The organism is Bradyrhizobium niftali (assembly GCF_004571025.1).
Taxonomy (GTDB): Bacteria; Pseudomonadota; Alphaproteobacteria; order Rhizobiales; family Xanthobacteraceae; genus Bradyrhizobium; species Bradyrhizobium niftali.
This window is the reverse complement of record NZ_SPQT01000005.1, coordinates 1-57,671: the sequence shown is the minus strand read 5'-3', so window position 1 is coordinate 57,671 and position 57,671 is coordinate 1. Positions and strand designations below refer to the sequence as shown.

At 58.7% G+C, this 57,671-nt stretch carries 39 protein-coding genes and 10 pseudogenes (1 of these 49 running past the window's edge); 31 read left to right on the top strand and 18 right to left on the bottom strand.

What is annotated here, in order from left to right:
• The 4 genes from E4K65_RS12580 to E4K65_RS12565 all read left to right on the top strand — a co-directional run.
• Positions 1 to 2,346, top strand: the final stretch of a protein-coding gene (locus tag E4K65_RS12580; RefSeq protein ID WP_135174426.1) for a hypothetical protein. It extends 9,255 nt beyond the left edge of the window; the window shows 2,346 of its 11,601 coding nt (coding positions 9,256-11,601); its start codon lies off the left edge, out of view; the stop codon is at positions 2,344 to 2,346.
• A gap of 2 nt (positions 2,347 to 2,348) precedes the next feature.
• Entirely contained in the window at positions 2,349 to 10,289 is a 7,941-nt protein-coding gene (locus E4K65_RS12575; protein WP_135174425.1) for a hypothetical protein, read from the top strand.
• Between the two features lie 302 nt (positions 10,290 to 10,591).
• Positions 10,592 to 11,602, top strand: coding sequence for a T6SS effector amidase Tae4 family protein (locus tag E4K65_RS12570; RefSeq protein ID WP_135174424.1), 1,011 nt, complete (start codon positions 10,592 to 10,594; stop codon positions 11,600 to 11,602).
• Positions 11,563 to 11,967 carry a hypothetical protein gene (locus tag E4K65_RS12565; RefSeq protein ID WP_135174423.1) on the top strand — a complete coding sequence of 135 codons (405 nt, stop codon included), beginning with the start codon at positions 11,563 to 11,565 and terminating at the stop codon, positions 11,965 to 11,967. The genes E4K65_RS12570 and E4K65_RS12565 overlap by 40 nt, the downstream gene beginning before the upstream one ends.
• A 167-nt stretch (positions 11,968 to 12,134) precedes the next feature.
• On the opposite strand, the gene E4K65_RS12560 is transcribed toward E4K65_RS12565, so the two are convergent.
• A complete protein-coding gene (locus E4K65_RS12560; protein WP_235885598.1) occupies positions 12,135 to 12,311 on the bottom strand; it encodes a DUF2158 domain-containing protein in 177 nt (58 codons plus the stop codon).
• 282 nt (positions 12,312 to 12,593) lie between these two features.
• On the opposite strand from E4K65_RS12560, the gene E4K65_RS12555 reads away from it, so the two are divergent.
• From E4K65_RS12555 to E4K65_RS12545, 3 genes and pseudogenes are all read left to right on the top strand, one after another.
• Positions 12,594 to 13,448, top strand: coding sequence for a type IV toxin-antitoxin system AbiEi family antitoxin domain-containing protein (locus tag E4K65_RS12555; RefSeq protein WP_135174422.1), 855 nt, complete (start codon positions 12,594 to 12,596; stop codon positions 13,446 to 13,448).
• Positions 13,435 to 14,352 (top strand): nucleotidyl transferase AbiEii/AbiGii toxin family protein, encoded by a 918-nt coding sequence (locus E4K65_RS12550; protein WP_135174421.1) that lies wholly within the window; start codon positions 13,435 to 13,437, stop codon positions 14,350 to 14,352. Before E4K65_RS12555 ends, E4K65_RS12550 begins: the two co-directional genes overlap by 14 nt.
• Before the next feature lie 58 nt (positions 14,353 to 14,410).
• Positions 14,411 to 14,759: pseudogene (locus E4K65_RS12545) on the top strand (CopG family transcriptional regulator); the annotation flags it as partial.
• Positions 14,760 to 15,172: 413 nt separating this feature from the next.
• On the opposite strand, the gene E4K65_RS12540 reads toward E4K65_RS12545, so the two are convergent.
• A complete protein-coding gene (locus tag E4K65_RS12540; protein WP_135174420.1) occupies positions 15,173 to 16,039 on the bottom strand; it encodes a protein-L-isoaspartate O-methyltransferase family protein in 867 nt (288 codons plus the stop codon).
• Between the two features lie 696 nt (positions 16,040 to 16,735).
• Between E4K65_RS12540 and E4K65_RS12535 the strand changes: the two genes are divergently transcribed.
• The 4 genes and pseudogenes from E4K65_RS12535 (at position 16,736) to E4K65_RS12520 (ending at position 18,902) form a co-directional block, all read left to right on the top strand.
• Positions 16,736 to 17,002 carry a hypothetical protein gene (locus E4K65_RS12535; protein ID WP_135174419.1) on the top strand — a complete coding sequence of 89 codons (267 nt, stop codon included), beginning with the start codon at positions 16,736 to 16,738 and terminating at the stop codon, positions 17,000 to 17,002.
• Between the two features lie 78 nt (positions 17,003 to 17,080).
• The gene (locus tag E4K65_RS12530; protein WP_167770762.1) at positions 17,081 to 17,788 is read left to right on the top strand and encodes a 2OG-Fe(II) oxygenase; all 708 of its coding nucleotides are present in this window, start codon (positions 17,081 to 17,083) and stop codon (positions 17,786 to 17,788) included.
• Between the two features lie 431 nt (positions 17,789 to 18,219).
• Positions 18,220 to 18,648 (top strand): annotated as a pseudogene (locus tag E4K65_RS12525) (TraB/TrbI/VirB10 family type IV secretion system protein); the annotation flags it as partial.
• Positions 18,645 to 18,902, top strand: coding sequence for a DUF2274 domain-containing protein (locus E4K65_RS12520; protein ID WP_135174417.1), 258 nt, complete (start codon positions 18,645 to 18,647; stop codon positions 18,900 to 18,902). The pseudogene E4K65_RS12525 and the gene E4K65_RS12520, both read left to right, overlap by 4 nt.
• On the opposite strand, the gene E4K65_RS12515 is transcribed toward E4K65_RS12520, so the two are convergent.
• Both E4K65_RS12515 and E4K65_RS48655 read right to left on the bottom strand, forming a co-directional pair.
• Positions 18,866 to 19,501: a LysR family substrate-binding domain-containing protein gene (locus E4K65_RS12515; protein WP_235885597.1), complete on the bottom strand. Its 636-nt coding sequence runs from the start codon at positions 19,499 to 19,501 to the stop codon at positions 18,866 to 18,868. The genes E4K65_RS12520 and E4K65_RS12515 overlap by 37 nt on opposite strands.
• Before the next feature lie 49 nt (positions 19,502 to 19,550).
• Complete coding sequence (locus tag E4K65_RS48655) at positions 19,551 to 19,775, bottom strand: helix-turn-helix domain-containing protein (protein WP_235885629.1); 225 nt, start codon at positions 19,773 to 19,775, stop codon at positions 19,551 to 19,553.
• Between the two features lie 310 nt (positions 19,776 to 20,085).
• Between E4K65_RS48655 and E4K65_RS48650 the strand changes: the two are divergent.
• A pseudogene (locus E4K65_RS48650) lies at positions 20,086 to 20,306 on the top strand (transposase); the annotation flags it as partial.
• Positions 20,307 to 21,153: 847 nt separating this feature from the next.
• On the top strand, positions 21,154 to 22,029 hold the full coding sequence (locus tag E4K65_RS12505) for a TauD/TfdA dioxygenase family protein (RefSeq protein WP_235885596.1): 876 nt from the start codon (positions 21,154 to 21,156) through the stop codon (positions 22,027 to 22,029).
• Positions 22,030 to 22,935: 906 nt separating this feature from the next.
• Here the strand turns inward: E4K65_RS12505 and E4K65_RS12500 are convergent.
• A complete protein-coding gene (locus E4K65_RS12500) occupies positions 22,936 to 23,217 on the bottom strand; it encodes a helix-turn-helix domain-containing protein (RefSeq protein WP_135174415.1) in 282 nt (93 codons plus the stop codon).
• A 623-nt stretch (positions 23,218 to 23,840) separates the two neighbouring features.
• On the opposite strand from E4K65_RS12500, the gene E4K65_RS12495 reads away from it, so the two are divergent.
• The 3 genes from E4K65_RS12495 (at position 23,841) to E4K65_RS12485 (ending at position 25,055) form a co-directional block, all read left to right on the top strand.
• The gene (locus E4K65_RS12495) at positions 23,841 to 24,113 is read left to right on the top strand and encodes a DNA -binding domain-containing protein (protein WP_135174414.1); all 273 of its coding nucleotides are present in this window, start codon (positions 23,841 to 23,843) and stop codon (positions 24,111 to 24,113) included.
• 164 nt (positions 24,114 to 24,277) lie between these two features.
• Positions 24,278 to 24,472, top strand: a complete 195-nt coding sequence (locus tag E4K65_RS48645) for a transcriptional regulator domain-containing protein (protein ID WP_135174413.1) — start codon at positions 24,278 to 24,280, stop codon at positions 24,470 to 24,472.
• Positions 24,390 to 25,055 carry a DUF2285 domain-containing protein gene (locus E4K65_RS12485; RefSeq protein WP_235885595.1) on the top strand — a complete coding sequence of 222 codons (666 nt, stop codon included), beginning with the start codon at positions 24,390 to 24,392 and terminating at the stop codon, positions 25,053 to 25,055. The genes E4K65_RS48645 and E4K65_RS12485 overlap by 83 nt, the downstream gene beginning before the upstream one ends.
• A 345-nt stretch (positions 25,056 to 25,400) precedes the next feature.
• Here E4K65_RS12485 and E4K65_RS12480 read toward each other — a convergent pair whose 3' ends face one another.
• Together E4K65_RS12480 and E4K65_RS12475 are read right to left on the bottom strand one after the other, a co-directional pair.
• Positions 25,401 to 26,309, bottom strand: coding sequence for a LysR family transcriptional regulator (locus tag E4K65_RS12480; protein WP_135174411.1), 909 nt, complete (start codon positions 26,307 to 26,309; stop codon positions 25,401 to 25,403).
• 154 nt (positions 26,310 to 26,463) lie between these two features.
• A complete protein-coding gene (locus tag E4K65_RS12475; RefSeq protein ID WP_035730210.1) occupies positions 26,464 to 26,745 on the bottom strand; it encodes a helix-turn-helix domain-containing protein in 282 nt (93 codons plus the stop codon).
• Between E4K65_RS12475 and E4K65_RS12470 the strand changes: the two genes are divergently transcribed.
• On the top strand, positions 26,744 to 27,037 hold the full coding sequence (locus tag E4K65_RS12470; protein ID WP_135174410.1) for a hypothetical protein: 294 nt from the start codon (positions 26,744 to 26,746) through the stop codon (positions 27,035 to 27,037). The two genes, E4K65_RS12475 and E4K65_RS12470, sit on opposite strands and share 2 nt — an antisense overlap.
• A gap of 2,132 nt (positions 27,038 to 29,169) precedes the next feature.
• Here E4K65_RS12470 and E4K65_RS12465 read toward each other — a convergent pair.
• Positions 29,170 to 30,025, bottom strand: a pseudogene (locus tag E4K65_RS12465) (IS256 family transposase); the annotation flags it as partial.
• Between the two features lie 1,000 nt (positions 30,026 to 31,025).
• Positions 31,026 to 31,460 (bottom strand): annotated as a pseudogene (locus E4K65_RS12455) (IS5 family transposase); the annotation flags it as partial.
• Between the two features lie 41 nt (positions 31,461 to 31,501).
• Between E4K65_RS12455 and E4K65_RS12450 the strand changes: the two are divergent.
• Both E4K65_RS12450 and E4K65_RS12445 read left to right on the top strand, forming a co-directional pair.
• Positions 31,502 to 31,936, top strand: a pseudogene (locus E4K65_RS12450) (ATP-binding protein); the annotation flags it as partial.
• A 600-nt stretch (positions 31,937 to 32,536) separates the two neighbouring features.
• Positions 32,537 to 33,373: a Crp/Fnr family transcriptional regulator gene (locus E4K65_RS12445; RefSeq protein WP_135174408.1), complete on the top strand. Its 837-nt coding sequence runs from the start codon at positions 32,537 to 32,539 to the stop codon at positions 33,371 to 33,373.
• Between the two features lie 152 nt (positions 33,374 to 33,525).
• Here E4K65_RS12445 and E4K65_RS12440 read toward each other — a convergent pair whose 3' ends face one another.
• Positions 33,526 to 33,837 carry a hypothetical protein gene (locus E4K65_RS12440; RefSeq protein WP_135174407.1) on the bottom strand — a complete coding sequence of 104 codons (312 nt, stop codon included), beginning with the start codon at positions 33,835 to 33,837 and terminating at the stop codon, positions 33,526 to 33,528.
• Between the two features lie 375 nt (positions 33,838 to 34,212).
• Here E4K65_RS12440 and E4K65_RS12435 point away from each other — a divergent pair, with 375 nt between their 5' ends.
• Positions 34,213 to 34,794, top strand: a complete 582-nt coding sequence (locus E4K65_RS12435; RefSeq protein WP_135174406.1) for a LabA-like NYN domain-containing protein — start codon at positions 34,213 to 34,215, stop codon at positions 34,792 to 34,794.
• 1,009 nt (positions 34,795 to 35,803) lie between these two features.
• Here E4K65_RS12435 and E4K65_RS12420 read toward each other — a convergent pair.
• On the bottom strand, positions 35,804 to 37,765 hold the full coding sequence (locus tag E4K65_RS12420; protein WP_135174404.1) for a putative bifunctional diguanylate cyclase/phosphodiesterase: 1,962 nt from the start codon (positions 37,763 to 37,765) through the stop codon (positions 35,804 to 35,806).
• Between the two features lie 585 nt (positions 37,766 to 38,350).
• On the opposite strand from E4K65_RS12420, the gene E4K65_RS12415 reads away from it, so the two are divergent.
• Positions 38,351 to 38,656 carry a hypothetical protein gene (locus tag E4K65_RS12415; RefSeq protein WP_167770761.1) on the top strand — a complete coding sequence of 102 codons (306 nt, stop codon included), beginning with the start codon at positions 38,351 to 38,353 and terminating at the stop codon, positions 38,654 to 38,656.
• A gap of 324 nt (positions 38,657 to 38,980) precedes the next feature.
• On the opposite strand, the gene E4K65_RS12405 is transcribed toward E4K65_RS12415, so the two are convergent.
• On the bottom strand, positions 38,981 to 39,265 hold the full coding sequence (locus E4K65_RS12405; protein WP_135174402.1) for a hypothetical protein: 285 nt from the start codon (positions 39,263 to 39,265) through the stop codon (positions 38,981 to 38,983).
• A gap of 1,030 nt (positions 39,266 to 40,295) precedes the next feature.
• Between E4K65_RS12405 and E4K65_RS12400 the strand changes: the two genes are divergently transcribed.
• Entirely contained in the window at positions 40,296 to 40,511 is a 216-nt protein-coding gene (locus E4K65_RS12400; RefSeq protein WP_135174401.1) for a hypothetical protein, read from the top strand.
• Between the two features lie 453 nt (positions 40,512 to 40,964).
• Here E4K65_RS12400 and E4K65_RS47150 read toward each other — a convergent pair whose 3' ends face one another.
• The 3 genes from E4K65_RS47150 to E4K65_RS47145 form a co-directional block, all read right to left on the bottom strand.
• On the bottom strand, positions 40,965 to 41,138 hold the full coding sequence (locus E4K65_RS47150) for a hypothetical protein (protein WP_167770760.1): 174 nt from the start codon (positions 41,136 to 41,138) through the stop codon (positions 40,965 to 40,967).
• A 159-nt stretch (positions 41,139 to 41,297) separates the two neighbouring features.
• The gene (locus E4K65_RS48640; protein WP_235885627.1) at positions 41,298 to 41,426 is read right to left on the bottom strand and encodes a GTP-binding protein; all 129 of its coding nucleotides are present in this window, start codon (positions 41,424 to 41,426) and stop codon (positions 41,298 to 41,300) included.
• 92 nt (positions 41,427 to 41,518) lie between these two features.
• Positions 41,519 to 41,662 (bottom strand): hypothetical protein, encoded by a 144-nt coding sequence (locus E4K65_RS47145; protein WP_167770759.1) that lies wholly within the window; start codon positions 41,660 to 41,662, stop codon positions 41,519 to 41,521.
• 188 nt (positions 41,663 to 41,850) lie between these two features.
• On the opposite strand from E4K65_RS47145, the pseudogene E4K65_RS12390 reads away from it, so the two are divergent.
• The 6 genes and pseudogenes from E4K65_RS12390 to E4K65_RS12360 form a co-directional block, all read left to right on the top strand.
• Positions 41,851 to 42,045: pseudogene (locus E4K65_RS12390) on the top strand (DNA methyltransferase); the annotation flags it as partial.
• Between the two features lie 281 nt (positions 42,046 to 42,326).
• Entirely contained in the window at positions 42,327 to 43,298 is a 972-nt protein-coding gene (locus E4K65_RS12385; RefSeq protein WP_135174398.1) for a MobA/MobL family protein, read from the top strand.
• Positions 43,299 to 43,622: 324 nt separating this feature from the next.
• Positions 43,623 to 45,212 (top strand): esterase/lipase family protein, encoded by a 1,590-nt coding sequence (locus E4K65_RS12380; RefSeq protein WP_135174397.1) that lies wholly within the window; start codon positions 43,623 to 43,625, stop codon positions 45,210 to 45,212.
• 16 nt (positions 45,213 to 45,228) lie between these two features.
• Positions 45,229 to 47,043 (top strand): SUMF1/EgtB/PvdO family nonheme iron enzyme, encoded by a 1,815-nt coding sequence (locus tag E4K65_RS12375; RefSeq protein WP_135174396.1) that lies wholly within the window; start codon positions 45,229 to 45,231, stop codon positions 47,041 to 47,043.
• 155 nt (positions 47,044 to 47,198) lie between these two features.
• Positions 47,199 to 47,708: pseudogene (locus E4K65_RS48635) on the top strand (MobA/MobL family protein).
• An 875-nt stretch (positions 47,709 to 48,583) separates the two neighbouring features.
• A pseudogene (locus E4K65_RS12360) lies at positions 48,584 to 49,794 on the top strand (recombinase family protein).
• Between the two features lie 1,679 nt (positions 49,795 to 51,473).
• On the opposite strand, the gene E4K65_RS50005 reads toward E4K65_RS12360, so the two are convergent.
• From E4K65_RS50005 to E4K65_RS12335, 3 genes are all read right to left on the bottom strand, one after another.
• Positions 51,474 to 51,623: a Myb-like DNA-binding domain-containing protein gene (locus tag E4K65_RS50005; protein ID WP_135174392.1), complete on the bottom strand. Its 150-nt coding sequence runs from the start codon at positions 51,621 to 51,623 to the stop codon at positions 51,474 to 51,476.
• A 391-nt stretch (positions 51,624 to 52,014) separates the two neighbouring features.
• Complete coding sequence (locus tag E4K65_RS12340; protein WP_135174391.1) at positions 52,015 to 52,296, bottom strand: DUF2285 domain-containing protein; 282 nt, start codon at positions 52,294 to 52,296, stop codon at positions 52,015 to 52,017.
• 137 nt (positions 52,297 to 52,433) lie between these two features.
• Positions 52,434 to 52,979, bottom strand: a complete 546-nt coding sequence (locus tag E4K65_RS12335; protein ID WP_135174390.1) for a MarR family winged helix-turn-helix transcriptional regulator — start codon at positions 52,977 to 52,979, stop codon at positions 52,434 to 52,436.
• Positions 52,980 to 53,447: 468 nt separating this feature from the next.
• Here E4K65_RS12335 and E4K65_RS12330 point away from each other — a divergent pair, with 468 nt between their 5' ends.
• The 3 genes and pseudogenes from E4K65_RS12330 to E4K65_RS48625 form a co-directional block, all read left to right on the top strand.
• Positions 53,448 to 55,919 carry a putative bifunctional diguanylate cyclase/phosphodiesterase gene (locus E4K65_RS12330; RefSeq protein ID WP_283813824.1) on the top strand — a complete coding sequence of 824 codons (2,472 nt, stop codon included), beginning with the start codon at positions 53,448 to 53,450 and terminating at the stop codon, positions 55,917 to 55,919.
• A 219-nt stretch (positions 55,920 to 56,138) separates the two neighbouring features.
• Positions 56,139 to 56,435: a hypothetical protein gene (locus E4K65_RS12325; protein WP_135174388.1), complete on the top strand. Its 297-nt coding sequence runs from the start codon at positions 56,139 to 56,141 to the stop codon at positions 56,433 to 56,435.
• Between the two features lie 926 nt (positions 56,436 to 57,361).
• Positions 57,362 to 57,671: pseudogene (locus tag E4K65_RS48625) on the top strand (EAL domain-containing protein); the annotation flags it as partial.

Below are 57,671 nucleotides of genomic sequence, written 5' to 3'. Positions count from 1 at the left end.
TTCGGAGAGATCAAGGCCGACATCTGGTCGGTCATGGCAGTGGCGGAGGCGAGCCGGCCGGACAATATCGAACCGGGGACGCCGAAATCGACGACAGCGAGCATGGCGGCGTTCGCTTCGCTTCGGCGAAATCTGGGGGCGGCGCTCCCCGACTTTGCCTGGCCGGCGAAGAGTTCCGATGGGCGGCTGGTGCAGCCGACCTACGACGACTACCAGCAGGTAATGGGCGCCTATCTAGGTTGGTCGCAGCGCTTCCTCGATCATGGCGCGGTGGCCGTCGAGGCGCCTGAGCTTCCCTATGGGCTCGCTGCGCCAGTCAAGGCGCAGCCGTGGCATCTGGCCGCCGATTCCGACGGCATGCTGACATTGTCGTTCCTCCATGCCGATCGCTGGGCCCATGCGCGCGCTTATGCGGTGCGGCCGACGCCGCGCTATCAGAACCTTGCGCTCGGCGCCGGTTACTATGGCGACGACCAGGAGGACAGCGAGCGGCTGGTGACGCGCGGCCTCCTCGAAGGCAACAAGGACGACGCCAACAGGTTCAAGAAGCCGATCGGTTACGCGGTCGCCGTATCGCCGCGCACCGAGAGGATCGAGCCGCCGGTCATCCTGGGCTCGCGGCTCACGGGAAGGAAGGACGACGGCAGCTCCGGGGAGATCTGGGAGCTGGTTGTCGCCCGCCACGGCGAGGAGGCGCTCGCCTTCTCCAATCGTTCGTTGTTTGCCCGGCTGGGCACCGAAGGAACGGCCTTGACCTTTGCACGCGAATATCGCGACCGGGACTGGCCGGATCGGCTCAGGCAGGCCAGGGCCGACGACACGTGGCCTGAGGACGTCCAACTCTATCCCAAGCGACTGGTCGGTCCTCTGAAGCGGCCGCTGGGCGACAACGACATCGACGGCAAGACGCTTGGCGAAGTCGCGGACCGCTATCCGTCGCTCTGGAAGGGCGCCGACATCTGGCGCATCGATCAATTGCCGCCCCACTATCGGGTCACGGCACTCGCCGTCGCACGCGCCGGCCTCGTCGTCTCCAACGTCGTATCTGCCGTGCAGGATGAGACGCCGCGACAGCAACTCAAGGGCCGTGAGGTCGAGAAGTTGCTTGGTAACCCTGCTATCGAGATTGTGCGCGATGGCCACGGCAAGAAATCCACCATCCAGGTCGAAGGCGTGCGCCTCATTTCGCACGCCGACCTGACGGTGGAGGAAGCGTGGCCATGGATCGCGACCGATCCGGACGACCACATGGCCCGCAGAGATGTCGTGTGGTGGCCGGACCCGAACGTGACTTACGCCTTGCTGCGCCATGGCGAGGGCACGTCGGGTACAGCAACCGAAAAGACTGTTCTCGAAGAAGAAGACGCGGTGGTGCAATTGGTGGCGCGGCCCGATACGCAGGCCGACGATCAGGCGCCGCCAGTTCCGATTGTCGTGCGCTGCCGTGGGCCTCGGTTCGAGCCGCAAGCGGCAGACACAAAACATGCCGCTGGATGGCCCGCGGTCGCGACAAACGAGATCGATAAAGCGTTCGGACCCGGGCCGGCGAAATTCGGCCGGCAATTCCATCTGGCCTTCTCGCTGGTGCCGCGCGCGGACGGTCTGATCCAGGAGCAAACGGCGCGCTACGTACCAAAGGATCCAGACAGTTCGAAACAGGATCCGATTCGCAAGGATTTCAACGACAAGGCGAATGAATTTGCGCTGCTACGCGCCGAGCGACGATTGATTCTTAAACTCGACTTCGAGGGATTGCCCGACATTGCCGCCGTCAAGAAGCGCTTCGCCGATGCCAGTGATGCTCTTGTCGCTGCCGCCGACACCCTTGACGCGTCGGACGATAACGAACGTCTCGCCGAAGCTTTGAAGGACATGGCCGGCAATTTGAAAGCCGAAGCGGACGCGCTCGCCGGCCCTGCGCTGCCCGATCTCGCATTGTTGAGCGGCGAACGCTACCGGGTGCTGGCGTTGCTGACATCCGCGGCTGACGACGCTGTCCTGCCCCCGATCAATACGACGCTGCCGCTGACGCTTGTGATCGAACGCACCGGCGCGGAAATATTGACTGTCTCTGACCTGCCGACACAGACTGAGGCTGATGGGGTGCTGGCGCTCGATCAGCACCCGTTCGGCAAGAAGGGCGGCGTGTTGTGGCGGCTCTGCCGCGAGCGGCTGTTTGGTGCGGCGGAGGAGTTCAAGATCCGCGCCGTAGACCGGCGAAACGCGATCGACATGTCGAAGCAAAAGGCGGGAAGCCAAGGCCCCGCGCACGACTGGAAGGCAATCGGCGAGATCGAGACCGACGTTGCGCCGCCTGAGTGGGCTGCCTTTGCGAGCGAGGCTTAGTCATGGCCGACCTGATCATCGACGGCGATCAGCCGCAGCTCCGCCAGGTTACGTTGGCGGGCAACGCCGGGCGACATTCCGCGCAGACGACCCAACGTGACGCGCGGTTTTTCTGGGTGTTGTCGGCCACTGCACCCTATTTCGGGCGGAAGAATACATTCGACGAGTTCAACAAGCCGAGCGGCGTCAATGCGGATCATGTCTATCCGCTTCGTCTGCTCACCGCCGACCAGCCTCGCCCCGGGGGCGCTGGCGGTCCTCCGTGGCGGCGGCCGCGCCTGATTGACCTCCATCTGCTGGTCGGCGCCACCAACCCCGCTTACGCAGAACGTGCCGGCGATGCCGATCGCCTGATCTTTTCCTTCTCCCAGACCTCGCGCATCGAGGTGCGGGCGCGGAAAGGGGCTGTGCTCCAGACCTTCGCTGAAGCGGACGAGCCATCGACTGGCGTCGATCCGCGCAAGGCGCCGTTCGTACGCACCGTTGTCGAGCCGCTGCCGGTCGACGATCGGCAGTGGCCGCCGCCCAGCGATGATTCCAAGGACATTCCGATGCCGCCGCTGCGGCTCGTGGCCGGGCGTGTCGGCTTGCGCGCAGTCGTAGAGGCTAGTGGCCATCCTACAGACGGACTGGCCTGGCTTACGAAACTCGGCATCGAATCGACGAAGGAAGGCAACGCGGCCTGGGCCCGTATCTGGCTGGTGCCTGACGGCATCGAGTTCGACGCGCGCTTCAACGTTTTTCCCGGTTCGAGCGGGCACGTGTTACGTGGCAGAGTGCTCCTCTCCGCGGACGAAGACGGCAGGTTTTTCCTGAACCTGATCTCGGCCGCCGCTGGAACGGAAAAAGAATGGCGTGACGCTTGGACGAGGATCACGCCGGCCGTTCGCGAAAATCGCGAGGACTATCTGCTGGGACTGAAATTCGCTGCCGCGCACGACGGCAGCATCCCCGGCTTCCGCTGGTCCGTGACGATGCAGAACGGCGTTCCCAGTGCGCTCGGCGCGCTGGAAGTACCCCAACGCGCGCTGCGCGTCGAAATGGTCAGTCCCAGTGAGAATGGCGACATCGACGGCGTCGCGCCGCTCGCGACTGGCTGGGTCGTAGCCACCGAAAGCGCCGGCAAGGTGACATTCAAGTTCGGCCAGCCGGCCACGGCCACGGCGCCGTCTGCCCTGAAGGTCGCCTGCCTGCCGAAGTCAATCGCGGCAACGTTCGGAACGTTGCAACCGCTTGGTATTCATGTTGACCAGCTTGCCACCAATTTGCGCGCTGCTTACGGTCTTGAGCACCCGCCCCCTGTGCCGCCGGTCGAAGCCGGTTCGCCGGCGGGAGCAGCCTTCGCTCGACCGCTGCTTCCTGCGTTCGTGCCGCTGGCTGACGGCTGGCTGCAAATGCCGGTGCCCAATCTCGGCCCGCGCGACACCAACCAGGACCTGAACCTCACGGTGAGCGCGCCGGAGAAGCAGAAGACGTCGATGTTCGGTGACGGCTTCCTCCGCCTAAAGCGCCTCGGCTTACCCCCGAGGGTGCTTTCAACCGGAGGCGAATTCGGTCCCGGGTCTCAAACTCCCTGGGCAGTGACAGTCGCAAAACCCGCCGCCCTTTACGGTATCGTCGAAGTAGAACCGGCCAACGATCCCGATCCGCACCCTGGTGCGCCTGCAGCGGCACTTCTGGCCAAAGCCGACATCTGGATCGACGATTTCAGTCTCTCCGCACGCGGGCTGGTCTGGCTATCGGCGGACCGACCGGACGCGTTCGAGGCGCTGCCGCGGCTTGGCGCAGGACCGGGCTCCTTCATCGACCTCGCGTTCGAGAGCGGCGCCCAGGATCTCCTTCGGGTCAATGTGTCCACGCTCGCGATCACCGCCACGCGGGTTGACGACAAGCCCCAGTCGAACCCGATGGAGGTGGAGCAAGTCGATCTGGCCATCGATTTCAAGGTCAAAGGCAAAGGAAACCGCTGGATCGAAGAGCTGCTCAGGCCGAAGGAGGGGCGGGCCGCCTTGCAGGCGGCTGTCACCGTCGTCGACGGCAAGACGGTAGCGGGCGCCCTGGAGGCTGCCTTCGTCGCCAAAGCGGTGCCGCCTTGGTCTCCGGTTGTCTGGCGACGTCACCACACCATTCCGCTTGCGGCCGCGATGCCGATGACGCGCGCTGCGGCAGGTGGGGTGAGACCGCTCGAGAGTCGCGATCTGATCCCGTTCGCCCTTGAGACCAAGGCCGCGGGAGAGGAATGGCTGAGGCTCGCAACGCTTCGCGTGGTCAAAGACAATCCTTTTGCCGAGCTGGTCGACGCCCCCTTGCGCTACAAGCTCATCAGTTCCTGGCCCACAGATCCCGGCGCTGACGAGACTGGTAGTCCGGATCGAGGCATTGCTTTCGCGGCGCTCGGTCTGCCGGGGGTCGAGCTGCGGCCGCTTCCGGATGCAGGCCTTCACAACCCCGTTCCGTATCACGCCTCGCTCCGCTTCGATCTGCCCGCGCTCGACGAAGCTTTTGCGACTGCGCCGTTGCCTCCGCAACCGGGAGGGCCTGCAAGCAAGGAGGAGCGCGAAACACCGCCGCCGCGGCCGGCAGCCACTGCGCTCGATTGGCCGCTTCTCGCCGAGTTCTGGAGCGACCAGGAGCGCAAGCACCAGAATTCGCGTGTCGCCGACAGCTATATGATGCCGTTCAGGCCGGTCGATGTCGATGCCGACCACGCGAAGGTCGATGTGAAGACGCTTGTCAAAGGTCTGACCTGGGGCGGTGTCCCCATTCAAGTCGGCACCAAGGTCGTTGGCGGCGAGCTGCCCTATGGCAGTCTGTCGATCGACAACGGCGGCGCGTTGTCCGGAAACGACGTGCTCAGAGGATTCGACGGAAAATTCACGCCGAACCTGACGACCCGGATCTTACAGAACAATGGCGGCCCCCTCGAAGTGCTGGGGTTCAGTCCGGCCACTTTCAGAGACCCGGCCGGCGGTGACGACTATTTCGATCTCGACAATCGCCTCACCGGAATCAAGCCTCCCGCGGAGACTCCCGTTGGTCTCCTGTCTCGACCGGTGATGCTGCCGGATAGGAAAGTTCGGCGCCTGGTCTCGCTATTGACGCCCGTGTCGATCGGCTTAACGGCGAACGGCATCGCGCGGAGCTTCCGGTTCTGGTTCAAGGACGTGCTGTTCGAGGACAACAAGGCGTTGCTCGACGCCGGAGGCGAGATCGCCTTCGACATCTGGAATAACGAGCAGAAGCTGGCTGGCGCCGGATTCGAATGGCGGCTGGTGCCCGCCAACCCGCTCGATGCGGAGCTGGCTTTCCGGCTTGGCCGCAGCCAGATTCCGTTTTTTGGCTTCTGGCTGGAGCCGCTCCGGCTCACGGCGCTTTCTCTGAAGAACGACAAAGTTTCCTCGGCTTCGATATCGTGCCGGCTGACCCTTGGCGAACAGGTGGGTCTGCCGAAGACCGGTCTCAACCTGGTGACGCTCAGCCTGACCTTTGACGATCAAGGGCAATGCACTCGCGCGAGCTTCAGCGATCAGCTGCTGCAGTTTTCGTTCAACGTTGCCGACAAGCGGAATCCGCGGCGGCAGGTTGTCGTTAACGCCAAGATCAAGCCGACCGAGAGCTTCGTCTTCGATCTCGCGGTCGCCGGCTTTTCCGTGGACGTTGCGGGCGTCGGCATCACATTCGACTCGGCCTCGGTGGTGTTTGCGGAGGATACCCAGGACGGTCTGTGGGGCGAAACCGTGCGCTTCACTGCAGCCGTGCAGGAGAGCCATCCGGCGCCGGGACAAGGGCGGCTGCGGGTGACCAAGGCGTTGCTCGAGGCGGGCTTGCGGCTTCGGCCAACCGCTCCGCCCCGCCTGATCCAGAGGCCGGCGTCGCTCGCACTGACCTACCAGATCGAGATCGTGCCGCGCGGCGAGGAGCCAACATCTCCGACGGGCTCATTCGGCATTGAGCTGGACAACGAGGGCGCCGGCCAAGTCTCTTTCTTCGGACAGAGCGTTACGCTTGCGGCGGGATCCATCATCGAGGGTGACGGCGCTCTGGTGATGGCGATACCCGAGACCCGGATTGCCACGTCATGGAAAGCATCGCTCGGCCTCGTTGCGCGGTTGCGCAAGGGCGCGACGTCAGGCACGGGCGATCTCGTATTTGGATATTGCGAAGGCGAAGGCGTCGCGCAGGAGCCGTCCGTCACGCTGGGCAAGGCGATCGATGCCAAGGGTGCCAGGCTGCAATTCAGCCTCTCGAGTGCGGGCTCCGGAGCGGACTGGAAGGGCACGGCAGCGGTGACAGGCAAGGTCACCGCAAAGAATGCCGTCAACTGGCCGTCGATCGGCTGGGGATCGACGCCGCCGACCATTCCGCTGCCGGGCGATCCAAAGCAGAACAACGGGCGGATCACCGTCAGGCCGGGAGCGGCGGTCGACGCATCACACGTCGTCACCTGGACATTCCTGGATCATCGGCTCGACCTCGCTCTGGCGGCCGCGATTGCCGAGAAATCCCCCACCGCCTGCTGGACCACGTTGGTCACCGCGCGCCACGAGCTCAGTCGCGGCGGCAAGACATTGAGTTGGACCGGGGCCGAGACCATAGCGATCGGGTATCCGAAAGCGATGATTCCGGCGGCCCCGGCGAATGACGGTGACTTTGCCAAGGACTCCACGACATTCGCCGCGCGCTACCGGGGCAAGATCGTGAAGAGCGAGTATGTCCTTCCCGACAGGGAGCCCGGCATGCACAGGCCAGGCCTCGGCGCGGTCGCCACCGTGCTGCAGGGCACGCTCGGTGCGGCCTTTCGCAAAGCATTCTGGAAGGAGCCTGCCGAGGGCTTGATGGTGTTGGGTGGTTTCCTCGGCGCGCTTCGGTTGGGCGCCGCGGACTCGACCCCGCTGCTGCGTCTGCCGGTACTGGCGGGCCTGGATGCCGGCAAGATCAAGCAGATCGTGCCCGGCCTGGGTCTCGAATTGTCCTGGACCGACGGCCCGGCCACGCGGCTGCTGGCACTGACCAGGCCGGGGGCGCCGTCGCCCGCCGATGCCTCGCTCGACGCCTTGCGCGCCGCAGCACTGGCGGGATCTTTGCCGTTGCCGCCGTCGAGCGATGGCAGCCGCTTGGACGATCCCACCGGCGCGGTGCTGGTCGAGCAGAGCTACGTCAACGCCGATCTCACCAGCGCGGCGGATCTTGCGACCACGCCATTCTTCCTCGCTTCCGCGATCACGGTGGAGCGCATCTTCAGGTTGGCAGACGCATCGCTGCCGGCCCAGGTCGGAGCGCTGTCCCTCGTCGCCGGCGCCTCGATCTTGCGCAAAGGCAAAGGGAAATCGTCACTGTCGGTGGCAACGGCCATGGTGCTGCGCGACACGGACCTGCCGGCATCGCCGAAAAAACTTTCGCCGCGTTTCGCGCTGGTAGGAGAGAATTTGACGGTTGCCGACTGGACGGGGCCATTGTCAGGAAAGAGCGATACCAGCCCGATTCCCGTGTTGAATGGACTCGCGGTTGCGCGCGATAGTATTCCGCGGGTCGCATTCGTCGCCGCTCCGGCTTCCGGCGCAGCCGTCGTGACAACCTATGCGCCGCATGCATTTCCGCCGGCGATCGTCGATGTGCCGCCAATCCCGGCAAGCTCGATCGCGTCCTTTGCTGATCACGGCCGTGGCGCGGTTGCGGTCCCCGGCATGACCGAGCCGCTCCGCTGGCTGGCTCCGCCGACCGAAGGAGCGGGCACGCCGATTCGCGACTACGAAAAGGATCAGCATGGAGACAAGGGTTCGGGCCTGGCGGGCCTGACCCGGCGCGTCCGTCTTCCTGCTCATACCGGCGCGAAGATCGGCCTCGCGGCGACGGAGACCGAGACATCAACAGAGACCGAGCGCGATTTCGTCTGGCTTTCGCAGACGCAGGTGCCGCTCTATCTGCAGCTCCAGACGAAAGGTCTCAGGGGGCCGCCGATCGGATGGTTGACGCCGGCGGCGCCGCTGGTACGGCTGCCGGTCATCGGCGACGTGCTCCAAGCGATCCGCGCCAGCAACGGCAACGACGATGCCGTGCCCGCGGGCCGCAGCCGCGAGGTTCAGCCATTTCTTCCGCAGGAGCTGAGTGCGGCGTCCGTCGGCGAGCGCGCCGGAATCATGACCGTACGGCGCGCGCGCCTGCTCAGCGGCCTTGGCACGATCGCCATGTTCGATCCCATGTATGCGCGGTTTGGCCGGCCGGCGCAGGGCGGCTCCTCCTTCGTGCGCCAGCTCAGGACGCCGCGGCCGGCGCGCCTGCCGGCCAATACCGGCAGCGCGCTGAAGGATCGGCGGATCGAGTCATCGCCGGTCGATCCCACGACTCCGTTTACGGCGGTGATCGGCTCGGCCGACATTGTCGAGGGTGTCAGTGTCGGGTCGAAGAAGAAGTACGGAGCCTGGTCGATCAGCATCGTTGCCGCGCCCGAATGGAAGAGCACCACCTCCGATCTGTGGGACGGCACCATCAGGCTGGTGTGCCGGTTGATTGTCGTCTCGGAAGAAACGCCTGTGGCGCCGCCTCGCGAGTTGCTCGGGCAGGTCTTGATCAAGGGCGTGGCCGGTAAGCTCGAGACGCGCGGCATGTTAAGGCTTGGAAAAGCGATCATTCCGTTCGCGCAGGCAAGTTTCACGACGACGAAGGACTGGACGCCGCATGCTACGGTGCCAATGAAGACCTTCCGCGCCGAGATCGCCGTCACCCTCATTCCAAGAGGCGCGACACGGCAGGTTGCGAATCCGGACATCGCGGCGGCTTTTTCCGTTCCTGGGCCACTGCCAGCCGCGGAAATTCAGTGGACCGTTCATCCCTCGTCGGCCCGCGACACCAGCGTGGTCACGCAGGATGGCGCATTGCCACTCACGGTCGCCGATCCAGCTCAGCCGGAACTTGCGCAGGGCTCCGACCGCGCGCCCATCACGCTACGCATGTCGCTGTATCCAGTCACCGCGATCCGCGGCGCCCTGCCGCTCACACCCGCAACCTTGCTGTTTGCCGACCCTGCCTATGATCGCGATCTCGCGAGCCCGCCGTCCGCCGACGGCAGGAGGCTTGAACTCACCGATGCCGCCAGGCAGCTCTTGCCTAGCGGCCGCGGCGATCTCAAGCTCGTCCTGACGGCGGATCGCGGCCAGCTCAACCGTCGCGGCACCGTGACCTTCATGCTCGACGCTCGCTTCGAGCGGCCAATGGACGATATCGCGCAGGCTGTTGCCGAAGCGAACGGAGTGGCTTCGGGGGGCGATCTCATGAAGGTGCAGCCAAACGAGGCCGCTGCCTCGATGCGGCTCGAGCTGCAGCCAAAGGGCGAACCGTCACGCCCGTTGCGCTTCGCCAAGGACCAGGTCGAGATCAAGCTCGGCAACGTCTACGAACTACCGCTTGCCGCCGTCACGGAAACTGATGGCACGCCCGCCCGGTTGTCGGCCGGGGACATTTTGGTGATGGAGACGGCTCTGAACGGTGTTGCCACCGCCTTGCTTTGGAACTCGGTCAGCGCAAGTGCAACGGCTCCAGTCGACCTGCTGCCCAAGCCACCGGCGACTCCCACTGCGCCGAGGGAGATCCCCTCGTGCAGCCTTCGCTTCGTGCTGACCGACGATCCCGTGATCGAGCCGCCACCGGCTCTCTATGCGGCGCTTCTGCGCACCGGAGAAGGAGGCGCTTCGCGCTTGTCGGTGCCGCTGCATGCCCAGTCGCCGCTACCGTGGAGGGTTGACCTTGTGGACCCGGCGCGGGACTTTCGGCAGGGCATGATGCGCCGCCACGCCGCCTTCGTCTGGACCCTGGTAAGGCCGAGCGCCGATTTCAAAAGAAATTGCATCTTCGTGATCAAGGCTGATCGCAACGGACAGACTTATCTGCCGGAAAGCGAAAGCGAATTCCTGAAACCTGAAGAAGATAAATCTCTAGCGCCGAGCTGATCGAGGTGCCTGATAGTTCCCTTGTGAACGATGGAGGTCTCGTGACCTTCTGCTGGAGTTCAGGTTCAAGAATTGTTCGTGCGACCAGGAATTTGGAAGTGCATGACCGGGCCTCGCAACGATCGTCGTCGCCGGTGCGGAATATTGGCGATAGATTGCCTATACGGCGGGCCCGCGTGGCCGCGGCTGGGTCGTCGTGATCGGTGATCCAGTCCTCGTCCGGTCAATCCGCCGGTGAAGAAGATTCGCTACAATCAGAATGTGTTCACTTACAGCGTGAATGAGCAAGGGGAGATCGAGAAATGGTCAAAATCGTCGTGGCGGCCTCCGGCGACGCGGTTTCCGTCGGAACCGAGCTTGATCGACGCGCCAGCATTGCCGGTCGGATCGTCGCGGAGCATGGATGCGACCTGCTGACCGGCGGTGGGGGCGGCGCGATGGAGATTGTCGCAAAATCGTTCTGCGGGACGCCGCTCCGGGTCGGACGCTCGATCGGAATCATTCCGGGAAGCGCGCAAGGCTTTGCAGGAGCAAAACTCGGAAACGTGTCGCCATACGCGCTCACTCCGAAATCCGGCTATCCGAACCGGTGGATCGAGCTCCCAATCTTCACGCATCTTCCCGGCACGGCGCCAAAGAGTGCCGATTCGCGCAACATCATGAACATGGCCTCGGCCGATGTGGTCATCGTTCTGAAGGGCGGTGAAGGTACCCAGGCCGAGCTCGAAATTGCTTTGGGTCTCGGAAAGCGGGTGATCGCCTTTGTCGCTCCCGAGGAGCGTATCGGAAATTATCAGGCGGGCTCGCTTCCGAAGGACGTGATCGTGGTACCCGATGAGCTCTCGTTGCAGGACGCCCTGCGCGACATGCTCTCGCCGTTTGCTCAGGCGAGGCCTGCATTTTCGGCCATCCGGGGCGTCTACAAGACGGATCCGACACAGATTCATAACTGTACCATGCACTTTCCCAACACCTGTGCGATTCGCATGAGTGAGGCTCTGGACAAGACGGTCACTGGAATCAAGGAGAAATTTGCCAACAGCGGAGTCAACCTTTGCCCCCACAATTTCGTCCGTGGCGCCGGCGATCTGGCTGGCATTCTGCGCAAGGCGGAGGTGTTCGGTGTTCACGACATTGGGGTGAGTGCGCCGGGCACCGCCCCCGCGAGCGTTCAGGGAAAGAAGGGGCTGGTTGCCTACCTGAACATTCCTGATTTCCCGGGGCAGGGCCATATTGACCTGTGGGACGGCAGCAATCCCGTCGGAGCCGACTATTGGAACGCCGATCCCATCTGGTTCTGGAAATTGCCGTAGCGTCTTATGACCTATTGATCGGCTCGACCTGGCGACGGGCTCAGACACCTCTCGCGCTTGTTCCCAAGCTGCATACGAGGGCAGGAAACGTCCAACAAAACGTCCAACATTTCGTTCAACACGTTCCGAGAATGCCCGACTTTCTCACCCGCCGTCATGGCGCCTGGCAGTTCGTTCGTCGCGTATCGGTTGAGTTCGCGAAGCTCGATCGTCGCCGTGTCATCAAGCATTCAACGCGCATCAAGATCGCCGATGATCGCGCGGGGCGGCGGGCCGTGCGAGTCGCGCAGCAGCTCAACGAGCAGCTTGAAATCTTCTGGAAGGGACTCGCGAAGGGGCATCGGACAGAGCAGCTCCACAATTGAGTCGGCGCGACAGCGCACGCGCTCGCTGGGGTTCACCTCGGAGAGTGTCCGAGAATAGCGCTTCCAACGCCATCGCGTCGCGTCGGGCGCAGGTGAGTTCATCTATGTCTTGGGAGGCGTAACGGTCGATGCCGATGAAGAGACCGCGAAACGCCATGATGCACCCTTTAGGACCTGACGATCCCGACCGAGAATGCCGTGTTCGGCTTCTCGGCCTTCTCAAGCACGACATGGGAGAAGCTCTTTTGCTGAGCGATCTGCTTGTTCCCAACCTTCTCGAACCAGACGCACCAAACCGCCGCTTCTCTGGAGCATTGCCGTGATGCCCACTTTTCGACCGTCATCACGGGCCCCCTGATTTCACTCGAACCAGGTCGCCCGGTTTGAATTCACTGCCTTCCATCTTCATCTCTTTCGAGTTGCATTGAGCTGCCGGGTCTTGGCATTTTTAACATCAATTTGTTCTTTATTTGTTCCTCTCGCAACTGGTCCTGAATCGTCGTCCACAGGATGCGTCTTTGTAGAAAGGATTGGTTTGGATAGGCTCATAAAAATCAATTAATGGTTGATTAACGGAGACAATTTCAAACTAACCCAAGGTTTGAAAATATGCTAATATATCAATCATGGATAGACAAAAAGGCCAACTCCTAAACCAGCTCGACAAGCTCCTGCCTGAGGGGCTTGTCGTGGATTCCGCCTGGCTCAAGCGGCACGGCTACTCCACCCAGCTCCAACATCTGTATGTGACGCGTGGCTGGCTCGAACAGCCAACCCGCGGGGTTTTCCGGCGACCGCGCTACGAATTGAGCTGGCAGCAGGTCGTCATATCCCTGCAGGGCATCCTAAACTATTCACCGCTCGTCGTGGGCGGGCGAACGGCGCTCGAACTACAAGGATACGCTCACTACCTGCCGCAAGCGACGACTCGCGTTCACCTCTACGGCCCCAAGTCTCCGCCATCCTGGGTGAACAAGCTGCCGCTGTCCGTGAAGTTCGTCTACCACAACGACCGGCGGCTCTTCAAAAACGAACCCGTCGCGAAGGGCATAAGCAGTGTCCGCTGGAATGTCGAAACCGGGAAGATGCTCGATGATACGGCTTTTCGGGGAGGTGACGTAACTCAACTAAACTGGGGCCAATGGGACTGGCCTCTAACCCTGTCGACGCCCGAGCGCGCCGTTTTCGAACTGCTCGACGAATTGCCCAACAACGAAAGCTTCGAACAGGTCGATGCCCTACTCGCTGGCCTTGCCAATCTTCGCCCCGATCGCTTGCAAAAACTCCTGAAGGATTGCGCAAGCGTTAAGGTGAAGCGTCTCTTCTTTTACTTCGCCGACCGTCACAACCATGCCTGGCTCAAACGGCTTAACAAGCAAACCGTCGATCTTGGGCATGGTAAACGCATGCTCGTCAAAGGTGGTGTTCTCGATCCAACCTATCAGATAACGGTGCCGGGAGATCTCCATGGCGTTCGCTGATGCTTACAAAAAGCAGGTCGCGCTGTTGCTGCGCGTTCTCCCACTTGTCGCCGAAGAGAAATGCTTCGCCCTGAAAGGCGGCACCGCGATCAATCTTTTCGTCCGCAACCTGCCGCGCCTCTCGGTCGATATCGATCTAACCTATATTCCTGTCGCGCCGCGAGCTGAATCCCTTTCCGACATCGATGCAGCCATGAAGCGCATCGTTGCAGAGATTAAAGAGAAGATCCCCGGGGCGCAGGTCCATGAGACCCGTAAAGAGGGCACGATCGTCAAACTGGTGGTTCGCTCACAGAACGTCCAGATCAAGATTGAAGTCACGCCTGTGCTGCGTGGCTGCGTCTTCGAGCCGGTCGTGACTTCGGTGCGTCCCGCCGTCGAAGAGGCGTTTGGTTTCGCGGAGGCTCGCACGGTCTCTTTTGCTGACCTCTATGGCGGAAAAATTGTCGCCGCTTTGGATCGCCAGCATCCGCGTGATTTGTTTGATACTCGCGACCTGCTGGCCAATGAGGGAATTACCGATGAACTCCGCAAGGCCTTCATCGTCTATCTCTTGAGTCACGACAGGCCGATGTTCGAGGTACTTGGCTCGCCACAAAAAGATATCAGCGATGAATTTCTCCACGGCTTCGAAGGAATGACGGACAAGCCCGTTTCAAAGGACGAGCTGGTTGCCGCGCGCAAGACCCTGGTCGAAGAAATTGTCGGTAAGATGCCAGAGGCTCACCGAAAATTTCTAGTATCGTTCGAGCGCGGCGAGCCTGATTGGGATCTCCTCGGCATCCCCGCCGCCGCCGATCTGCCTGCCGTCAAATGGCGTCAGCAGAATCTCGACAAGCTATCGAAGGAAAAGCGCGCAGAGCTCGTTGCGGCCCTGGAAAAAGTCCTCAAGTCTCGCGTCTAGCTTACCGGCGCGACATGCCTTTCAGCTCCGCCCGACGCCTGGCGACGAGGTGTCGCGTCGCCGCGAGCAATCGCTGTCGCTCATCGCCGAAGCCGCCATCGCGTCCTTCCTGTCCCCCGACGCCGACGAGCGACGGGAGGCCCCTATTGCCAAGCGACTTGATCAGGTCGATCGCCGCATTGCGCGGCTTGAGCGCGACATCGGGGTCTCGGTCGAGACCTTAGCGTTGTTCGTTCGCTTCTAGCTCACGACGACACCGCCGCTTCCCGAGCCCGCTGCAAAGGCGGCGAGGGCGCAGGGGGGCGCGGTGGGACAATTTCGTTGCGGCACTCGGGCGACCGCTCAGTCAAAGGCCGAAGCTGCGACAGGAGATCCCGGACGATATTCAGAAGGACGAGCATTCGTGAGGGCAGTCGCTCAAAGCCCGCTAGACGAACAATCCAGTACCCGTGGGCGGTTCAAGATAGTGCATCGCAAGCTGCTTCTGCGAGAAAGCCGGCCGTGTGCAGCCGATATCCTGGCTGGCTCTATCGTAAACTTCTCAAAGCGTGGGTGAAACCGAGGCTCACGCCTAAATATCGCTTCCGCGATCAAGTCCTGCGCCTTTCACAGTTGAAGCTAAAGCACGAGACAACCTATGCCCAGCGGATTGCGCGCTGCCCACAGAAGGATTCTAGCACATCGAGCAGCTCCATTTGGAGCGTTCGCAGCTACGCATCTGACTCCAGATACTAAACCAATTGCAAGTATCTAATTAGCCCTGGGCGCAGAGCGTCCGCGGCGCCAAAATCCGCGAGGTGTTCGGATAGTGCGGCGGGTTTCAGCTCTTGACGCCTAATGCCCAATCCTTAGCAACATACCAACATCGTCCCTTCGCCCGTTGCTTCCAATAGAGGGTTGAAACGTTCTGCCATCCCTTGGAGGCAAGTGCTTTCCTCAACCGTCTTTCCTCAGACGCTCCGACAGCAGCATCGCTTCCTTCAGCGAAAACAAATGACACCTCGCGCAATGCCTCCGCTGCAAACTCCTTTCTCCGACGTCTGACTAACAATGCGACAGCATGCATCGCATGTCGTCCTACAAACCGGGCTTCCGCTTCGGGAATTCCAAGAGGAAATAGAAGACGTCCGCTCTCTTTCAGATTTTCGATCCAGGTGACGGCTGGTCGGCTTACCGCAAAGTTGACGTAAATGAGATCAGCCAATGGAAGTGCGCAGTTCTTGCCGTCGGCATTCAAAACTTCAACGTTTCCCCAAAGTCTCAGGTTCTCCCTTGCGAATTTAGCCAATGACTTGTCGTATTCAATAGCCAGCACTCGCCCCTTTTTGCCGACTAGTTCGGCAAGAATGGCGCTGAAATACCCCGTTCCCGCGCCTACGTGGACAACGGTCGCCCCTGTTAGTGGTCCGACTCTGTGCATCAACCACGCGTGAAGCGACGGACTACCATTGTTAACTCCGCGTTTTGGATCAAGGGAGATGACAACATCTTGGTAAAGAAGTGTGGGGTCGTTCTTCTGCAAACGCAAATGAGGAGCCCATGGAGTCACTGCGTGCCACCGACGGCCTACAAGAAAGTGTTCTCGCGGAACAGCCGAAAATGCCTTTTCTAATTTCTTGTCCCTATCTGCTCCGACCATGGCCAGTATCTGCCGGGCATACAGTTGTCTTACTTCGCGAATATTCATGCCTCTACCCTTGTGTCGCAAAAGTGGCGCACGCAAACATGCACCCGAGCCTAGATCATAATTGTAGGATAAGATCTCCCAGTTAAGCGAAATCAATTGAATTTGAGTGTCTGCTTGAGGCGGGCTCATCGGTGCTTGCCACATGTTCGGTCGCATGACGAATTACTGTGAGAAGGCGATTGTAGCGGAACCGCCGGCGGGCCGCAGCCAGTTCGCGCAGGGGTATGTACGACTGCCTCATCAACTCGCCCGCCGCGATAGCGCACTGATGTGGGACTTTGCACTTCCGCCGTTCGCTCACCTCAAGGTGGTCGGCAGCGGTGCACCAGCCTCTCGCCTTGCGGCTTCCGCCACTATCTTTCTTCTTCAAGGTCCTGGAGCATGGGCGCTTCTAGAGCGCCGTCCCGGCCACGCTTGGCGTCTGACACTTCCAAGCCACCGTATTGGCTCTCCACCTTGTAGAAGGTCGCGCTGAAGATCCCGTGCTTGGTGGCAGACACCGGCCGTCGCCGCTGCCGCTCCTCTTGTTGTGCAATATGACCTGCTAGTTTTTGAATCGGGCTGACTTCATTGCGTCAGCCCGTCGCAGGTCATCGACTCTACCAACTCTTGGAGGTCCTTGCGAGGCTCAGACCATCTACAATCCTACTTGGCCGAGATGGCCAAAACGATCGCGGGAAAGATAGGAGCTAGCAAATGGGCTCATCAGTACCAAACCTGATCCTCAAGACAGACTACGCCACACCAGCAGATGAAACGGTTTTGGAATTCCACATGGACATTCCGCTCTCTCCTGAGGAGACTGCCAGAGTCCGGCAGTTTCTCGCAGGGAATAATTGGAAGGCGTTGAAAGACTATGTCGGAAATTCAAGGCCCCAACTTCGTTCTCTCATATCGGAATGGATTGATAAGACAGAGGATCGCAAGCTTGGCAAGATCGTTTCGCTGAAGGCCAAGGCGTAGTAAATTTCCATGTCCCATTGTCTCCCGCTATCGCCACAATTTTGCGGCGATAGCGGCTGCTCCGTGAGGAGTAACTCAGTGCTGCGAATTTCTGAATGCGATTTGACCGTAGAACGTCGAGCTGAAATTCGAGCGGAATTCCAGACATTCGGATCTGCGAGGATAGTGGATTTTCTGGCGCCTGATGTAGCCGCGGCTGCGTCGGAAGTTCTCCAGTCGTTCGATGCATGGTCGGTTGTATCTATTGCCCCGGATGGAACGCCGATCTGTCTCGACTGGAAGGATTGGGAGCGCTCTCGTCCTGACGGGCGCCAGCCGTACAGTTCCAATGCATCGTTCCAGTATTTATTCAAGAGCTATCCGCTCGTGGAGCGACTGCGTGATGGTTGCGCCACTGGTGTTCTTCGCACAATTGCTGAATACCTGACTGGCACGAGATTCCGACGGATTGTTGCAGATGCGACCGGGCATGGCGAGTTTATCCATGTCGACGGGTTTGCTTCGCGCTTTGAGGCCGGACATTTTCTAACAACGCATACCGATAAGCAGCCGCCTGGAACACCGGGAATTCGAAAGGTTGCCTACTCTCTCAATCTCACAACACAATGGGACAATGACTGGGGTGGACAAACTGCCTTTTGGAGCGATCATGATCCACCCATATGTCTTCCACCGACTTACAATACTCTCTTATTGTTCGCGGTGCCGCGACCACATTCCGTACTGTATGTGCCGCCCTATGCGCGCGGCGCTCGACTCGCCCTTACCGGATGGCTACATGAATGAGGTTTGTATCCGAGGCGGACGGACCTGCAGCCAGCCCGCGCGATAGAGATGACGAAGAATACATGGAAAATCCTTGGAGCGCATCGAAACCTGCATACGAAGATGCCCGCACTAACGTCGGATTGCCGGCCGCATAGCGCATCAAGGTGTGACCCGAATAGCAGATCACATTAAGCCGAACGAGCGAGGCCTCTTGAGCGCCGGTCAATCACGGAAACTCGGCATTGCGATGCGCCGGGGCTTCGTTGTCGATGAGTCACACTCAAGCCCGCCTGTAGCGATAGCTCCGTTGCAAAGACTATTCGCAGATCCGCGTCATCGGCCTTCTATGCAGCAAGTATCTTTTCTCTGCTCTACGCTGGCTCCCTACGACGACTGAATACTTGTTGAACTAATCCGTTATCGGGTGGAATGAAATTGTGCGCGCGGCCGCCAAGCTGATCGGCCAGTACGATAGTTCTGTGGCGTTCGGCCAGAGCCGAATCCTCCTGGTCTGGACCCGCATCATCATGCCAAATGGTAGCTCGATCGCGCTGGGGCGCCAGTCGGGAGCCGACACTGGTGGTTATGCTGGCCTCGAGGACGAGGTCGATGATCATTGGGGCATGCTGTTCAAGGCCGCCGTCCTTTCGACCATGCTCAGCGTCGGAGCGGAGGCGGGCACAAGCCAGAATGAGAACAACCTTGTTCAAGCGATCCGCAGCGGCGTGTCCAACAGCATCAGCCAGACCGGGCAGTAAATCGTACAGCGCCGGCTCAACATCCAGCCGACGCTGACCATCCGGCCAAGTTTCCCGGTGCTGGTCATTGTTACGCGCGGCTTAGTCCTGGCCCCCTACGGCAAGGGAGGAAGACCGTGACGAAGCTCAAGCTTGGACCGCTCGAAGACGACAAGCCGGTAAAGCTCACGATCGAGCTGCCGGCGGCAGTCTTCAGAAATCTCAAAAGCTACGCCGAGATTCTGACGCGTAGCGGAAGAGCGGCGACGCCGACCGAACCTGCCAAATTGATCGCGCCGATGATCGAGCGCTTTATGGCAACCGATCGGGCCTTTGCCAAGGCACGACGAAATGCTGCTCAACGGTCGCCCGGGTCGGCGGAAAGGTCCGGATAACGTTCGCGAAGCAGGTCGAGCAGCGGACGTACTAATGGATTGCCGTTTGACTGCCGCCAATAGACGCGGAAGCTCAGCCGCGTCGGCCCCTCGGCATCATGCACCTCCCGGAAGATGACACCGGGATAAGTCGCGCCAGTCGCACTTTCCAGCGCAAGGAGAATACCGAAGTCCATGCCTACCAGGGAGAGAAGCCGGTCGAGCCCCACGTCATGGCGAAGCAGCTTGCAGGGGTCGGAAGATCCTAATTTGCTGATGAGAAGCTTGAGGAGTTCCGGTCCGGGGCCACGCTGTGACATCAAAAGCGGTTCGCGCCGCAGTTCGCCCCAGTGAACTACGTCATGACTTGTCAGAGGATGTTTCGCGGCGAGGGCCGCAACAACACGTTCGCTCCAGAGCACCAATGACTTGCCGCTCCAATTCGGATTAGGATCCGCCACGACAGCGACATCGATGGCTGAACTGGCGAGGTCCGAAATCAGATGCTCACTCGCGCCGTCGACAAACTGTCTATCGACATCGGGAAAGCGGTGCCGGTGCTCGAGGAGGGTGGCTCGGAGATTGCCGGCTGACAGGGAGGTGTTGATCCCGATGCTCAAGCGGCCACTCTCGCGACGCGAGCGAGCCTTGAGGCGAGCAGCCATTGCTTCAGCTTCGACTACGATGCGCCGGGCATCCTCGAGAAATTCGACCTTCCATCCTTGGTCGCGTACCTCCGGTGGTGCGCTCGAATAGTTTGCTGCCCAACGTATGTTCGAGACTTCTTAGGCAGCGACTGAGCGTCGACTGCTTGATCCTAAGCGTCTCTGCCGCTTTGCGGAGGCTTCGATGCTGGGACGCAGCGATCGCCCAGCGTAGGTCTCGAAATTCCACAGCCACGTTCGAAGCCCTATGGTGAGTTGTCGGACCAAGTGATTTCTTGCCCCTCCATCAATTGTATTCCGTCGGCATGTCCGATTGCGGCCGGAATACGTACTTCAAAAACAGGGGCAATTCAAGCTGTGGATGTAGAAAATAAAAAGACAACTATGAGGTCTTCGACAATCTATGCGCTCCGATCTCTGTCTCATTTTAGGGCCAGTGGCTCAGAAGACAAATCAAACAGCACAGTGCGCTTGGCGGCTCGGAGACCCGCGCCAGAACGGTTTGTATGTCGAGTTGCGCGGTCGATCTAATTCGCGGCTTTCTGAAGCCGCGCCGGGTGGCCGAGAAGGCGCTCGCCGCAATGGTACAGAAACCCTATGTGCAGCGCGTTTCGACCCGTCGGTAGACGACCTGACGACCTAGACCAGCATCTCAAAGAACCAAGTCAGCCAGTCATGCGCGGAGATCGACAACGAGGTGAATGCTTTTCTCGCTCAGCCGATCGAAGGTGATTGGCCCCATCTGTGGATCGACGCCACCTAAGTGAAGGTGGGCCAGAATGGCCGCATAGTATCGGTCTCGGTGATCGTAGCGGTCGGTGGCTCAACTGCCACAAAGCCAAATGGCATGCAGTAACGGAAATCTACGTCTCCGGGCAGAACCAAAGGCAGATCACCGCGGGGCACCTGCATTCGTACAGTGCAAATTTCGAGAAAATCGAGGGATTAAGTCCGTTATTAAGCTGCATCGGAAGTTGCAACATGCTTGTTTTACGCTTCTCCCGCTAGTGCATGACAGCGGGTGGTCAGAGCTGATGAAACAAGTCGCGCATGAACAACTCCAAGTCGCGAAAATATGATTATGAGCCCGTTGAAGTAGTTAATTTGACAGAATACATCGTAAGGTAGATCTTGCTTTTGCGTCCTATGGACTTCACGAGTGCATGCCGCGAACCAGTTCCAATCTTCGTCGTGCGCATGAGGCCGTGCAGGATGGAGGCACGAGGCAGTCGTTGTTCGAGGATTTTCCAAGCATGAGTTCTGAGACGACGCGAACGTCGCGCGAGCTCAAAAAGAAAGCTGATTTCGTTTCATCGACTGGACATGGATTGCGTCTATGATCTGCACTGTTGATCAGGTTGCAAATCGATCTGCTGGCCTCATATGCGAGTGTCCTTCGATGAGAACGGCACGAGGCGTGTCGATACGAAAAGGGAATCGGATTCTTAGATGCTGGTGGTGTGTATCGGAATTGCGGCGCGGTGACCCACGCTCACATAATTCGGGTGTGCAGCATCAAGATGGTTTTGCCGGGTTTGTCGCCAGACGCGACCACCACTGAGCCTGTTTAGACATCCACAGAAAGAGGCGTCGTCATGAGTGGAACAATGGCTGTTGAAAATGTCATTCCGCGAGCAGACATCGTCAAGCACGCGGAGCGGCTTGGTGCCGAAATCAAGAACATTGCGCTGTCGGACGATTTGCCTGACGATGTCATCTTAGCGTTCAAGCGGCTTCTGCTAGAGCATAAGGTCATCTTCTTCCGTGACCAGGGACATCTCGACGATGCACAGCAGCAGCGTTTTGTGCTGAGGCTCGGCTCGCTGATACCGAATCCCACAATGGCGGACACAATGGGCGGTTTAACGATCCGACAGGAGCTGTCTGATCCCGCCTGCGGTCATCTCAACCAGATGAACGATGAGCGGGTCCGCACAGCCATCTCGGTGCTGCGGCTCGCAGCGGTCCCGCCTTTTGGCGGCGACGTTGCTTGGTCGAGCAGGGCGGCCGCTTATCTTGATCTTCCCCATCCCTTGCGGATGCTCGCAGATAACCTCTGGGCTGTGAGCTTCGTCGCATCTGATCTCACTGAGGCAGAGAGGGCCACCGAAGCCAACAAGCCGCCTTGGTGGGGCGTATCCACTGCAACGATCTACGAAACGACACATCCGATTGTTCGTGTTCATCCCGAGACCGGCGAACGCATGCTATCGCTCGGTCGTTCTGTGAACAACTTCGTCGGCCTGCAGCGCTATCCCAGCCAAAAACTGTTTGAACGGCTGCAATCCTATCTCATTGCGCCCCGGAACACCCTGTGCTGGAACTGGAAATCAGGCGACGTCGTAATCTGGGACAATCGCGCCACGGAGCCGTATCCTGTCAGCAAATCCAGCAGCCCTCACTGGATGATGGACCAGCTTGCGACGGACGCCCGCGTACCGCACGTGAAGAGGCCAAAATCAAGGGCGGCAAAGGCTGCCTGACATTATCGGCACCTCCCGGATCACGTCAACGCCTGGAGACCCAAGACTAAGTTGCGGCCCTGCAATGTCGAGCAGAGCGGCCGGTCTTATGCGCGAGGACCGGCTAACGGGGCAACTGCCACCTGCTGGGATTCTTCCAGGCCCAACAGCATTAATCTTCAGGCACCGTCTCTGCTCGCCGGTCAAACCGATGACGCTGCATTTTTGATAATCTGATGCATCCGTTACCTTTCACTCGGCGAGCTGCATCCCCTTCATCGTATCGGGATAGTCAGGTCCGGCGTAGCTCACACCCAATTCAGACCATATTCGCCACCATCTCGCGACGCGTCGGATGGCCTTGATCCACAGCGCCCGGCGTCGGCTGAAACAATCCCGCTCGAGAGGGTGCCTGCGTCTTACGTGTCCCATAAACAAAACCGTCAGTCGCGCCTTTCCAGCACCCCTCAATTGCGCCACTGCATGGGCGCCACACCTTCCCGATCTTCGTCCAGCGCAAAGGTTCCATCCTCGAGGCGAACACCAGCTTGATCCTCCGACCGAAAGCTCTGGAGGGCGGATCTGCTCTCATCCTCTCGCGCAGCAGGACAGCAAAGTCCCTGCATGCCCTCGCGGACTCACCGTTGCGCGCTGCCATCACCCAAACCGCACCGTCGACCCCAAACAGGCTCTTCGAAAACCGCGGGTTCAAGGGGTCGTCGGTAGGTTTAGGCGAGCGGCGCAACCTCATTTCGAAGATGCTCGGCCTTAGAACAGGCCGCTCCGAGGAAACGCTAAGCGGAACCCTGCTGGGGCCACACCGGCTGGAGCAGGAGATCGGAGGCGCCGGCTGTAGATCCATGAAGCGCGTCGGCCGCTCCGGCTCGATTCCGCCAAGCGTTCGCCGAAACATGGCTCGCTCAATATTTACGTCTTGCTTCGGCGAAGCCGTGTCGGCTTGCGCCCTCTGGACATCGGCTTGGGAGGCATTGCACCTTTAGCCGGCTGCGTGAATAATTCGGACAAGTGAATACCCAAAGTCGAGGCGATGCGCTCCAGGAGATCAATAGTCGGGTTCTCTTTCTTCTGCTCAATGCGCCCCATGTATGAGCGGTCGATCCCGGCATCATAGGCCAATTGGTCTTGCGGAATGCCGCGCTCTACGCGGATCCGGCGCACATTCCAGGCCACAAGCGCACGAGCGTTCATGCGCAGAGGCAGCCATTCCGATGATTATGAAACCACTGGTTATAGCCAGACTATTACGATAAGCTCGCAGCAGTAGTGGCTGTCCTTCTCAATTGCTTCGAAGGAATCAGGCGACGGTGAGATGCAGGTGCAGCCAGCGCGTGCCCGTCTTCTCATTGACCATCACAAGCGTTCTCGTGGGGCAATAGCTTGCCATTAGTGGCAGAGAAGAAATAGCGCTCGGAGGTACCGGCGGCGTTTTCCCAGCACCGCAACTAGATAGGACGAATGTTCAACTACGGGGCGAAAGGGAAGCGAATATTCTCCAGTTGGCCGGTTCTGGTGATTGCCTTTCACGAGTACGACCGGGCCGGTCACCATGGAGCACCATGCCTTCCGCCAGGAACAGAACAGCAAGGGCGACCAGTTACAGGGCACATCTGCAATCGCTTGCGGTATGGACTGGGATGAAAAGGGAAAGCGCAGGACGGAGCCACCAGGTCAGTGTGAGCCAATATGCCATTGCATCTCAGCGCGAAAAGGAAGTCGGCGTGCGACCATTGGACGGGTACCAAAACGAACTCAGATTAGTTATCGTTGCTCTGATTTCGGTAGATTTTTCAGCTGGGTAGGAGTTTCAGGGAGTGCCAGCCGAGCCGAAGGTCGCAGAATTGGCGCCCAGCGTCGACGAGCTCACGCCATATGACAGGGAGCACGCTGTTGCCTACATGCGACTGCTTGATGCGGACGCTGACAAGGCAGATTGGCGCGAGATCGCGCGAATTGTGCTTGGGCTTGACCCCACCGTTGAGCCGGATCGAGCGCGACGCACATTCGAAAGTCATCTGACTCGGGCCAAGTGGCTAGCGGGCCACGGCTATCGCGACCTGCTACGTAGCGGTTGGCCAAAAAAATGATCGGCGCGGATATCAGGCGCGCCAGAATGCGTCGCGATCGTAAAAATTGATCATTCCATCGATTAAGTGCGTTCAAGGCGTGCACACGGTAAGCAAGCAGCCGGAAAGCGCCACAATCATCGGCTGCATTCCGCCGCGCCGGAAAATTGCGCGGGAAAGGTGCGATGCCGAATACTGACTGGAGATCTGAGGAAGCGTACAGCGGCCTGAAGAAGGCGGATGCTGCCGACCTGGCCTGGGAGTGGCTGCGCCGGGATCGCGACTACCAAGAGGATTATGAGCGGCTATCTCGCCGCGAACGTTCAAGCGCAGCGGCGGGCGAGTTCCGACGCAAGTGGGGACTCTCGTTTTCCTGCTGATCCGCAAAAGACCTTCGACAAGGAAGCAGTCTTCTGGGCACCCGAGATGCTGCCGACCGTACTTTCTGTGCGGGCGGCCAACTGCCTTGCGCCCAAAACCTATCAGCTTGACTTCGACAATTTGCCGGGCAGCGAGCTTCGCCGTGCGGCGGATGGTTGGCATGCGATCGTGCCGCTCGGGGGCACGAAGCATCGCCTCTGGCTAAGAGAGCTTCCGGCAAGCGGATATGCTGTCCTCGTTGATCTGCCGCTCGATGCCGATTTCGAGCTTCGCTTGGGGGCCGCACGTCGATTTTGGCTCGCCTTTGAGCGTCGGGCGCTTGGAATGCCTCCTCTTGCTTTGCCTGCCTTGAAGCAGCGTCGGCTAATCCTTGCGCTGCGCGCTGTGGATGGATGGCAGGAAGGAAATAGCTACCGCCAAATCGCGCAGGGCCTGTTTGGAATCCGTCGTATTGCCGAGCGCGGCTGGAAAACAGACGATTTGCGCAGCCGAACGATTCGACTTGTTAAGCTGGGGCGGCGCCTCATGCGCCTTCGCTGGCGAGCATTACTCACCAAACGCAGGGGCAGGGATGACAAGTAAAGGGTTGCGGCGCGATAAACGGCCCACCTCCGTTTGCCTGCCAATTCTTCTGCCATGGCACGATGGCGGCCAGGATAGAGTCTTTGCGCTACGATTTCTCATTATTGGCGTGTTGATTGCTGCACCAGAACGGCGCCATCTGCGTAGGCTTTGACGACTGTGCTCGAATAGTCTTCTTAAGTTGAGCGCTCTAAAGCGCGATGAGATTTTGATGAATCGTCATCGCGCTTTAGGTCGTTGTTTACGCATGATCTTTCCGGAAAACCGCTTCGCACTTTTCCGGATCATGCTTTAGACTTGAGCATTGATCTCCTGCTGAGCCGAATTGAGGGACACCGCTAGACCTCAGACAGCCTGCACAGGTGCGACCTTTTTGCAGAGACGAGCCAGCCATCGGCAAAAAGAACGTGCGATCTCGGGGTGCGCGCTGCGATCTACGGCATAGGCGCGATATTGCATGCCACTTGGAGCGCGGGTGCCAGGGATGATTTGCAAAGCGCCCCCTCGCACGAGGTCACTGACGATGATTTCCGGCGCTACAAGAAGGCATTTTCCTGTCATGACCGCCGGCAAAGCAAGATAGTTGTGATCATATCGCGCGCCCGCTCGTATGTCGCTGGAAGACAGGTTCATGGCCCTCAGCCATGTCGGCAGGATGTCTGGGCGCGATGTGATGTTCAGTATAGGGGTTGAGCGGACAATCGAGAGCTCTTTACCCCCGACGAGATTTGGCGGGCCCACGCACACCAGCTCCTCTTTGTAGATTTCCCAACTGTCGGCGGGTTCGATGACGGAAAGATCCCGTGTAATCAAAATATCGAAATCATCCGAAGATGTCGGCGGCGCCAGCGAGCTGACGATGTCCACAACAACGCCACCCGCTTCAGAAGAGAAAGCCTGCAGATTTGGAATAAGAAGAGAGAACGCAAAGGTCGATAGTGACGTGCGGACCACAATACGATTCGTTCCTACGCCTGCACGGCGTCGCATTCTCTTCGCGGTGAAGCTGACAGTTTCGAGCGGTTCAGACACTGCGTTTGCGAATAGCCTCCCGAATTCGGTCAAATCGCTGCGCCGTCCACGCCGCTCGATAAGATCAGCACCCAGATAATCCCGCAGCACAGCCAAATACCGGCTGACCGAACTTTGCGTTGTTCCCAAAGTGGTCGCCGCGCGCGTGACGCTGCCTTCGCGGGCGACCGTCACAAATGCGCGGATGGCATTTAAAGGAACTTCATCGTCTTGAGCCGCCATTGTCCCCTCCGGCGCCAACATCCATCACATTATTCGATGCCCATAGCCGGATCGCTGCGTATCATGGGTCGGCAACGCATGAAATCCTCGTGGAAGCGTGTTACCTGCGCCGGTACCGCACAAGATTTGCATCTCAGCTGGTATTTGTCTGGGGCTAAGTCCTTTTGCCGCGTGCCGGCTTCGGCTTGCGACCTTTAGGTAAGGTTGCAGGTGGCGGCGCGCCCTTGGATGGCCGAACAAACAGCTCGGAGACAGCTACGCCGAGGGTCTCGGCAAGGCGATCGAGAAGATCGATTGTCGGGTTCGCTTGTTGGCGCTCAAGTCCGCTCATGTAGGAGCGATCAATTCCCGCATCGTAAGCCAGTTGCTCTTGCGGAATACCGCGCTGGACGCGGATCCGGCGCACATTGTAAGCCACCAGCGCACGAGCTCTCATGCGCGAAAGCAGCCATTTCGATGGTCATCAAACCACTGGCTATAACCTACCTAAAAATATCACCAAATCAGAAGGTTTTAGGACCGAATTATCCCATGCGTGCCACCGTGTCGGCTTTCCTGGACGCTACTGGGACGGCCCGCACAAGCGCTGGTATGTCGACGGTCTATCAATTCGCAGCGGCGTAGGTTTTGCGGGGGATGACCGGCGCTCACCCGAACTGCTGCCTCGGGTTCGATTCCGCTGCCCAACTCGCACGAACGGCCTCGAGACGAGCAAAGATGCTGGCTGAGGCGATGGTCCTCCATTCAACGAAATGGAGTTGCAGCTCCGATCACATGCGCCGGCGCAAACTACCGCGATCGCAGCGACAGCCGTTCAGCCAAGGTTATAGTGGTCTTCATCCCTGGATAGTGCAGACAGCGCGTTTCAGCGACTCTAATCTCGTTCATTCTCTCGACTCTGAAAATGTCCTCTACCGGTACTACATCTTTGTGGACGTTCCGACGCCGCCAACAGCCATGATACGAAGTGTTAGACATCTTCCGCCCGCCCAAGAGGCACGACGGCGAACTCTCTTAGCTGAAAAGGTCAAGGAACGCGCGCCGGTCGGTTATCAAGAATAACGACCAGTTCAAATCAAACGCAGTACGGCAAGTGTAATCCCCTTTGGCAGCAGCCATCAACTGCACAAGAGGGGCGGCCAAAACAACCCGCAGTGTTGACTTGGAACGGGCAGGGGATAGTGCGAGGGCAAGCGGTGAGACGTCGCGAATTGGATCGGCGACTATCAAGTCAAACAGATGGCCGCGCGCATCATTGCCCATGATGTCTGAGCCCGAACCGATTGGGAGTCGGCGCGCGGTTGAGGCTAGCTGACAGCTTTCGGCTTGGGCGTTGTCCGGACCATTCGAACGCCGCGGGCCGGCATATCCCAAGGTCACTCAGGTGAGAGACTTCGATTTGCCGAGCAGTGCCAAGAGCGACGAGGGTGTCAGGAAAGAGTTGTTGCAGAACACGGAGAGCGGCGCAGACGCGACTGGCGCCATGAAAAAGTCCGATGCTAGCTCTTGATAGCCGACATGCTAGCGAGAACTAGCCGGTGGCTCGGCCATCGGTAGTGAAACGGTGAAAGCGCTGTGCCTGCCAGATGCCGCAAGCCTCGGTAGTCAGCCAAAACTGGCCACCTTTGCTCCCGTGAGGGGCACGCCCCTCACGGCGCTACCAAGTGGTATTTTGAGAAGTACCGCAGGGCGCCTAGCTGGACTAGTGCGCAACCCTGCGAAGACGACGCTGTCCCAGGGACGAAAAAGGTTAACGGCGACGTGACTCGGCGCTCAATCCCTGCAAAGCGCTGTCCCTGCCACGCGCCGCTAACTTTAGTGCCGGCCTTGCCCGATTCGGTATCCAGCCTGACACTTTGCCCCCCTGTAGGGTGCTGCCAAGTTGTAGACTGAGAACGACTGCAAATCACCTACCTGAATTGGTTGGATCGTCCGCTACTTTCTACGCTGATACGCTACCTCACGGAGAGATTGGAGATACCCAGCATACTAAAACGCTCCGCTGCGTGAAAAAGGCTTACACGCTGCCGCTCATGTCAAAGCCCGGGAAATGTTGGCGGGATAAGACGGGAGGTGTGGAAGCGATCGCTTGAAAGTCCACGCGAGCCACTAAATTTAACGTCGTCGATCTCCCTCGGCACAAGCGACGGGTGTCCGTGCCTGAAAAAGCATGACAGTGCGGCTCGTTTCTCCGCCACCGGAAGCAGCGCGGGCGCGACTCGGCGCCGGTCGGTTGGGACTGGATCGGGGGCTGTCCCTGCCGCGCCTGCGCTGCAGATTGAGGTTAGCAGGAACGTGACTCGGCGCTGTCCCATTCTGGTAATGGCGCTGTCTCTACCACGCCTCGCTAACCCTAGCGGCTCTGTACTCACGCTAGCTTTCCAAAAGCTGACGAAACCTGTGCGGCAATTCACAAAAGAACAGCAGCTGTCGTGGCCGATTGCGTACCATGCTCACTGGCGGCCGCTGACCGCCCGAACAGCGCGCGCACCCAAAATGAAACCGATCGCTCCCGAGGCTGGCACAAAGGATCTTCTCTGCGGTATAGGCGTGGCAAGTACAGACTTCCTCGAACCCGGTCATCGCGACCAGGAAATTGGTCTTAGAGCATGCGTGTGCGCACAGCATGAAAATGCATTGTCTGCTCAGTTGAAGCATGGTCCCCAGAGAGTGGGAGGTGCGCGCCAAAGTCGTATTCGCTTGGTCTCAATATTCGTGAAGGCCGCAACAGGCTGCGCAACGCGCTGTCGACCGTACCGGACCCGTGTGGTGGGCGGGCCGCTTGGCTGCCCTGGCTATATCGCAGGGGATGTCCCGATCGCTGTTGAACTAGGTCGGGCCGACGTTGCCGGAATGAATGTTACGCGGCCCTCGTGACGTGGGCAACGGGGTTGATCGTCATGCGATTGTGGCGAGCTTGAAGAGTCGCACGCAGAACCGACAATTGCTTATGCGCCTTCAATCGTCGGAAGCCCTTGTTGGCCTCGATCATGCCGGCCGCGACCCATCGCAAGGCCATACCGGCATCCCGCCAGTGTGACGTTGCGCGTGACGCGGCGAATGGTGCCCATCATGTTCTCGGCGATGTTGGTACAGGCGAGCGATCGACGAAGCTCCTTCGGCAGCTTCAACCGGACGACAGTTAGGATTTCGTCGAGGCCTTCGAGGATGCTGGCCGCTACGCCGGGCCATTGCTGGTCGAGTCGACGCGCGAGATTGCGGATCAATTTTTCGGCCTTGCCGGCGTCATCGAGCTCCCAGGCCTGGCGCAGCACCCGACGGGTGCCGCATGATGCTCTTTCGGCAGGCGTTCCATGATGTTGCGCGCCTTGGGGATCTGGCAGCGCTGGATCGCAGCGGCCGGACCGAAGGTGCGGCGGATCGCCTTCGACAGCGCCTTCGCGCCGTCGGCGATGAACAGTCTTGGCACCGTCGGGTCGAGCCCGCGCGAGACCAGGTTGTCCAGCAGGGCCTGTTGCGGCATTCTCGGTCGCCCCTTCCACCAGCGCCAGCGGATGCTTGTTGCCTTCGCCGTCAACCCCGATCGCGGCGACTAGCACGAGATCGTCGTCGAGATGCAGCCCGTCGATTTGGACCACCAGAAGGTCGAGCGTGGACAGATCGGCAGCCATGAAGTCGGCCAGCCGCGCCGCCGACAGCGCAACGAACCTCCACGAGGCCGCCGATTTTGAAATCCCAGATCCGGGCGGTGCCGGATCCCCTCGTATTATCGCGTGTCCAATCGGTTAGGTGGTCGGCCGGCGAGTCGTTCAAATGACGAATACACATTCGTTGACCGCATCCCCACAGCGGCAGGAAGTCGCAGCGGATCACCGTCTCCAATTAACGGCCAGTCGCGAGGAGCGGGTTCATCAGGCGCAAATAAAACTCAGGATGGGCCACCGGCCATCGACAAGTCGAGGCGATATCACATGGCTCCGGACCCGCGCTGCCCCGTTTTTCGAGGTGCAGCCAACGCCATCGACTCCGATCGGTTCGAGGCACCAGCATCGGGTCTGCGAACTAACGCGCGCCACCGCGTAACTATCGCATAAGAGTGCTGTCAATTGGCACTACCAGATCTGGGTGTTTGGGGAAGCAGTACTTGCATCGTAAGGTTACGGACAGGTCGGACACATATGTGTTCTCATCAAGAGTCGAGGCGCGCAATTCCATGGCAAACATGAACCTCAGCTCCCAATCCTTTGCCGACGCAGGCGCGCGACAGCGGACCGTCACCGACAAGAACTCACAAAATTTAGAGCACTGGTCCCGAGACGGACGGGTTTCCAGATGAGACGTGTCATGAACCCAATAGCGCTGGTCGCGGCCGCAATAAAGCGCGCTCGGGCACTCTCCGATTTTGACCGGTGCTGCGCAATCTGGTGGCTCTATCGGCTCCATTTCGGTATCAATCGCGACGTGATGTTGGGCCTTGACCCGGTCACGATCGCCCAGGAGAGATCCCGCTGCGGCATTTAGGCCTCGTGACATCGGCCACCTTTCATGCGAGCGCTGGCACTGCCCCACCAAACCTGCCACCAGCTTGCGCGTTGGCTGGCGGACAAAAAATCTCAGCCTAACGCCAAACGTCTCAAGTCTCCCCCAGTCCATTAAGGTCGCAATCACATCTAGTACCGGCGGACTGCCTGAGGGCACCTCAATGGCGCCTGGAAATACGTGAGCAGACCGCATAAGCCGAACTAGGGTTCAGACTCAATTGATCCAATAGGCGACGATGGCGGCGAGGTGGACGGCAGCCAAAAAGTTCCTGGCGAGTTTGTCATACCGAGTTGCGACACGCCTGAAATCCTTGAGCCGACAGAAGCAGCGCTCGATAACGTTGCGCCCTTTATAGGCGCGCTTGCTGAAACTGTGGAGGGTCACCCTGTTGGATTTGTTTGGAATGACCGGCTTTGCGCCGCGATTGACGATTTCGGCGCGAAAGCCGTCGCCGTCGTAGCCTTTGTCTCCGATGAGGGTAGACATCGGCGGCGCGAGTTTCAAAAGGGCTGACGCTGCGGAAATATCTGCGTCTTGACCCGGAGTGAGATGAAACGCGCAAGGTTTGCAATCAGGGTCGCTCAGCGCGTGGATTTTCGTGGTCCGCCCACCACGCGAACGGCCGATCGCCTGTCCATGCTCCCCCCTTTTCCGCCGCGCGCCGCTGGATCAAGAACCACGAGAATTGCGCCATTGTCGGGCCGACCGGCGTCGGGAAAAGCTGGCTTAGCTGTGCGCTTGGTCACAAGGCCTGCCGGGACAACCAATCTGTACTTTATACTCGCCTGCCGCGATTGATCGAAGAACTGGATCTTGCCCGGGGCGATGGCCGACTTGCCTCGCGCATGAAGAGCATCGCCGCGGTCGAGCTCCTGATTTTGGACGATTGGGGCCTCCAGGCCATCGACGCCAATGCCAGGCACTATCTGCTCGAAATCCTTGAGGACCGCTACGGCCGTCGGTCAACACTCGTCACCAGCCAGCTTCCAATTGCCAAATGGCATGAGCTCATAAATGACCCGACTTACGCTGATGCCATACTTGATCGCCTGCTTCACAATGCTCACAGGCTCGAACTGAACGGTGAATCCATGCGTCGACCGCCTGTCCTTCCTCGGCCTTGATCACATCGTCGGCCGATGAAGACCGAGACTGCAACCCGCGAAGCTGACCGGCCGCTACGGCACTGTTGGGGGTGCGCGTCCGCTCAGCTTCACTCCGTCGAGCGACCATCATCAAACTTCAGACATGATCTCTTCGGTGGCCGCTTGACCACGGGCTAACGATAAGCCAATTACCCTAACGATCGGGTGCTTCACCTGCGCGCGATCAGATCAGAACGCTGCGCGGCATCAGATTGGAATAACTGCGCGCGATCATTGGAATCCGCACTGTTGAGGAAAGATTGTTTGATTGTCTGGAGGGCATCAGAACCAATTCGCTTCGAATAATGAGCTCCGGCACAGAGGGAGCATGATTAAGCGCTCGCGTGATATCCGAAATGTTCTCTGAGAGGCGTGGTTGCCTTAATGGCGGTGCGTTTGGCTCACGCGGCGGAGTCCACCCCATCGGCCCGGCCGGGGCGCTGAAATTCATCAAAGAAAGCATCTAAGCGCGGGATTTAAGCCTCAACGCGCGGGCTATTGCAGAAATCAATATGGAAAATTTGTTACAGTGCCAGGTTATTCCAGCAGATTTCCGCGCGCTATGAGACGGACCGCACTATGACTGATCGAGTGCCAGCCCTCCTCGAAGCGCTGGACAGCTCGGGAGACGCCGCTCTCAAGGGAGCGTGCGGCGAACAGCCGATGCTTCATCGGCCCGATAGCTTGCGTCCTAAAAAGCGGCCCCTTGTCAAAAATGCGATCCTGGCCAGAATTTCTCTGGAAGGCCTCGCGGCAATAGGGGAGTGCCTTGAACCGATCGTCCTGAAAGAACGTATGGTTCTGCAAGAGCCGAAAAGGAATGTCGAGCACGTCTATTTCATAGAGTCGGGCCTCGTCTCGCTAAGGGTTGTCGCGGCGGGAAGCATGCTTGAAACGGCCGTCATAGGATATCGGGGTGTGGTTGGTGCTTCTTTTTTGTGGGGAGGACATTTTTCGACGTATCAATCTGTGGTGCTCTTTCCCGGAAGCGCGCACAGGATTCGTGTCGAGGAGTTGCGTCGGCTGATAAAGGAGCGTCCTGAGATCCGAGAGCATCTGTTTGATTATGTTCAAGCGCTGACATTTCAGTGCGTTCAGACAGGACTGTGCGGGGTTCGGCACGATCGCGAACAGAGGCTTGCGAGCTGGCTTTGTTTGGCGAGTGATGCTGTTGACGCTGGCGTGCTGCCAGTTACCCATGACTACCTTTCGTCTGTCTTGGGACTCCGTCGCGCTGGAGTCACGCAGACCCTAAGCCGATTCGAAGAACGAGGGCTGATCCGCAAGATGCGCGGTGTCTTGCAGATTAATGGACACAAGTGCCTCGAGCAAAGGGCGTGTTGTTGTTACAAGCTCATTTCGGGCGCCTATGCCTCGTCACAGTCCGCGATTCCAGCAAAAGAGCGCCTGGGGTAGCAAAGTCGCGCAGGCGTTTTGACTCGCCTCTCCAGGTCATAATCGAGGCGACTTGCCGACCAAGGTATCGCTCTGCGTAGAGCAAAGAGCCGCGTCCGCGGCTCCATTCACGTCGGCCGGAGCCAAGTACAATTTTGGATGTCAGCCGAAGGTCACGATAATTTTTCCAGTTCGTACAGGTGAATGATGCGCGGTTCATCTGGCAGAACGCGGCCGTCACCGCCGACAATCCACTTCACACCGGCCCGGTTCTTATATATCCAGAGAACCTTGCCGCAACGCTCATCAAACTCATGCCCACGAAGGCGTGCCCAGTTACCAACAGCTGGCAAATTAGGTGGGGCCGACCCCTTGCTCACCTTCAGCTCGGGAAAGAGACGCCACGCGGCCTGAAATACCCTTTCCCGCCAGCTCAGGAAGACACGTTGCGCTGTCGTTCGTAGTTGTTCGTCCACAACGTGCACCCCACCTCCATCAGAGCGTCAACCATACGGCTGCTCTTGTGCTGACGGCATGCGTTTCTTCAGGCTCACTTGCAGTATTTGTGCGTTACACGAAGTGTGGCGCGGCCGCGACCTTCTCGGAACGTGTTCGAGCCAATTCTAGCAGCGCTGCAACAGAGTGTGTTCAGAGCGAGATGGCGGGATCTTTTGTACGAAGCGCTCCAATCTGAAGCCGAGATAACACACTCGGGCGAGAAGCGAGATTATTCGTTCGTTGCGTACTGTGTTTGTAGGAGCGTAGCCTACGGGCCCAAGGTATCGATGCCCGAATCATGGCAGTCAGCAGCAGCCGCTCTGAAGCATCGGAGACGACAGATGAAGAGCGCGAATTGAGGCATGTCATCGTTCGGCAAGATCGCGCTCTTTATCGATGGCCCCAACCTCCGCGCAACCGCGAAGGCGCTCGGCTTCGACATCGACTACAACCGCCTGCTCGGGGCATTTCAAAGCCGCGGCACGCTGCTGCGGGCGTTCTATTACACGACGATCGAGGATCTCGAATATTCGGTGGTCCGGCCGCTCGTCGATTGGCTCGAGTATAACGGCTACACGGTTGTCACCAAGCTGACCAAGGAATTCGTGGACGCTAGCGGCCGCCGCAAGGTGAAGGGCAATATGAACATCGAGCTCGCGGTCGATGCCATGGAACTCGCCGAGCACGTCGACCAGATCATTCTGTTCTCCGGCGACGGCGACTTCCGTTCCCTGGTCGAGGCCGTGCAGCGTCGCGGCGTCCGCGTGACCGTGGTTTCCACCATTGCAATCCAGCCGCCGATGATCGCCGACGAACTTCGGCGGCAGGCGGACGAATTTATGGACCTAGCGCAGTTGAAGCTGAAGGTGGGACGCGATCCGTCCGAACGGTTCGGTCCCACGTCAGGTGCCGTCAAGCGCCGCGATTCAGTCAGCGCGGAATAACGCATGGCGGTGATTTCGTGCAGGTTGAGGGGGGCGCCAATAATACGCTGTTTAGGGCTCAACCCGTCTCTCGTCCCTGTTCTGCTAATATGGGTGGTCAGTGCGACTGCGGAGGAGAGCAGGGCTGATGACGGTAGATCGTCCCTGGTTGTTCCAGATGTCAGGATCGAATGCTCGCTGAAGCGGAAGGCTGGCGAACTGTTGGAGACGGAAGCATTCGTCGCGCGGGAACGCTATCAGGAAGACATCACACCAACGGCCAAAGTCAGGATTTCGTGGCTTGGCGCGACCTTTATGCACCGGTACGCAGTCAAAGTCGAAACCGAGGGGGATCCATCCCTGCAAACTTACATCTTGAGGAATCCTTCGAGTGCGGTCGACATCAGCAGAGAATTAGGCGCTCGCGATGAGACCAGGCTTGCGAATGTGTGGTGCCTCTTAAGGCTGCAGGCCAATGGAGAAAGCGGGGCGCTGCAGACCAATTCTGCTCCCAACATATTTTTTGTTCGTGACGGTTTAGGAGACCTTGGTGTGGTTGACGTCCTATGGGGAGGCGCAGGCTGGGAAATTGGAGCGAGTCCGATCGGAAACCAACGGACATGGCCTCCCGGCACTCGCGTCTTCTCTCACGGCGCGGATAAACGAATGTAGCGTGCAACGGCTCGCCCGATTCGGCAGTATTGGAGTGGATGTTGGGGATGCGGTTGTCGGGACCGCGCTCGCCGTGATTGTGCCCACGTCGATCCCGTCTTTCTTGGGTCACTACAAGAAGGGCGCAGTGGATCTCCGTGTGCTGAAGACGTGGGCGATACCAAGTTCGACCTGTGTGCTTGGTGGCATCACCGTCGCTTCGGTGGCGAAACCCGTATCGTTCATGGACGCCTTTGTATCGTCTGCATGTTCCTCGATTTTGGTCGCCGCCAACGGAAATCTCCAATACTCGACCTTACGCGCGCAAGGGGCACACCGCGTACTAAGATCGAAATGGTCGGTCGGTTTGCCGAAAATTTCAAGCGGCAGGCGTCGTCCATTGCCTATTTTGATCGAGCAAGGCGAAGATGCGGTCGGCCGATACCGGCCGACCGATGAGATATCCTTGGACTTCATCACAGCTGGTTTGGCGCAAACACTCGAGCTGCTCGGTGGTCTCGACGCCTTCCGCGACTACGCCAATGTGTAGATCCTGCGCCAGCCCGATTATTGATTTTACGACCGCCGCGCTATCCGGTCTTGTCAGCATGTCGCGTATAAAGGACTGATCGATTTTGATGCGGGTGTAGGGCAATTTTAGCAAATAGGTCAGCGACGAAAATCCCGTTCCAAAATCGTCGAGCGCCACCGTCACCCCCAGTTCCAGGAGTGAATTCAGGATCGATGATGCCGGCCCGTACTTTGAAATCAGCATCGACTCCGTTATTTCGATTTCAAGGCGGCTAGGGGCAACTCTGGCCTGCGCCAGGGCCTGCACGATTGTTTGCAGAATGCTGGTGTTATGGAATTGAGCTGCAGAAAAATTCACGGCGACCCTGAGATCGGAGGGCCAGTTCGACAGCGTCGAGCAGGCGCGTCGGACTACCCACTCACCGATCGGGTGGATCAATCCGGTTTCCTCGGCAATTGGAATGAACTCAGCCGGCGAAATGACTCCCCGGACAGGGTGTTGCCAGCGCAGCAAGGCCTCAAAGCCGGTTACTCGGTTCTCGCGAATATCAAAGAATGGTTGGTAGACGAGAAAAAGCTCGTCTCTCCCGACCGCCTTTTCCAGATCCCGTTGCAGCGCCCTGCGATCGCGCGCTGATTTGTCGTCGCTGACCTCAAAGAAGCGAACCGTCCCGGGCCCCGCCGTTTTTGCACGATAGAGCGCAAGGTCGGCATTCTTCAGGAGCTCATGAGGCGTATTGCCGTCGCGCGGGGCCAACACGATCCCGACGCTCGTCGCGCCCGCGATCTCGCATCTTTCGATTAGGAATGGCTCGCCGAAAGCGCCAATGAAGCGCTCGGCGATTTCCAACGCGTCTTCTACTTTGGCCAGATTGGTCACGATCAGCGCAAATTCGTCCCCGCCGATCCGCGCGACAGTATCGGTCTCTCGCGCGCATCGCTGCAGTCTCGCCGCGGCCTGAATGAGAAACTCATCTCCTGCCGGGTGGCCGAATTTGTCGTTCACGTCCTTAAAGCGATCGAGATCAAGGAGGAAAACCGCGAATTCCTCGCCCGAGCGAGCCAACCGGTTGAGGGCAGCTTCGAGGCTTTCGTTGAAGGCGAAACGGTTCGGCAACTGGGTGAGGGGATCCCGCCGGACCCTCCTTTCGGCTTCCAATTGAGCAATGGTGCGTTTCGTGAATTCGAAAGAATGGGCGAAAACGCCGCGCAGAAGCACGAAGCCATAGGCCACAACGAGGATAGCGACGAGCAGATAGACGAAATCGCCGTTTCTGCCGAGGCAGATTGCCGTACCCACGAAAATCGGAGCCGTGAATGCGACTGCCGCCACCGGAATCGTAGCGAAGGCGAATGCTCCGCCCGCGAGCATCCCGGAGCAAAGACATGTAATCACGAGTTGGCCACCATTCGAGGCCTCGGCGAAGAAAGCCACCGGAACGACCGCCCAGGCGGTTCCGAGAACGAGCGCATTTCGCACCAGCCGATGCATGGCCTGTCGGGAGACGAACTGCGGCTTCGTAATCCGTCGTGATAAACGCGCCTTCAAGCCTATCGATAACGCGCCGCAAACCACGGCAGCTGCCCAGATCAGGGCATAGTTTCGGTTGGACGAGTACCAAAGAGCAATCACGAGCACCGTCGCATTGCAGGCGTTGGCCAGCATTATTCCCAGCGAATAACCAAGCACGAGAGAGATCTGCTCCGCGCGAATGTACCCTGCGACTGCTTCATCGGTCGCAGGGCCGCCGAAAGCCGCCAGATCCCCCGCGAATAGCTTCGAGAGATACGAGCTCAGATATGTCCTCATCTGGGACCCCCGCAGGACTGACTCTGCCGTTGCGCCAGTGCTGGAAGGTCGCGGCAAACATTTGACAAAAGATAAATTCTTGAAGTTTGCCAGGTCGGCACGGCATGGGGTGGCCGAACTCATTATTTGCAAACGCGGGGCACAGTTCTGTACGTTGCGTACTGACCTACGCCTTTAATCGATCGCCGAATTCGGCTCACCGCCAATTCGACGGTGGGGCGGTATGATCGACAGTGCTCTACGAAGATGCGATGCGCGAACGCATCGTAAGCCGCCTGCGCCGGCGATCTTCTCTGCGATGAGATGTATGACGCAGCTTATGCGCGACATCTCGCCGCTTTCCCGCGCCATATCCGATAGAACGAAGCAATCCTGCGGGTTCGCCGCAAGAAGCGCACGATAGACGCAAAGGCCGACGTGTTTCGAGACTAGCCCTCAGAACAGGTCTGGCCCAGATGAATTTTAAGGGCATTGTCGAGGTTAATACTAACTCCGCTTTGTCGGCGCGGCGGACAACGCGATCCTTGTTAGAGCGATCTAGATGATGGATTGCAGTGCGGCTCGCACTCGAACCGGAAGTGAAATGTGACGATTATCCTAGCCCTGCTAGGGAGCGCAATCATCGGACTGGCGACGGGTCTGTTCTTTCGGGTCTGGGCCATGGTGCTAGTGTCTCCGGCGACCGCGGTCCTCGCCGCGATTGTTCTTCAGGCCTCCGGCTTTGGCTTCTTTGCTGGCGTGTCCGTCATCGTCGGATGCCTCGTTGTCGGCCAGATCGCCTACCTGCTGGCAGCGTTCTGCGTGCATAAGGGAGACATCTCAGTTCAGGACGAAGTCTACGGCGATCCAGGCGAACACCGCCATCAGGATGTCCGCGACAAGCACCAGTAGCGCAAGGCCCGTCCAGGGCGGCAGTTTTCGGCGCAGCCGTAGGGGTTTTCGCCGTGTCAGCAGACGGCCCACTAAGAACGGAGGTGCGTACCCGACAGCAATGCCAGCCGCACTTTTTTGAAACACCATGGATCTCATTGCGGCACACCTTTCGTTGCTAATGCTCGGTTTACCGTTTCATCAGCAAGAGCAGTGCCAGCGCGGAGCATGCGCGGCAGAGGCGCGGTGGCGGGCGGAATGACAGCGTTGGAAGTGTGGCACGGAACCTGCGTGTCAACGTGGCATGGGCGGCATCCGGAGTCCGATCGGCCGCATGGGGAGGGATCAGCACAGCCTCGATCGATTCCCCCGCGTGGACTCACGAAAGCGGATCCAGCCGTATATTGCGGCTGTTCTGAAGATGACTTCGATACCTGGGTAAAGAAGAGCATAGTGCTTATTCGAAGATCGGCTTACGAGGCCGGCATCGCGCAGCCGCCAGTTCAGCACCTGCGATCTTTCAGGTTTGATCGCCTGGTAGCGCTCGTCGGCTTCCTCAAGGCGCTCCGACGCATCGACGATCGCGACTTTCAGGCGCTTCAGGCGATCGGCCCGCGAGGAGTCCGGCATGCGGACGAATCCAGCGCGATGTCTCTGGTGGCTGTGAACTTAGCGTGAGACGGCCGAGCGGTCAGCGGGTAACCTTGAGCCGTTACCTTAACTTCAGCACGACGTTGCAGCTCCCGACACAACCGGCATTCTAGGTGACGCTGGCCGTCTGACGAATTGCCGCCAGAATTTCAAGGCTAGCACGAGCCGCCGGCGATACTGGCTGGAAAAGCCGGCGGCTCACTCTGACGGCAGCACCGCCACAACGCCACCGCGATCGCCCGCGGCTGAACCGTGCATCGGCGACGGTGCTACCGGAACTGTGCTGAAGCCCCGGATTTCCGGCGCGCTCCTCAACACGCGCGATGATTCACAGCGTGGGCAACCGAGATTTCGCCGACTACTCGCAGTGTGCGTGTCATACGGTCATTCTGAGCGCGTTGCGTGAAGTATGAAGATCAGTAATGGCAGTGTATTTGGTCACTTCGGAGTCGAATAACATAAGGCGAGCTACGCGCAGGTTCGACAGAATCTGATCAATCATATTTAAAGCTGCAGTCACATCAAGGATGAGGGCCTGGATTCCGTGTGGCTCATCCAAGCTGCGTCGACAGCTGAGGCGCTAGACGCCGACATTCGACGACACATGGACAAAAACGATAGGCTCATTGTCACGAGACTGGTGAACGGTCAGCATCAAGGCTGATTGTCTAAGAGGACTGGGCCTGGATCAACCCTCGCATTTAACTGAAGGTATAACGCCTCGGTGCAAGCCCGAGTCGCAACGCAAAGCAAGAAAATGAGTTCATGGGACGGACTTAGCCCCGGCCAGTTCTTGGCTCGAGTGGGGTTTTCAGTCGCTATCACGGCCGCCGTTGTCGTCGGGACTTTCATCGCAATCCGCTATATGGCGGGCTTTTATCGATGATCTGAGCCGGGCGCAGTGCTCAAGCATTCCAGCCGCGAGCTCTTCCGGTGCCCAGCACTTCCGCAGTGACCTGAGAGGGGATCTCCAGTATACCAATGCCTGTGGAGCATGGAGAGTGTAGTGATGGCAAAGGACCCTGAGGGCCTCGGGCGTATCGCAGAGATCGAAATCGACGAGTCGGCTGCGATCATAGTCGAGCAGATCGACGACGAGATCACCGTCGCTATCGCGAGCCTCGTGGGCGTTCATTTTCAGGTAACGGCCGCGCAGGCACTCAAGCTCTCTCAGGCACTAGCTGCTGCCGCGGAGAATGCGGAAAAATTCCGTCGGTCAACCTAATGCTGACATCCTCCGCTGAATCCGTCGAAATTGCCCAATGCTGACACTCACCGGGATGCATCCGCTTAATATAAGGCGGTACACACCCAGATGAACGTTGTCTCGGCATGGCCAGATCGTCGCCAGATACTTTCAGGAAGAATAGGAGCATCAGCTATCGTTGCGCCGATCCTGCCGTCGTTGCGGCAGCAACAATCTAGACCTCCTGACAAATTAGCCACTGACGTGATCCGACGGCTCGATCAAGCTATGCGGGGCGGGCTGAAACAAGATTTCGCCTTCCGCCAAAAAGCAGATGTCGGCCGGTCTACCCCGACGCAGATGGGTCCCGTGATTTTGGCAAGCGCAACTCGAATTCGAGCGAAGCCCGAGAGAGGTCCTAGTCGAGTGGAGCGACTACGCGGGGAAACTGCCCCTCCGGATGGGTCGTTTATGTCGTCCGATCGTTTCTTCTCAGGGAACAGGCTCATTCTTGCCCAGCTTTGTAAGTTGGCTGGCTTGACCTTCTGGCCGCTCGCAAACAACATCAGTCGTTGGGAAAATACTGTCGTATATCGCGCGAGCCTCCCGAATTAAACGAATCCGCTCAAGCTCGGATTTTGGAACAAGTTGAACGATGTCACTCATGGGCAATGCAACCTTGTTTGTACACACGTTCAACGAATAGATGCAGACGGGGAGGACGCACGTTTACTCTGTGTCGTCCGCGTTGCCGCCAGCGATAGAGTGCTCGGGTTCTCGTGACCACCCAAGTCTTGGTGGATGCCTCACGGCCCCGGTTCCTGGTCAAGCGCTGCAGGCCGCAAAGCCTTGCCTCAGAAGGTCCACTGGTAGATCGCGGCCGATGAAGACAAGCCGGCTTTGGGGCGCTTCGTTCTTCTTCCATGCGCGCTGACTGCCGCCCTCGATCAGCACGCGGTTATCGGCAGGGCGCTCACAGCTCTTAGCAGGGCGGGCATGTGCTGCCGGCGCTGGCGGTTGAGCTTCCTGTGCGATCGGCGCGTGGTTCAATTCAGCTTCCTGCGAAGCTTGCTGATGATCTCCCGCAGATCCTCCGCGTACTCCTCGATGATCGGCCGCGCCTCCTCTAAGCGTGAAAGCTTGGGCGTCGGCGGATCCTTAATCGGACGCGGCTCCTTGGTTTGGTTCATGCCCCATCGTGCCATAAGGCAGGGAAGCGGCAATCTGCGGCAGGCCTTCCGGCAAAGCTGGCCACGAATTCAGCTTCAGGCCGACGAAAACGCGAACGAAGCCGAGCGCAAGGCGCGGAAGCAAAAGGCTAGGCCGCCAAAGGCGTAGCTGATTAGGCCGCCCGGTAAGGCGAGACGTTAACCGCCTTCATCCGACGCAGAAATCCGCGAAGATGTTGCAGCCCCTTATTGAGGCATTCTGCAAGCCTGGCGGCGTCGTGCTCGACCCGTTCTGCGGGTCGGGCTCGACGCTGGTTGCGGCAAGCGACAGCGGGCGCGACTACATCGGGATCGAGTTGGAGGACCGGCATTGCCGGACCTCCCAGCTCCGCCTCCACTGCTGAGCGGGGGTCCGGGGACGGCAGCCCCCGGCACGCGAAAACGCCACCGCTGCTGCGGTCTCATTCCCCATGTCCAGCGGCACTTGCGAGTGCTCCCCGAATCCCGAACAGCTACAGCCCTCTGACGCGCCGTCGGCTCAGCCCCTGCGGCTTCGCCGGGCGGAGGTGCCCCTGACGGCGCGTGCGGTAACGCCGGGCTAGGGGCCGCTTGCCTCTCCTCCGGCAGAGGCGATTGCGTCACCCGTGCGCACTTACGGGTTTCGTTCCGAAACCCGCGCCCTCCAGTGCGAGTTGCGTCGTGGCAATCTACAGTTTGCATCGCGCGGCGATCGGCAAGTCCACCCAGGCGCGGCCTCATACTGCCGCCGCCCACCTTCGCTACATCACCAGAAAGTCAGCCTGCACTCGGGTTCTGGCCGGACGCATGCCGACGCAGTCGGCCGGGGCGCGGTCCTGGATACGCCGCGAGGAAGACGCTGACCGCGCCAACGCCAGAGTCGTCGACAAGGTCCTGCTCGCCCTGCCGCGCGAGCTCAATCCCTTCGCAACGGGCGGCGCTGGTGCGGGAGTTTGCCGAGCAGATTACGGCAGGCCGGGCCTCTTGGCTGGCCGCCTTTCACGACGATGGAAACGATCGCAACAATCCGCATGTCCACCTGGTCATCCGGGATCGCGATCCTGAAACCGGCAAGCGGGTCTGCGGCATGAGCGAACGCGGCTCGACCGACCGGCTACGCGAGCTGTGGGAACGGCATGCCAATGAAGCACTGGAGCTTGCCGGCCGGATGGAGCGGGTCGATCGACGCACGCTGGCCGCTCAGGGTATCAGCCGGAAACCGACCATCCACGAGGGCCTGAGCGCCCGCGAGATGGAAATACGGGACCGCCGCATCCGGTCAAAGACGGTCGAATACCGCAACGGCACGGGTGCACGGTCGAAAAGCCGGAGGGTCGATTATCGCAAGTTTGATAAAGGACGCTCGCGCCCTGCCTACAATCGTTCGATACGTGAAGGCGGGGCAGAGTGGTGGGCGGCGCTGATGGTGATCGCATTGCCTGGCAATGGGAGGTGGAAGACGCGGCCAAACAGGACCTCACGCAAGACTGGTACAAGGAAATCGGGTCCCGGCGGGATTTTTCGGCAACCCTACCGAACCAAAACTTCTCCCGGACAGCCTCCATCGAAATCGACCGCAGCTCCGAGGCCACCCGGACCCGAGATCGTACGCGCTAGGGGACCATTCGCTATTAGATGACTTGTCAATTCCCGGCTCAGCTCTATTGTCTTTTGTACCTGAGCAGCCATTCGCTCGGGCCAACGAAGATGTCAAACTGTCCGGTAAGGTAATGACAGCGGACAACAACCAGACTGCTGCGGTGGTGAGATATAACAAGGGTAGATGCAGGTCGCCGACTTTTGCGCCCAAGCGATGATTGAACCAACAGAGCGGCCGCAAAGCCAGTCGACGGCTAGATCCACGATTTGATCGTCCGTCGGCAGGCTGGAATATATCATACGCTGAAATTGTTCTCCGGAAGCCGGTGCATTATTCCCGCAGCCGCACTTTGAGGAAAGCGTAATGAGCATCAATCACTACTGTACCACAAGTCACCACATGCCGCGGCCCCGCTTGGTAGCCAAGATCACGAACCGTTCAAATTTCAGATTGCATTTGCTTGAATGGATCGTGTCTCTGTTGGGAGCAGCATGCCTCTTGTTGGGCGCATCGCCGAGTCCCGCCCAGGACAGACCCAGACCTGTCTTAGTAATTCCTGGGATAATGGGATCGAAGATATGCGACAAAGCGAACAAACTCGTTTGGGGCGATATCAGTTCGACCTTACGGGAACGGTTAGTTCGTCTTTCCCTTCCGCTTGACAGCGAGAGCTACGCGACGACGCCTCTCAGCGCCTGCGGAGTCATTGAACAAGTGAATATTATCCCTTTCTTGTGGCGCAGCGATCAATACAACGTGCTGCTTGACACCCTCCGCGAGATCCGACCCAGCCAAGTCATAGAATTCCCCTATGACTGGCGCCTGAGCAATTTTGTCAACGCAGACCGGCTGAAGGAATTCATCGACAAGAAAATCCCCCCGCCCGAAAAGTTTGACATTGTCGCTCACAGCATGGGTGGGTTGATTGGCCGAATCTACCTGCAGAAACTTGGCGGAAACGCGCGGGTCGTCAAGTTTGTAACAATAGGCACGCCCCACCTCGGGTCCAATACAGTCTTTCAGCGACTGAAGGAGGGCCTGGAGATTACGCCACCCGTCTTGTCCGGAGGCCTGGCGCAGATTCAAAGAGTAATCCTGACCTTCCCGTCAATCTACCAACTACTTCCAAGCTACGATGACTGTTGCGCCTGGAGCGTCAAAGGCAACAATTCCGACGCCAAAGAGCTGAAAATCCTGAATCCTTCTACGTGGCAGTCCTTTTCCTGGTTGCCCACGGAATTCCGGAGCGGCCGCGGGGCTGCATTCATAGGCGAACAGTTGAGCAAGACCAAAGAATTGCAGGAGCTCCTGAGCAAACCCATTGAACCGGCAGACGGCAACATCGTGAAGAGCTACTTCATTGCCAATGGCCTCGTGAAGACATGGTCGAGGGTGTACTTCGATCCGCAGAATGGACAGATCACCGGTCACGCCGATTCAGATGGCGACGGAACAGTGCTCTTTGAGAGTGCTTCTGCCGGAAATCCCGGTGATGCACAGGTATCGAACCGAGACCACCAGCACCTGTTCGTCGGCGATGAACCAAAGCTCATGCTGACTGCCTTTCTTTCAAACCGCTTCTGGCACAATCAGGAGACGCCCAAGAAAGTGTTAGTTGACGCCAAGGGAAGCGACGTGCCGATACTGAACTTTGGGGTCTCCCTAATGCCCCCAATCGTGTTACCCGGCCAAGACGCAAGGATTGCTGTCTCTGTTTTCACAAAAGAAACTCTTCAATCGACAGATCTTTCAAATATTTCCGTCCAGATAGATGCTCAACCTGCAATCCTAGACACATCAAATGGCGACAGTCAGCCTACAGCCGACCCTACGGAACGAAGACTCTTCTTCAAATACTCGGCTCCATCACAGGAAGGTGCCTACTCCGTCACAATATCCATTCCCGGCATCAAGGAATTTAAAGAGCAGCTTCTCGTATCCACGCTAGACTAGACCGAGACTCAAAGAGATGAAATTTCAAATCGGAGCGCTGGTGTGGCTCCTTATTTTATTCTCCCTTCCTGATTGCGCGCATGCTCAAAGCAAAGCCGCGCAGGACCGTTTCGCGGCAAGCCGAGCGGCGGTCGTAAAGATTGTTGTCGAAGGTGCAGATGACAACGGGGCCTACAAGAAGCGTGAGGGCACCGGCTTTATCGTTTTTTCGCGAGAGCGCCGGACCATCATTCTTACAGCCCGCCACGTCATCGGCAGTAATGAACTTCGCCAAAGCGACAACAAGGACTGGCAGGTTATTGACAGGAAGATCAAGCGAGACATTCACGTCATGGTTGCGTCGCCAAACGGCACCCTCACACAGGTACCGCAGAGCGCGAGGCTCGTTCCGTCAACCATTCCAGTCGACATCGCTATCCTTGAAATTCGAGACCTGGATGCCCTGCCGTCGCTTCCGATCATAGAGGCGATGAGTGATTTCTCACGCGCGCGAGATGTCGTTCTGCTTGGTTTTGAGAACGGATCATATTCGCTCCAACAAAGTCTCGGCGATACTTCAGGGAAGTTTCGCTCAGCCGAAGAATTTGAAACGGAAAAGCCGTCCAAACCCGGTCAAAGTGGCGGGCCCTGGGTAGATGTCGAGTCGGGCAAAGTTGCAGCGTTGGCTCAGGGAGAGAACAACGATCGCCACGTTTCAACTCCCGCGTTCTATGCGAGCAAGGATCTGAAGCCTCTGATTGACGCTATTTCCTCGCCAGTGGCGCCTGGAACAACAGCCTCCTCTCCACCGACGCCGGCAGCTCTTCCACCCGCAGCGTCAGCACCTCCGTCGCCGAACCAAGCGGCGTCAACCGCGCAGCTTCCACTGCCCACCAAACAAAGCTGTTCACAAATTGCGGCTCGCGTCGCTCTTGGAAGGATGCGCGCAGCTCATCCCCTGTCTCTCGACGAGGAATGTTCACTCTCACCGGGAGATGAGTTTAGCGAGTGCGAGAATTGTCCGATAATGGTCGTCATTCCACGTGGCGAATTCTGGATGGGGTCACCTGATGGAGAGGATGGGCGGTCGAGAGATGAGGGCCCGCGGCATCCCGTCAGAATTGGCAAGAATTTCGCGATCGGAAAATATCCGGTCAAAGTTGACGAGTACAAAATCAGCGAGGGCGCCGAGGCGGCAGCGGGCAGGGCTTTTTGTCGCAAATTCCGGGCGCTAGCGGAAGCAAGTTCGTTCTTTGAAGACAAGAACGCATCCTGGAAAGCCCCCGGCTTCCCGCAAGACGGACGATATCCGGTAACCTGCCTGAACCGCGGCGACGCAATTGCGTACACGCAGTGGCTCTCGAAAACGACAGCGGCGATCTACAGACTGCCCACAGAGGCGGAATGGGAGTACGCAGCTCGCGGTCGTTCGCAGTCCCAAAAAAACTACACGGTGTACTACTTCGGGAACGATCCCGACCAGATGTGCCAACACGCGAACACGATGGATCAAACGACTGCGTGGCCGCAGGTTCGAGACGCCGCTTTCCAGTGTAGCGATGGATTCAAATTCATGGCTCCTGTAGGCTCGTATCTTCCGAATCCGTTCGGATTGTACGACGTTCATGGCAATGTATTTCAATGGGTCGCTGACTGCTACCACAGCTCCTACGATAAGGCGCCAAAGGATGGTTCGGCTTGGGGTACTGCAAACTGCGAAAAAGGCGTTTTACGAGGCGGATCATGGGCAACCTTTCCACCAGCTCAGCGGGATGCTTTCCGGCGATCGAACGACCCGGATCGTCGCGAAGCGCAATTCGGGTTAAGGGTTGTGCGAGAATTGAAGCAATAGTCTTCGTATCAGCGCATTGCCATGGGAAGCCGGGAATAGCGCACTTATACACTTATACATCGGCTTCGCCGACATAGATCCTGCAACACTGCAACATTGTCCGACAAGTTTCTGAAAAGATTGACGGCCGCTCCGGGCTGGCGCATCGCGCCGCCGTGGCGAGCTATCATTTCTCGGTACAGATCATCAGCCGGTCGCAAGGGCGATCGGCGCTCGCCGCAGCGGCCTATCGTGCAGGCGAGCGTATCCGGGACGACAAGACGGGTCATCTCCACGATTACAGCAAGCGCCGTGGCGTTGTTTACGCCGAGGTAATCTCACCCGTCGGGTCAGCTTCGTTTCTGACACAGCGAGAGCTGCTATGGAATTACGTCTAGCGACAGGAAGGCCGAAGGGACGCCCAGCTTGCCCGTGAAATCAATCTTGCGCTCCCACACGAGCTTGATGCCGACCAGCGCCGCAAATTGGCTTTAAGCTTCGTGCAGGAAGCCTTCGTGAGCAAAGGGATGGTCGCCGATGTTGCTATTCATGCACCCGTGCTGGAAAAGGGAGACCATCCCCACAATCACCACGCCCACATCCTGCTTGCCTTGCAGCAAGCAACACCGGAGGGATTGCGGCGGGTGAAGACCCGCGAGTGGAACAGCGACAGGGGCCCTTGTTGAGTGGCGGGCTCTCTGGGCCGAGCACCAGAACCGGGGCGCTGGAGAGCGCCGACGTCGCCGAGCGGGTATGCGTGAGTACGAGGCATTTGCCGGTCCCGTTTTCCTTGTTGCAGCACCTCTCAACTATCCAAAGAATATCGTCTCTCCCGCTTTTGGAAAGCTGCCGCACCACCCTCAAGGATCCGACAGACCTGTTGCCGCGTACTTTGCGTATCTTTGCAATCTTCCAAGGCGCCGGCGGAATACGAAAATGAGGGCAAGCCGCCGTTTTCCTTCACGCACTGTGCAACAATGACCTGCTCGGCATCCGTGTTCACGACTAGGTTGGGGTTGTGCGTGATGAGAAGGATTTGACGCCGGAGCTTGGCTCTTCGGAAGTAACTCGCCAACAGGCTGTAGATAGATTCGTTGTCGAGGTTGATCGATCAGAAGAGGGCGGGTGTCCTTCTTGTCCATCGCCAGATAAAGGATGAGCAAAACGATACCCTTTGTGCCAGGCGAGAGATTCTCTAACGGAGTGCCGTTGTAGCTTAGTCCATACGTGAGGCTGATGTGATCGGTGGAATACAGCCAATCAAAAAACTCGACTACGGTGTGGCTCGGCTTGAGGTAATCGCCCACGGTAGCGCCCGCTTTGCCATAGGGTTCTAGAAAGTTGTTCAAACCTTCGGCTAACTCGGAAGGGCTACCGGACGTCCAGGCTCCTACCAAATGCTCATCGGCCGCAGCTGTCATGTCGTCGGATGTAAGGTAGGGGACGGTTTCAGGACGTCGACGAGAGCGCGCATTACGAGTTCATCTGCCGCAAGGCGGGCGTTAAGGTCGCTTATTGCGCCGAGCAATTCGACAATGACGGAAGCCTTCTCGCAAGCATCATGAAGAATATTAAGAGAGTAATGGCGGCGGAGTTCAGCCGGGAACTATCAGCCAAAGTTTTTGTAGGATCAATCAGACTGGACGCGTCGCGGCCTCAAGATGGGCGGGCCTACCGCTTACGCACTGCAACCACGTCTCGTCGACGATCAATGCAGGCCGAAGGGTATCTTGACGGTCGGACAGCGCAAATCCTTGCTCACCGACCACGTCAAGCTCATTCCCGGGGCGCCCGATCAAGTCGCAATCGTGAATGGATTTTCCACGAGTATCTCCGTCACAAATCGCAGGCGACGATTGCCAGAGAACTCAACCGGCGAGGGATTATGAACAGCCAGGGAAGGCCGTGGGCTGGAAAAGCGGTTGGCGAGCTTCTTCGGATATCGGCGTTCTGACCTACAATCGCAAAAGCAGAAAGCTCGGCGCCAAGGTCACGCGTAATCCAAGGGAGCTTTGGATTAGAAATGAGGATGCCATCGAGCCCATCATCCACCGCGACGCGTTTCGGCGCGCCCAAAAAATGATGGGCGAGGGGCGCGTCAGCATTCCCGAAGAAGAGATGTTGCGTCGCCTTCGCAAGGTTCTGATGAAGAAAGGTAGGCTGAGCAAGACGATCATCAATTCAACACCCGGCTTGCCATCGATGTCTTCGTATTTTGTTCATTTCGGCACGCTGCGAAACATCTATCGGCTCATCGGGTACAACGGCAATCAAGGCTGGTTTGACAAATACGCCGCGCATCAAAGATGGGTTGCTCTGCAGCTTGGCAATGCTGCGCGCCTTCGAGACGCTTTCGAAAAACTTGGTCGCCATGCTACCCTCGACGCTTCGACTGAATGTCTTCGAATCGATAATGTCGTGAATGTCGTCTTTCGGGTCGCAGGATGCCGTATCTACGAAGGCCGGCCCCTGCGCTGGACGCTGCAGTACCGCGTGAGGTGGCCGAAGGGATGGGTCGTCGCGGTCCGGCTGGACGAGAAGAACGAAGCGATCTTCGATTACGTCTTAATGCCCTCGACGTGGCTCACCTTCAGCCGTCGCATGTTCTGGTTCTCCAAGGAGGTCTACAGGGGCCAGCCGATAAACCGCTTCGACGCGTTCGAAGCGCTGTCACGGTTCCTAATCGAAAGCGTCGGCAAGGAAAGATCCTCACGAGTCGTTGAGACGCCGCCGCGCGCCCGGGGCAAGCCCGAGAAAGCGAAAAGCGCCTAACGCGTTTGTAGGACGGCACAGCATTCTGTGGATCCCTCGAAGCCGCAGGGGTGATCGAAGGCGGACCACAGGGACGCCAAGTCGAATGTCTGCGAACGGTCGGTCCGTCGCCAAAGTGGACATTCCATGTTATGCGAGCTTATGAGCGCACGTCCGCACCTCAGCTTCACCCCCTTGCGCAGCGTCGTGCGAGCGCAGCGTACGGGACAAAATCGGCCTGACCTTTAACGCCATCCTAGAAGCATTGGAGAGGCACTTGATGCGCTGGAAGACCCAACCTCCGGCCTAGGGCGGCCGGATATAAAGACAGAGGCCGCCAACCGAGGTGACTTACCGCTGGCGGAGCACCTTAATTGAGGGCTCTATCGTCAACCGGTAAGCAACGAGATGAGCCTCTCCGAAAGCCTCGATCAGATTGCCACAAGCAGGGCAGTGGTACTTGCCCTCGGTGCCACGCTCAGAGGTGAGCTCAAGACGGCGGAAACCAGCGCCGCACTCGGAACACGTTACATCACTCTTTCTCATGCTCCGCGTCCTCACGCTGCACGCCGTCACAATTCTCTAACATGTGTTGAGTTGCGGCACATCTCCTTTGTCCAGATCCTCAGTCTTGCTGTCCGCTGATGCTCAGCGCGTGCGCGCGTGAAAAAGCTGCGTAGTCCGCCAATGACGCGCATAAATTCATCCTTGAATCGGGGCTAATACGATGCTCTTGATCTCGCCGAGATGGAGCTGAAGAAGACCCGCGATTTTGAGCCGCCGGTCGCAATGCATGGATCGGACTGCCGCCCATCCGTTCGAGGAAATCGATATGTACACACCGGTGGACATGTGCCCCGACCGCAATAGGAATGAGCACGAGACGTGGTCGGCCGCGATCGCGCGCCGGGATGCACGGCCCAATCCACCGCTCGATGCGGTGAGTGCTGCCGAGGATGCCGAGCTTAAGGGCGATACAAGGCGGATGAGATCGAGCCGAGGACGCACAAGGGTAGATTGGCGGCGCTCAAGTGTACTCGCAAATACACGATGTGATCCGCCCCGAAACAAAAGCGAGGCCCACCGGTTCACGCTAGTGGGATTTTTCGCGTTCGTTTTCCAGGCAGGCCCTCACTAACTGTGAACGCTCGATCGATCACACCTTCAACCCGAATGATGGCGCGGACTCTCGAGTCTTCTTCCGCCATACGCAGCATCGGAGGCTCACCCACAAGGACGCGCCACCGCCAAACCTTCCAGTTTGTGCTTTCTTCGATGGAATACTCAATGCCACGGTAATTCATCCGGGTTCGAAACCTTAGCTGTGCTTCGTTGCGTCGGCGGCCAACATCTCGAGTTGGCTCGCGAGGCCGCTCAAACTATTGGCTATGTTTCGCAGCAGGGCCGCTCTCCTCGGAGAAATCCCACATTCATTTGCTTGGCTTCTATAGCTCTTCGCAAGTTCGCGACATTCGGCTGCTGTCGGCATCACCACTATTCCATCTAAATCAAAAGCAGACCGCGGCCGCTTTCTAAGCGCGGGTTCGTCCATAGCATCCGCATTTGCCTCGATCTTGGTTCGGTTGCTGGCTTGGTTTTGAAGTTGAGCCGCATTTTCGCAATCGCCTCTACGGGGCTCGATGTTCGGCGCGAGCGCCGTTGTGTTCACTCACTCCGGGGGAGCCGCGAGCCGGGGGGCTTCAGTCCCCTCGTCTGAGCCGCCGAGCGACAGCGTTTTCGCTTCTCTCGAGGAGGATAGAGATTCGCTTCGGGATTTCGCGTTTTGAAACGAGATCGAGAAGGCGCTGATCTTCTTCTTTGCTCCATCGCTGAGACCAGTTTCTGAGCATTCTATCGTCAACCTCACTAGCTTATGGCGAGCCGAGCCTAGTGGGGCGCTTAGATGACACCCGTTGGATCACCACCACATCGTACATGCTTACGCCGAACGGTGCACCTTTGCGAGGTACTACCTGTAGTCGTCAGTAGAAACGCAAGCGCGTCGCGGGCGACCTGTTGAAATCTGAGCATCGCATCCGCGCCGCCCTCCACCGGCATAATGCGCGAAATCTGCGCGGTCTGTTACAGGAACGCGAATGGGGCGACGGTTGCTACTCTGATAAGCGCAAATGTACCTGGCTACGAAAGCCCGGACTCCGATGATGATAGTCTCGAACCTCACTTTTTAGGCGCAATCGCAATGCTTGCGAAAGCGGAAACGAAAGATGTGAAATGCTCCTCCTAGTGAAGGCTTGGGATATCGCCCAAAAGATGCCTATGGCCGAGCTTACTCATCCACATCGCGCGGGCCAAATGACTGCTATAGGCCTGCCACGCACGTTGCGGATCCTGCGCGGGATCGATGCGTAACACGACCCGACTAACTTCCCGCCAATCGGTAACTTCCGCGTCAGCGGTCAGCAGGTTCAGATACGTGCCGAGGTGCTCGTAGTCATAGGGAGTCAGTATTGAATCATCGGGAGCCAGATCGGCGACGCTAGGCGCGAGTGGCTGTTTGGACATGGCGGTCTCTTCCCCGGGCCTGAAGCAGCATGGTGACAAAGTCACAATCAAATCAGGTGGTATCCAATGCCGAAAAGCCACCTCCAGCGCGGAACCGACGACTAAGATTATGGCGCCTCGATCTTCTCTTTTGAGTCTCACAAATCCAGGCTGACTTTTAGGCAAGCATTCTTCAGACGATCCTTGAGCATCGACAGCTTGCTCGCAAACTCCGATAGCTCGCGATCGTCGAAATCCCCCACGACAAACTGTTCGATGGTGTCCTGTTGCGTCGAGAGTGTCGCGAGCTGCTTGGTGGTCTTGGTTGAGAGCGACATCTGTACGACCCGCGCATCGCTCGTCGAACGCTTCCGACGTATAAAGCCTCTCTTTTCCAATAGCTTCGACTGCGTCGTCACAAACGAGCCGTTGACGCCCAGCCGGTTTGACACCACATGGACCGGGACGCCATCACCGTTGTCGAGATCCTCCAGGGCCATGAGGATCATCCATTGTGGTCCGGTAATGCCGAGCTCTCTGGCCGTGTGCCGGCGGAGCTCGCAGAGATGCACGTTGATGGAATCGATGTCCCAGCCGATTCGGCGGAGGAAATCTCTGCTTTCGGCTGAGCTTGTCCGGGATGTAGGCGCGCTCGGAAGGCTCTGCAGAGCCGTTGTCACCTTGCCGCGTTTCGCGGGTGGCATCGCGTCAATCTCGGCTCGCTACATTTGGAGGGAGTGACATTATTGAAATTGTGTCCGAGCGGTAGGTCATAGTTGGTACGAATCGGACCGCCAGTGGCATTTACCGGCAATGGCAGAGCGATTTCGCCATGATACTGGTGTCCCCCAAACATTTGCGTCGATTTCCTGCTCTATGCCGAGGATTTTCTGCGTCGTTCTGCATTTGCGCGATGATCAGCGCGAGCCAGAGGCGGCCACGCGAGATGAGCAAGCTCTTTAAGAGGGGGAGCCCGCCCTTCTCATCGAAGAGCGCGTAGGGGCGCGTATAATATCTTCGTGCATCCGTGATACGCACGCTAACCATCAGCGGATTTAAAACTGTCGCAATTCGCTGTTCGCTGCGACTCATCATTATCGTTCATAGCGAATTAATCCAAGCTGCGTTTGATAGCGCGCCGGGGCAGAGAACTTGCATCCAGGGGACGCATGATGAGTGGTGCCAAGAAGCAAGCAGCAAATATCGACGTGCGAATGTTCGAGGATGTATCCGTGCTGCGGCGCAAGTGGCAGGCTGCGCTCAGGCCCGGCGAAGTCCTTGCGCGCTACGAAGACGTGATGTTGGGCAGCCTCGGGCGCCTTGCCGATCATATGATGCTGCTGAAACGCGACCACGGCGCATTCGCCGTCTCGCGGACCGGCCGCTATGCACAGAAATGGCTAGGCGACGAGCGCTGGGACATTCCGATCGAAGCCCTGCCGCCCGACTGTGTTACCGCCCTGACCGAAGCGGCGGGCAATGCGATTGCCAATAGCCGGCCTTATCTCGCCACTGCCCATTCGATGCGCGACGGCATGGTGCGAACCTACGACGTGCTGGCGCTGCCAACATTCTCGCGCTGGGGTGGCACGCTCGTCGGTGCCTACGTCAACGAGCGTGGGGCACAATACAATCTGCTCGATGCCATCTTTTCGACGACAGATGGCGGCGTAATCGCACTCTCAACCATTCGCGATGCAACGAGCGGTCCGTCCGACTTTCAGATCGTACATCACAACCAGGCCGTGGCGAAACTGCTCAATCTCGCGGATCGAAGCTTGCAATGGCAACGTCTGAGCACTTTCGAGCATCCGCTAGGCTCGGAAGTGGTGATCGAGCAGCTGAAAGCCGCGGTTGCGAAGAACCAGGGTAGCCAGTTCGAGATCGAAAGTGATGATCGGAACCTGCAGCTGGGGGTGACGGTCTTCGCAGACATCCTCTCGTTGGTTATTTCTGACGTCACTCCCCTGAAGCGGCGCGAGGCATCGTTCCGGCTGTTGTTCGACAGCAATCCAATCCCGATGTGGGTCTTCGATCTTGAGACGATGGCATTTCTGAAGGTCAACGACGCCGCCGTGCAGCACTACGGTTATGCCCGAGAGACCTTCTTGCAAATGAAAGTCCACGAGATCTGGCCGAAGGACGAGTGGGTCAGCTATACGCGGTTGCTGCAGGATATCGACAAGACCTGCCAGTCCGACCGTCACTGGCGCCATGTGAAAGCAGATGGCAGCGAGGTCTGTGTACTTGCCTACGGGCGGAGGCTCACGCTCGATCACCGCGAGGGCTATCTGGTGGCGGTCGTCGACATCACCGAACGCCGCAAGGCGGAAGCCCGCATCGCTCATATGGCTCACCACGATGGGTTGACCGACCTGGCCAATCGCGCTCTGCACCAAGCGCGGCTACGCGACGCGCTCGAAGCCGGCCATGCGCTGGGCGAGCGCGTCGCGATTCTTTGCATAGACCTCGATCTGTTCAAGAACGTCAACGACTCCTTGGGCCATCACATGGGCGATCACCTGCTGCAAAAGGTGGCCGACCGCCTGCGTTCGCAGGTGCGCGGCAACGATCTCGCGGCACGATTGGGCGGCGACGAGTTTGCCATCATGCTGGCTGCTGATACTTCGCCAAAGGAAGCGAGTGATATCGCTGTCCGACTGATCCAGGCATTGAGCGTGCCTTACGAGATCGACGGCCATCAGGTCGTGATCGGCGCTTCGATTGGGATCGCGCTGTCGCCGGGCGATGGCACCAGCAGCGAGGAACTGATGCGCAATGCCGATATGGCGCTGTATCGGGCCAAGCAGGATGGCCGCGGCGTCCATCGCTTTTTCGAACGCGAAATGGACCATCAGGCCCAACAACGCCGCGAGATGGAGACCGACCTGCGCCGCGCCCTCGCCCATGGCGAATTCGAACTGCACTACCAGCCTGTGGTTGATATCGCGAGCGAAAGTATCTCGGGATTCGAGGCGCTGTTGCGCTGGCGCCATCCGGACAAGGGCATGATCTCGCCGGCCGAGTTCATCCCGGTGGCGGAAGATATCGGGCTGATCGGTCCGCTCGGCGAGTGGGTGCTGCGCGAAGGCTGCAAAGAGGCGGCGAACTGGCCTTCCGAGGTCAGGATCGCCATCAACCTGTCGCCGCTGCAATTCCGCAGCCGTAACTTGGTGCAGGTGGTGGTTTCAGCACTTGCCAATTCGGGCTTGCCGCCCAAGCGGCTGGAGCTCGAAATTACCGAGTCGGTGTTCCTGGCCGAGACCGAGGCCAACATTGCAATCTTGCATCAACTGCGCGAACTCGGCGTCTCCATTTCGTTGGACGATTTCGGCACCGGCTATTCGAGCCTGAGCTACTTGCGCAGCTTTCCGTTCGACAAGATCAAGATCGACCGCTCGTTTGTGAAAGATCTCGCGAAACGTTCGGACTGCGTTGCCATCGTGCGCGCGATCTCGGGCCTCGGGCGCAGCCTCAATATCACCACGACCGCCGAAGGGGTGGAGACCACCGATCAACTTGATTGGCTCCGCGCCGAGGGCTGCAACGAGGTGCAAGGATTCCTCTTCAGCGCGGCCAGGCCAGCCGCGGAGATCGAGCAGTTGCTGCTTCGTTTTGGCGCGTGGGAATCCAGAGCCGCGTGAACTCGCTTTCCTGAGGATCGGGTTCGTCAATCTGGGTAGTATTCATCGACGGAGAGTATCTGAACGCGGCTGCGGCTGGTCCGTGAATTCGGCCAAAATGCTTCATCTTTTAGCCATTATGACAAGTCGGAGCTTGCCCCGTGACGGAAGTAGGGGCTGGTCCAGAGGTAGCTGAGTATGCTTTGATGCGCGCGTTGGAATGAAAAGCGTGGTTCTTCGATGTACATGGTCCTTCGCAAGTACACCAAGGTTTGTTCGGTTGCGGATGCCGCTCGTCGCGCGAAGAGCGGCATCGGCCAGATCTTAAAGCAATCGCACGGATTCAAATCTTATTACGTGCTCGATGGAGGCGAGAGCGTCTGTGTAGCGGTGATGACATTCGAGGATCGTGAAAGCGCCATTGCCGCGAACAAAAGAGTCCTGGAATTTGTTCAAGCAAGCCTGCATGATCTCCATCTCGGAGATCCAGAAATCATCACCGGTGATGTGTTGGTAAATATAGAATCTGACGCGTGATTGTTCGTACAAGGCGACACATCCACAAAGTGAGCAAGCACCGCGTCGAGCGCCTGGTATCAGCCGCCGCCGGCCATCTCACGCTGCCTGGGGGCTGGATCAGGCAGCAATGCGCGTCAATGACCGCAAGCCTGCCGATCGTTGGTTAACAGCTCGCTAACCAATTCGGGCGGGCTTTGGACCGTTCAGCGGCTAGAAATCGGCGACCTTGCATGCTTGGGCAAGCCCCGCTGTAATCGTCGCTCGGCGCAGCATGATCGGGGGCTACGATGTTCGGATGGGGACGATCAAAGAAGCCGGTTCCGCCTGCTGCCGAAGCGGCTACAGGAAAGCTCTTCGAACCGTTGGCGCTGCTGTCAGCCCTCGACAAGCTGCTTCCACGATATCTGAAGGAAACGGATGAGGGCCGGCTCGTCTACCCTGCCTGCAAGCGCGGACTGGGAGACACAGACGGAAATGTTCGGGCAATTTGGGAGCACACGCGGCTCGAAGCTTGCCGCTATTTCATGATGGTGCCGAGGCGCGACGTCGAGCTGCTGGTCTATCCAGCGCGCCAAAACGAAATGATCGAGACCTTCCTTCGGGAGGCGCCCCACCAAGAAACGGTCGTCAACTTCGAGGGCGTCCCGCTCAAAGATTACCCATTGGCGATCATGGCCGGCCTGAACTGGCTAGACCATTCAGCATTGCTTGCGGGTGTCGCTCCCGACAAATTCAGGCGGACGCAGCGGGAGTTCAGGCGACTGGTCGCGTTAGGGGCGCGGTGGTGGGCAATCGAGGGCGCGGGAGCACGGTGCAACCAGATGCTCGCGAACCGCGAAACTCCGCCGCTGATGTTCTACCTCGTCTGGCAAACCTACACCCGTCTGGCCAAGGAAATCGCAATTGCTTCGATCTACGGGTCGTCACTCGATCGCGCCATTGAGCGCGATCGTGAGCAGGTGGTGATCTCAGCCTTGGCCAATTCGGGCCTGCCGCCCAAGCGGCTCGAGCTCGAAATAACCGAGTCAGTGTTCCTCGCGGAGACTGAAGCCAATCTCGCGATCCTGCACCAGCTGCGCGAGCTCGGGGTCTCCATCGCCATGGACGATTTTGGAACAGGTTATTCCAGTCTGAGCTACTTGCGCAGCTTTCCGTTCGACAAGATCAAGATCGATCGCTCCTTTGTGAAGGATCTTGCCAAACGTTCCGACTGCGCCGCCATCGTGCGCGCGATCTCGGGCCTCGGGCGTAGCC

Bases quoted from the DNA above. Each gene is read 5' to 3' on its own strand.
- E4K65_RS12555 (WP_135174422.1), top strand. From the start codon at position 12,594: ATGGATAGACAAAAAGGCCAACTCCTAAACCAGCTCGACAAGCTCCTG.
- E4K65_RS12540 (WP_135174420.1), bottom strand. From the start codon at position 16,039: ATGAATATTCGCGAAGTAAGACAACTGTATGCCCGGCAGATACTGGCC.
- E4K65_RS12575 (WP_135174425.1), top strand. From the start codon at position 2,349: ATGGCCGACCTGATCATCGACGGCGATCAGCCGCAGCTCCGCCAGGTT.
- E4K65_RS12435 (WP_135174406.1), top strand. From the start codon at position 34,213: ATGTCATCGTTCGGCAAGATCGCGCTCTTTATCGATGGCCCCAACCTC.
- E4K65_RS47145 (WP_167770759.1), bottom strand. From the start codon at position 41,662: ATGAACCAAACCAAGGAGCCGCGTCCGATTAAGGATCCGCCGACGCCC.
- E4K65_RS12340 (WP_135174391.1), bottom strand. From the start codon at position 52,296: ATGTCCAAACAGCCACTCGCGCCTAGCGTCGCCGATCTGGCTCCCGAT.
- E4K65_RS12380 (WP_135174397.1), top strand. From the start codon at position 43,623: ATGAGCATCAATCACTACTGTACCACAAGTCACCACATGCCGCGGCCC.
- E4K65_RS12420 (WP_135174404.1), bottom strand. From the start codon at position 37,765: ATGAGGACATATCTGAGCTCGTATCTCTCGAAGCTATTCGCGGGGGAT.
- E4K65_RS48645 (WP_135174413.1), top strand. From the start codon at position 24,278: ATGCCGAATACTGACTGGAGATCTGAGGAAGCGTACAGCGGCCTGAAG.
- E4K65_RS12485 (WP_235885595.1), top strand. From the start codon at position 24,390: ATGAGCGGCTATCTCGCCGCGAACGTTCAAGCGCAGCGGCGGGCGAGT.
- E4K65_RS12330 (WP_283813824.1), top strand. From the start codon at position 53,448: ATGAGTGGTGCCAAGAAGCAAGCAGCAAATATCGACGTGCGAATGTTC.
- E4K65_RS12550 (WP_135174421.1), top strand. From the start codon at position 13,435: ATGGCGTTCGCTGATGCTTACAAAAAGCAGGTCGCGCTGTTGCTGCGC.
- E4K65_RS12400 (WP_135174401.1), top strand. From the start codon at position 40,296: ATGGCAAAGGACCCTGAGGGCCTCGGGCGTATCGCAGAGATCGAAATC.
- E4K65_RS12470 (WP_135174410.1), top strand. From the start codon at position 26,744: ATGCGCGAAAGCAGCCATTTCGATGGTCATCAAACCACTGGCTATAAC.
- E4K65_RS12535 (WP_135174419.1), top strand. From the start codon at position 16,736: ATGGGCTCATCAGTACCAAACCTGATCCTCAAGACAGACTACGCCACA.
- E4K65_RS12475 (WP_035730210.1), bottom strand. From the start codon at position 26,745: ATGAGAGCTCGTGCGCTGGTGGCTTACAATGTGCGCCGGATCCGCGTC.
- E4K65_RS12335 (WP_135174390.1), bottom strand. From the start codon at position 52,979: ATGCCACCCGCGAAACGCGGCAAGGTGACAACGGCTCTGCAGAGCCTT.
- E4K65_RS47150 (WP_167770760.1), bottom strand. From the start codon at position 41,138: ATGAGTGACATCGTTCAACTTGTTCCAAAATCCGAGCTTGAGCGGATT.
- E4K65_RS12445 (WP_135174408.1), top strand. From the start codon at position 32,537: ATGACTGATCGAGTGCCAGCCCTCCTCGAAGCGCTGGACAGCTCGGGA.
- E4K65_RS50005 (WP_135174392.1), bottom strand. From the start codon at position 51,623: ATGCTCAGAAACTGGTCTCAGCGATGGAGCAAAGAAGAAGATCAGCGC.
- E4K65_RS12570 (WP_135174424.1), top strand. From the start codon at position 10,592: ATGGTCAAAATCGTCGTGGCGGCCTCCGGCGACGCGGTTTCCGTCGGA.
- E4K65_RS12560 (WP_235885598.1), bottom strand. From the start codon at position 12,311: ATGACGGTCGAAAAGTGGGCATCACGGCAATGCTCCAGAGAAGCGGCG.
- E4K65_RS12405 (WP_135174402.1), bottom strand. From the start codon at position 39,265: ATGCCGGACTCCTCGCGGGCCGATCGCCTGAAGCGCCTGAAAGTCGCG.
- E4K65_RS12480 (WP_135174411.1), bottom strand. From the start codon at position 26,309: ATGGCGGCTCAAGACGATGAAGTTCCTTTAAATGCCATCCGCGCATTT.
- E4K65_RS12505 (WP_235885596.1), top strand. From the start codon at position 21,154: ATGGCTGTTGAAAATGTCATTCCGCGAGCAGACATCGTCAAGCACGCG.
- E4K65_RS12500 (WP_135174415.1), bottom strand. From the start codon at position 23,217: ATGAACGCTCGTGCGCTTGTGGCCTGGAATGTGCGCCGGATCCGCGTA.
- E4K65_RS12325 (WP_135174388.1), top strand. From the start codon at position 56,139: ATGTACATGGTCCTTCGCAAGTACACCAAGGTTTGTTCGGTTGCGGAT.
- E4K65_RS12375 (WP_135174396.1), top strand. From the start codon at position 45,229: ATGAAATTTCAAATCGGAGCGCTGGTGTGGCTCCTTATTTTATTCTCC.